This is a genomic window from Bartonella sp. AC10YNML, from assembly GCF_042196825.1.
Classification (GTDB): Bacteria; Pseudomonadota; Alphaproteobacteria; order Rhizobiales; family Rhizobiaceae; genus Bartonella.
Genome location: NZ_JBHIRA010000001.1, coordinates 230,685 through 288,355, shown reverse-complemented (window position 1 = coordinate 288,355; position 57,671 = coordinate 230,685). Strand labels below are relative to the sequence as shown.

General features: G+C 37.7%; 42 protein-coding genes, 1 tRNA gene and 1 pseudogene (2 of these 44 cut by a window edge). 16 read left to right on the top strand and 28 right to left on the bottom strand.

Annotated elements, in window-relative coordinates; genetic code table 11:
* On the top strand, nt 1–1,721 hold the 3' portion of the coding sequence (gene cobT / locus ACFINA_RS01090) for a cobaltochelatase subunit CobT (protein WP_375614938.1). The gene continues 175 nt to the left of window position 1, outside the view; the window shows 1,721 of its 1,896 coding nt (coding positions 176–1,896); its start codon lies beyond the left edge, outside the window; its stop codon occupies nt 1,719–1,721.
* Nucleotides 1,722–1,828: 107 nt separating this feature from the next.
* Here cobT and ACFINA_RS01085 read toward each other — a convergent pair whose 3' ends face one another.
* The 4 genes from ACFINA_RS01085 to rpmB form a co-directional block, all read right to left on the bottom strand.
* Entirely contained in the window at nt 1,829–1,939 is a 111-nt protein-coding gene (locus tag ACFINA_RS01085; protein ID WP_375608480.1) for a HaeIII family restriction endonuclease, read from the bottom strand.
* Nucleotides 1,940–2,237: 298 nt separating this feature from the next.
* Nucleotides 2,238–2,372 (bottom strand): hypothetical protein, encoded by a 135-nt coding sequence (locus ACFINA_RS01080; RefSeq protein ID WP_375614366.1) that lies wholly within the window; start codon nt 2,370–2,372, stop codon nt 2,238–2,240.
* Between the two features lie 761 nt (nt 2,373–3,133).
* Nucleotides 3,134–3,817 (bottom strand): VUT family protein, encoded by a 684-nt coding sequence (locus ACFINA_RS01075; RefSeq protein ID WP_375609943.1) that lies wholly within the window; start codon nt 3,815–3,817, stop codon nt 3,134–3,136.
* 77 nt (nt 3,818–3,894) lie between these two features.
* Complete coding sequence (gene rpmB / locus ACFINA_RS01070) at nt 3,895–4,212, bottom strand: 50S ribosomal protein L28 (protein ID WP_375606026.1); 318 nt, start codon at nt 4,210–4,212, stop codon at nt 3,895–3,897.
* A 276-nt stretch (nt 4,213–4,488) separates the two neighbouring features.
* On the opposite strand from rpmB, the gene ACFINA_RS01065 reads away from it, so the two are divergent.
* The 3 genes from ACFINA_RS01065 to ACFINA_RS01055 all read left to right on the top strand — a co-directional run bounded on the left by ACFINA_RS01065 (nt 4,489) and on the right by ACFINA_RS01055 (nt 8,015).
* Nucleotides 4,489–5,277, top strand: coding sequence for an SURF1 family protein (locus ACFINA_RS01065; RefSeq protein WP_375614365.1), 789 nt, complete (start codon nt 4,489–4,491; stop codon nt 5,275–5,277).
* A 619-nt stretch (nt 5,278–5,896) separates the two neighbouring features.
* Entirely contained in the window at nt 5,897–7,516 is a 1,620-nt protein-coding gene (gene purH, locus ACFINA_RS01060; protein WP_375606028.1) for a bifunctional phosphoribosylaminoimidazolecarboxamide formyltransferase/IMP cyclohydrolase, read from the top strand.
* A 346-nt stretch (nt 7,517–7,862) separates the two neighbouring features.
* On the top strand, nt 7,863–8,015 hold the full coding sequence (locus ACFINA_RS01055) for a DUF1127 domain-containing protein (protein ID WP_273790070.1): 153 nt from the start codon (nt 7,863–7,865) through the stop codon (nt 8,013–8,015).
* Nucleotides 8,016–8,941: 926 nt separating this feature from the next.
* Here ACFINA_RS01055 and ACFINA_RS01050 read toward each other — a convergent pair.
* From ACFINA_RS01050 to htpX, 3 genes are all read right to left on the bottom strand, one after another.
* Nucleotides 8,942–10,687 (bottom strand): heparinase II/III family protein, encoded by a 1,746-nt coding sequence (locus ACFINA_RS01050; protein ID WP_375606029.1) that lies wholly within the window; start codon nt 10,685–10,687, stop codon nt 8,942–8,944.
* 64 nt (nt 10,688–10,751) lie between these two features.
* Nucleotides 10,752–12,116, bottom strand: coding sequence for an RsmB/NOP family class I SAM-dependent RNA methyltransferase (locus ACFINA_RS01045; RefSeq protein ID WP_375614937.1), 1,365 nt, complete (start codon nt 12,114–12,116; stop codon nt 10,752–10,754).
* Nucleotides 12,117–12,163: 47 nt separating this feature from the next.
* Nucleotides 12,164–13,210 (bottom strand): zinc metalloprotease HtpX, encoded by a 1,047-nt coding sequence (gene htpX / locus ACFINA_RS01040; RefSeq protein WP_375614936.1) that lies wholly within the window; start codon nt 13,208–13,210, stop codon nt 12,164–12,166.
* A gap of 84 nt (nt 13,211–13,294) precedes the next feature.
* Between htpX and ACFINA_RS01035 the strand changes: the two genes are divergently transcribed.
* Nucleotides 13,295–13,510, top strand: coding sequence for a DUF1674 domain-containing protein (locus ACFINA_RS01035; protein WP_375614935.1), 216 nt, complete (start codon nt 13,295–13,297; stop codon nt 13,508–13,510).
* Between the two features lie 135 nt (nt 13,511–13,645).
* Here the strand turns inward: ACFINA_RS01035 and rpsP are convergent, their stop codons facing one another.
* From rpsP to ACFINA_RS01015, 4 genes and pseudogenes are all read right to left on the bottom strand, one after another.
* Nucleotides 13,646–14,020 carry a 30S ribosomal protein S16 gene (gene rpsP, locus ACFINA_RS01030; protein WP_375606033.1) on the bottom strand — a complete coding sequence of 125 codons (375 nt, stop codon included), beginning with the start codon at nt 14,018–14,020 and terminating at the stop codon, nt 13,646–13,648.
* Between the two features lie 16 nt (nt 14,021–14,036).
* Nucleotides 14,037–14,365, bottom strand: a pseudogene (locus ACFINA_RS01025) (chorismate mutase).
* Nucleotides 14,366–14,389: 24 nt separating this feature from the next.
* Complete coding sequence (gene ffh / locus ACFINA_RS01020; protein ID WP_375606221.1) at nt 14,390–15,958, bottom strand: signal recognition particle protein; 1,569 nt, start codon at nt 15,956–15,958, stop codon at nt 14,390–14,392.
* Between the two features lie 230 nt (nt 15,959–16,188).
* On the bottom strand, nt 16,189–16,845 hold the full coding sequence (locus ACFINA_RS01015) for a carbonic anhydrase (protein WP_375606034.1): 657 nt from the start codon (nt 16,843–16,845) through the stop codon (nt 16,189–16,191).
* Nucleotides 16,846–17,119: 274 nt separating this feature from the next.
* On the opposite strand from ACFINA_RS01015, the gene ACFINA_RS01010 reads away from it, so the two are divergent.
* Nucleotides 17,120–21,829 carry an NAD-glutamate dehydrogenase gene (locus ACFINA_RS01010; RefSeq protein ID WP_375614934.1) on the top strand — a complete coding sequence of 1,570 codons (4,710 nt, stop codon included), beginning with the start codon at nt 17,120–17,122 and terminating at the stop codon, nt 21,827–21,829.
* Between the two features lie 1,306 nt (nt 21,830–23,135).
* Here ACFINA_RS01010 and ACFINA_RS01005 read toward each other — a convergent pair.
* From ACFINA_RS01005 to ACFINA_RS00990, 4 genes are all read right to left on the bottom strand, one after another.
* Complete coding sequence (locus ACFINA_RS01005; protein WP_375606036.1) at nt 23,136–24,122, bottom strand: DUF2125 domain-containing protein; 987 nt, start codon at nt 24,120–24,122, stop codon at nt 23,136–23,138.
* 792 nt (nt 24,123–24,914) lie between these two features.
* A complete protein-coding gene (locus tag ACFINA_RS01000; RefSeq protein ID WP_375606037.1) occupies nt 24,915–25,661 on the bottom strand; it encodes a glutamine amidotransferase in 747 nt (248 codons plus the stop codon).
* Between the two features lie 149 nt (nt 25,662–25,810).
* A complete protein-coding gene (locus tag ACFINA_RS00995) occupies nt 25,811–27,370 on the bottom strand; it encodes a heme biosynthesis protein HemY (RefSeq protein WP_375606038.1) in 1,560 nt (519 codons plus the stop codon).
* Between the two features lie 11 nt (nt 27,371–27,381).
* Nucleotides 27,382–28,566, bottom strand: coding sequence for a hypothetical protein (locus tag ACFINA_RS00990; RefSeq protein WP_375606039.1), 1,185 nt, complete (start codon nt 28,564–28,566; stop codon nt 27,382–27,384).
* Nucleotides 28,567–28,928: 362 nt separating this feature from the next.
* Here ACFINA_RS00990 and tsaD point away from each other — a divergent pair, with 362 nt between their 5' ends.
* From tsaD to ACFINA_RS00975, 3 genes are all read left to right on the top strand, one after another.
* Nucleotides 28,929–30,023, top strand: a complete 1,095-nt coding sequence (gene tsaD / locus ACFINA_RS00985) for a tRNA (adenosine(37)-N6)-threonylcarbamoyltransferase complex transferase subunit TsaD (protein WP_375614933.1) — start codon at nt 28,929–28,931, stop codon at nt 30,021–30,023.
* Nucleotides 30,024–30,618: 595 nt separating this feature from the next.
* Entirely contained in the window at nt 30,619–31,053 is a 435-nt protein-coding gene (locus tag ACFINA_RS00980; protein WP_375606041.1) for an EVE domain-containing protein, read from the top strand.
* 1,189 nt (nt 31,054–32,242) lie between these two features.
* Nucleotides 32,243–32,923: a response regulator transcription factor gene (locus ACFINA_RS00975; protein WP_375606042.1), complete on the top strand. Its 681-nt coding sequence runs from the start codon at nt 32,243–32,245 to the stop codon at nt 32,921–32,923.
* A gap of 900 nt (nt 32,924–33,823) precedes the next feature.
* Here the strand turns inward: ACFINA_RS00975 and ACFINA_RS00970 are convergent.
* The 5 genes from ACFINA_RS00970 to argH form a co-directional block, all read right to left on the bottom strand.
* Nucleotides 33,824–34,594 (bottom strand): class I SAM-dependent methyltransferase, encoded by a 771-nt coding sequence (locus ACFINA_RS00970; RefSeq protein ID WP_375606043.1) that lies wholly within the window; start codon nt 34,592–34,594, stop codon nt 33,824–33,826.
* Between the two features lie 223 nt (nt 34,595–34,817).
* Nucleotides 34,818–37,247: a TIGR02302 family protein gene (locus ACFINA_RS00965; RefSeq protein WP_375614932.1), complete on the bottom strand. Its 2,430-nt coding sequence runs from the start codon at nt 37,245–37,247 to the stop codon at nt 34,818–34,820.
* Nucleotides 37,248–37,373: 126 nt separating this feature from the next.
* Nucleotides 37,374–38,654: a diaminopimelate decarboxylase gene (gene lysA / locus ACFINA_RS00960; protein WP_375606045.1), complete on the bottom strand. Its 1,281-nt coding sequence runs from the start codon at nt 38,652–38,654 to the stop codon at nt 37,374–37,376.
* 9 nt (nt 38,655–38,663) lie between these two features.
* Complete coding sequence (locus tag ACFINA_RS00955; protein ID WP_375606046.1) at nt 38,664–38,843, bottom strand: LPS translocon maturation chaperone LptM; 180 nt, start codon at nt 38,841–38,843, stop codon at nt 38,664–38,666.
* Nucleotides 38,844–38,894: 51 nt separating this feature from the next.
* Nucleotides 38,895–40,295 carry an argininosuccinate lyase gene (gene argH, locus ACFINA_RS00950; protein ID WP_375614931.1) on the bottom strand — a complete coding sequence of 467 codons (1,401 nt, stop codon included), beginning with the start codon at nt 40,293–40,295 and terminating at the stop codon, nt 38,895–38,897.
* Nucleotides 40,296–40,327: 32 nt separating this feature from the next.
* On the opposite strand from argH, the gene ACFINA_RS00945 reads away from it, so the two are divergent.
* A complete protein-coding gene (locus ACFINA_RS00945; RefSeq protein WP_375614930.1) occupies nt 40,328–41,023 on the top strand; it encodes a TlpA disulfide reductase family protein in 696 nt (231 codons plus the stop codon).
* Nucleotides 41,024–41,025: 2 nt separating this feature from the next.
* On the opposite strand, the gene ACFINA_RS00940 is transcribed toward ACFINA_RS00945, so the two are convergent.
* From ACFINA_RS00940 to ACFINA_RS00910, 7 genes are all read right to left on the bottom strand, one after another.
* Nucleotides 41,026–41,541, bottom strand: a complete 516-nt coding sequence (locus tag ACFINA_RS00940) for a YaiI/YqxD family protein (RefSeq protein ID WP_375614929.1) — start codon at nt 41,539–41,541, stop codon at nt 41,026–41,028.
* Nucleotides 41,538–42,389: a YihY/virulence factor BrkB family protein gene (locus tag ACFINA_RS00935; protein WP_375614928.1), complete on the bottom strand. Its 852-nt coding sequence runs from the start codon at nt 42,387–42,389 to the stop codon at nt 41,538–41,540. The genes ACFINA_RS00940 and ACFINA_RS00935 overlap by 4 nt, the downstream gene beginning before the upstream one ends.
* Before the next feature lie 409 nt (nt 42,390–42,798).
* Nucleotides 42,799–43,728: a prephenate/arogenate dehydrogenase family protein gene (locus ACFINA_RS00930; protein WP_375606051.1), complete on the bottom strand. Its 930-nt coding sequence runs from the start codon at nt 43,726–43,728 to the stop codon at nt 42,799–42,801.
* Nucleotides 43,729–45,660: 1,932 nt separating this feature from the next.
* Complete coding sequence (gene holA, locus ACFINA_RS00925; protein WP_375606052.1) at nt 45,661–46,701, bottom strand: DNA polymerase III subunit delta; 1,041 nt, start codon at nt 46,699–46,701, stop codon at nt 45,661–45,663.
* A gap of 4 nt (nt 46,702–46,705) precedes the next feature.
* Nucleotides 46,706–47,500, bottom strand: a complete 795-nt coding sequence (locus ACFINA_RS00920) for an ABC transporter ATP-binding protein (protein WP_375606053.1) — start codon at nt 47,498–47,500, stop codon at nt 46,706–46,708.
* Nucleotides 47,493–48,389 (bottom strand): ABC transporter permease, encoded by an 897-nt coding sequence (locus ACFINA_RS00915; protein WP_375614356.1) that lies wholly within the window; start codon nt 48,387–48,389, stop codon nt 47,493–47,495. Before ACFINA_RS00915 ends, ACFINA_RS00920 begins: the two co-directional genes overlap by 8 nt.
* A gap of 63 nt (nt 48,390–48,452) precedes the next feature.
* Complete coding sequence (locus tag ACFINA_RS00910) at nt 48,453–49,430, bottom strand: ABC transporter substrate-binding protein (protein ID WP_375609962.1); 978 nt, start codon at nt 49,428–49,430, stop codon at nt 48,453–48,455.
* Between the two features lie 186 nt (nt 49,431–49,616).
* Here ACFINA_RS00910 and ACFINA_RS00905 point away from each other — a divergent pair.
* The 3 genes from ACFINA_RS00905 (at nt 49,617) to ACFINA_RS00895 (ending at nt 50,775) form a co-directional block, all read left to right on the top strand.
* Nucleotides 49,617–49,691: transfer RNA gene (locus ACFINA_RS00905), tRNA-Gly, on the top strand.
* Between the two features lie 275 nt (nt 49,692–49,966).
* Nucleotides 49,967–50,275 carry a hypothetical protein gene (locus ACFINA_RS00900; RefSeq protein WP_375606056.1) on the top strand — a complete coding sequence of 103 codons (309 nt, stop codon included), beginning with the start codon at nt 49,967–49,969 and terminating at the stop codon, nt 50,273–50,275.
* A 23-nt stretch (nt 50,276–50,298) separates the two neighbouring features.
* Nucleotides 50,299–50,775, top strand: a complete 477-nt coding sequence (locus ACFINA_RS00895; protein WP_375614927.1) for a GNAT family N-acetyltransferase — start codon at nt 50,299–50,301, stop codon at nt 50,773–50,775.
* Nucleotides 50,776–52,710: 1,935 nt separating this feature from the next.
* On the opposite strand, the gene thiD is transcribed toward ACFINA_RS00895, so the two are convergent.
* Nucleotides 52,711–53,565 (bottom strand): bifunctional hydroxymethylpyrimidine kinase/phosphomethylpyrimidine kinase, encoded by an 855-nt coding sequence (thiD, locus tag ACFINA_RS00890; RefSeq protein WP_375614353.1) that lies wholly within the window; start codon nt 53,563–53,565, stop codon nt 52,711–52,713.
* A 129-nt stretch (nt 53,566–53,694) separates the two neighbouring features.
* On the opposite strand from thiD, the gene ACFINA_RS00885 reads away from it, so the two are divergent.
* The 3 genes from ACFINA_RS00885 to ACFINA_RS00875 all read left to right on the top strand — a co-directional run.
* A complete protein-coding gene (locus tag ACFINA_RS00885; RefSeq protein WP_375606059.1) occupies nt 53,695–54,501 on the top strand; it encodes a lysophospholipid acyltransferase family protein in 807 nt (268 codons plus the stop codon).
* Between the two features lie 691 nt (nt 54,502–55,192).
* Nucleotides 55,193–56,290 (top strand): D-alanyl-D-alanine carboxypeptidase family protein, encoded by a 1,098-nt coding sequence (locus ACFINA_RS00880; RefSeq protein ID WP_375609965.1) that lies wholly within the window; start codon nt 55,193–55,195, stop codon nt 56,288–56,290.
* Nucleotides 56,291–56,696: 406 nt separating this feature from the next.
* Nucleotides 56,697–57,671 carry the 5' portion of a CobW family GTP-binding protein gene (locus ACFINA_RS00875; protein WP_375614926.1) on the top strand. It continues 87 nt past the right edge of the window, so 975 of the gene's 1,062 nt are visible here — the first part of the coding sequence; its start codon is at nt 56,697–56,699; the stop codon falls past the right edge of the window.

The window sequence follows — 57,671 nt, the reverse complement described above, 5'->3', positions numbered from 1 at the left end:
GTTTACCAGAATTACCTCAATACGCAACGAATAAAGACATCACCATTACCCGCGGATTAGGTGATTCCATGGCTCTTCGCAAAGCATGGCATGACAACCGCATTCACATGCAATTTGCTCCACTAGAATCAGAAGCACGTGCTGTCTTTGATGCTCTCGAACAAACACGTGTGGAAGCAATTGGCACGTTAACCATGGAGGGGCTTGCAAAGAACCTTGATGTCATGCTCGCCGATAAATACAAGAGAGCCCATTATCATAAGATTAGCAACCAAAGTGAGGCTCCCATCCAAGAAGCGATTGCACTTTTATTGCGTGAAAAAGTAACAAAGCGCCCTGCCCCAAAAGAAGCGGGCCCTGTTTTAGAATTGTGGCGTCAAGAACTCGAACAAAAAGCCGCAGCAGAGCTTAATGAACTTACACATCATATTTACAACCAACAGGCTTTTGCACAAATCGTTCGCCAAATGCTTGTTACACTCAAAATGACCGTACAACAAGCTGAAGCTTCTGCCAATGAAAACAATAAAAAATTAAAAAACGAATATGAACCTCAAGACCAAGCAGAAGAAGAGAGTAAAAACAAAAAACACGCTCAAAGTGAAGAACAAACCAGCACTGAACAAGAAAGTGATGTGCAAGACGACGGAAAAACACAAGCGACACAACCAAACAACAATGATCAAGCTGACGGCGAGCAAAAAAATGGACCTTGGCAAGAAAAGCCGCACAAACCCAAACACCTTTTTTCCGATTCGGAACAAATGCAAAAACTTGGCAATTATAAAATCTTCACCCGTCAATTTGATGAAATTTTGGAAGCAACAGATTTTTGTTCTGAAAACGAGTTAGATAACTTACGCCGTTCTCTTGATAAGCAAATCAATCATCTCCAAAACATCGTTGGACGTTTAGCAAACCGTCTCCAGCGCCGCTTGATGGCGCAACAAAATCGCAATTGGAAATTTGACCTTGAAGAAGGATATCTTGATACAGCACGACTTCCACGCCTTATTATCGACCCAACACAACCCCTTTCTTTTAAAATAGAAAGTAATACCCAATTTCGAGACACGGTTGTTTCACTCCTCATTGATAATTCTGGTTCAATGCGCGGACGCCCCATTAGCGTTGCTGCAAGTTGTGCCGATATTTTGGCACAAACTCTTGAACGTTGTGGTGTCAAAGTTGAAATTTTAGGTTTTACCACTAAAACTTGGAAAGGAGGAAAATCACGCGAACAATGGCTTGCCCAAAACAACCCCCATAATCCTGGACGTCTTAATGATTTATGCCATATCATCTATAAAAGTGCTGATACCCCATGGCGTCGCGCACGACGCAATTTAGGTTTGATGATGCAAGAAGGATTATTAAAAGAAAATATTGATGGAGAAGCTTTGATTTGGGCACATCAACGCCTTTTATTACGGCGTGAACAACGTCGCATTCTTATGGTCATTTCTGATGGTGCTCCTGTTGACGATTCAACACTATCGGTCAACTCCAGTAATTATCTAGAAAAACATTTACGTGCAGTGATTCAAGAAATCCAAACCCATTCCCCCATCGAACTCATTGCCATTGGAATTGGTCATGACGTCACACGTTATTATCAACGTGCTGTAACAATTATGAATGCTGAAGAACTTGCCGACGCTATAACAAAACAATTAGAAGTACTTTTTAGTGATAAAAGTCCTCATAGTTATAAGAAATAAGCCTTCCTTGAATCAACAACGATTACATTTTAAAAAATTATTTCTATCATTAAACCATCGGAATTTTATGGCTAAAAACCTGAGAAGATAATCCCACAAATTGAATATCAAACTTTAAGGAAGGCTTCTACTTTACTGGATGCATTATGAATTCTAAAAGAAATGCTCCAACCATCTTCAAAAATTATAATGAGTTTGTTTTTACTTTCCGGTTTTATTGCAACGGATAAGTTTTACTTGGAATTCTCCATTTACGTCCATATCCCAAAGTGCCTTTCAAATTAAAAGACTGAATAATCACCCGTTTTTGTCTCGATCTTGTGTTATTTCGTTATATTTAAATATTGAAATACACGTATATAGAAAAATATCTCCACTAGACATAGCTTTAAAATGCTGCTCTCACAGAAAATATAATGCCTATACTTTCACCTTCAGTAACACAAAATGATAAAATTCGTATTTATTATACGCAAAAGAAGCATCATCCAAAGAGGATGTTTTAAATACTAAGAATTATTTTATAAAAGAATCAGCATAAATGGATTCATAACGATTTTTCGGCAAAATTGCTAAAAGCAAATGACAAGCAAAACTGACACTCCATAACCATTCCAAAACAGTCACTCTCCACGAGTGAATGATCAACATAAGCTCCCATCTCATTAATAAAAGCAAAAACCTTTACTCACATAAAATATAAGAAAAACACGAAAAAAAGAATATTGCTTCATTCACGAAAAAGAACACACCATTATATATCTTATCCGCACTCCTACATTCTTCCTTGCTTCCAAGCCGATTTCACGACAGTACCCATATATAGCATAATGTAGAATCCGGAATCATCCTTTACGCTTTACAAGCGAAAAGCCAACAGCAGAAACCTATTTTCAAGCTTCCAATATTTTAAGGTCAATCAGTATACTTCCAGCGTCTAATATTGCACTTTTATTGCATTAAAGCTCTTCATAAGAAGTATTTCCTTTTCAAATGGCGTTGTCTCCACGCCAATTTCTCTTGTAACATAGACAAATAAATAATTTTTATTCACTCAATAATAAGAGTATTTAAAACGCGTAAAAGTTTATGATATTGGACTTTTTCACTCAAATGAAAAACATAATTATCATTTTAATCTATTAATGAAAATAAGTTATAATTTTTTTCACCTTAAACCGCTCGTAAAAAGTATATTTAGCCCCTTCTCAAACAATTTTATTCACATTGCCTTCTTGTGAGATACAAACAAATGACTCTATTTCTTCCTCACAAGAGAGTTTTGAAAGAAGAAAAGTATTTTGTGTTAGAGTTCTTACTTAAGTTGGTAAATGATAAAGTATCATTATAAATAACTTGCCATACTAAATATAGCGTACAATTTTCTTGGCTTCAGGAAAACAAAAAGACTATTATTTGTTACAAACAAAAGAGGAAGCATCCTTTGAATGCCCTCGATAAAGAGGAAGCTTTATAATGTTAAGAATTGTCCCATAAGGAATCAACATCAACAGGCTCATAACAATTTTTACCGAAAAATCACCAAAAGCAAGTGAGAGCCAAACTGGCATGCCTATCCCTCCCAAAACAGTACTCTCCACTAGAGAACTATCAGCATAGCCTGTTATCCTATCAAGAACGGCAAAAAAGCTAGAAAAAGCAAGAGAAAAAAACAGCACTGTATCCAAAGCCGAACCAACCAATGCTGCTGCTAAAGGTGCTTTCCACCATGTTTTACGTCGCAACGGAGTAAAAACAATAATATCAAGGAGTTGCCCAAATAAAAATGCCAGACTAGAGGCAATTGCAAGCCGTGGGGTCGCCAATACCCAAGAAACAAAGACACCCGCAAAAAAACCAGCATAAACCACACGCCGCGCAGCAGATGGACCATAAAAACGATTGGTCAAATCATTAATCAGAAAAGCAAATGGATAGGTAAAAGCCCCATAAGTCAACAGCTCATTCAAATCAAACCAATAGACAGGATATTGAACTAAAATATTAGAAGCCGTGACAGCAAGGCACATTGCAAAAATAGAAAAAACAACATACCTTTTTCTTTGCTGTTCTAATAAAAGACCGCTTGAAGACATTTTTTTTAACCTGGGGTATGGAACCAATAAAACAGAGCGATCAAAAAGAAAAAAGCCAAAAACAATAACGCTGAAAATTACGCTGCTTGCTCAGCTTTTTTTTCACCTTCTTGCTCAGATTTCTTCTTAATGATTTGGCGTTTTAACAAACGCGCACGTTGTGACAACTCTTTATCGTCTGCTTTCATTAAAAAAACATCAAGACCACCGCGGTGCTCAACAGAACGCAACGCACTTGCAGAAATGCGCAAGCGATAACTTTGCTGTAACACTTCTGAAATCAATGTCACATTGCAAAGATTTGGTAAAAAACGACGCCGAGTCTTATTATTTGCATGGCTAACATTATTACCATACAGAACCGTCTTCCCTGTCAATTCACATGCACGAGACATAAACTTCACCCTTAAAACTCTAAGAAACTTTCAAATCCCTATACCCAAAGGATAGAATGAACGTAAAGCACGCACAACACTACCTCGAACGGGCACCATTGGGAAGTTTCTTTCTAATAGGGGGTCGACAACAAAAGGTCAAGTCTTTTATAAAACCTTTTTCATCTCTTATGGGAGCATTTTTCATCTTTTTCTGCAATAAGGCGTACAAAATGTTTTTTTAAAGTCACACCATGTTAGAATGAAAGCTTATTGTCCTGAAAGGAAATATAAATCATGAGTAAACAAGAGTCCCCCATGACAAAGCTTCAAGAAAATCCTAACCGTTTTTCTTCTTTTTTGTTTGGAACTTTATGTATTTGTTTTTTTCTTCTCTTCAGTGCATTAGGTATATGGCAAGTACAACGGTTAAACTGGAAAACAAATCTTATCACCAGTACCAATCAGCGCATTCATTTGCCCCCCATAAAAGCCCCCCCCAAAAATCAATGGGCAGATGTTACTTTTGAAAAATATGAATATCAACCTGTTGTTATCACGGGAAAATTTTTAACAGATAAAAATATTTTGGTCACGGCTACCGCTCAAAATACTACGGGATATTGGGTTTTGACTCCTTTACAAACCACTAATGACAATGCATTGACCTTTATCAACCGTGGTTTTATCCCCATGGATGAACGTAACAATTTTCAAAACTCAGAGCAATTGGATACAAATGCCTCATCTCAGCAACATTCTACCACGGACACAGAACAAACAACGATCATAGGTTTATTACGCATGAGTGAAAAAAATGGATTTTTTCCACGCAAAAATAATCCTGACAAAAATTTATGGTATACGCGCGATCTCCCCGCTATGGCACAAAAACTTGGTTTGTCCACTGTTGCCCCTTATTTCATTGATGCCGGAAAAAAAACAACCCCACAAGCAAACCTTCCCATTGCTGGTCTTACGATTATCCATTTTCGAAATAATCATCTCGTTTATGCAATCACGTGGTTTATTTTAGCTGCTGGTGTGTTAGGAGGTTTTCTTTTTCTGCTACGGCAAAAAAACTAAAAAAATACCTCTTCCATCTCAAGTAACAAAAATTTTTAGAATCTTGAAAACTGATAAAGAGAATAAAAGCTACCAACTTGCGCCTTTGTTAAATTAAAGATCATAGGCATACAATGAACTTTATACCATCCACAAAAGATTTACGCCACACTCTTAAAAAGAATTGTCATAACGCTTTTGAAAAACATAAAGTCAAATTTAAAAATAATAGGAAAGATAGTCACCCATTTTTGCCTTTATAATTTTATATTCTTGCTTCATTAGATTATTTCCCATTTCAGAGATTACTCCAATTGATATATGCAATACTTTCGCCTTCATCTAGTATAAAGGCTAATATAGCAGAGAACATACGGATGCATTTTTGTTTCAAAACTGCTATGAAGGTGAGATGTTGAGTTATAAGCAACAAAAAAACATTTAATGTCTCAATGAGACTTTTATACCTATCATCACACCTCAAATGAGAGGTTTTTACAGAATAATAGAAAAAGGTGAGTCATCCTATATTCTAAAAAGACAGTTTATCCTTTCAATGTATTTTGCTAAAGGCTTATGCTATAAACGTATAAGCTTGTTTTACTAGAATTTTAACTCTTTCATTTTTAAGGCTGCTGTTATGGGTGTTGTTGCCAAAAATTTTCCCATACCTGATCTTCATCAGGTTCGTCGTGTTCTCTTTTCTGTGTCTGATAAAACGGGTGTGGTTGCTTTTGCACAAGCTCTTAACGCTACTTACAATGTTGAATTGATTTCAACAGGAGGAACAGCCAAAACCCTCATAGCGGCTGGTTTACCCGTAAAAGATGTTGCTGAAGTTACCGGATTTCCTGAAATAATGGATGGGCGTGTTAAAACACTCCACCCTTTGATTCATGGTGCTTTGTTAGGGGTAAGAGAAGACCCTAGCCATAAAGATGCTATGGAAAAGAACAACATTCATGGAATTGATCTTTTAGTTGTGAATCTTTATCCTTTTGAAGAGACAGCCCAATCCGGCGCCGACAATCAAACAATTCTTGAAAATATTGATATCGGCGGACCGGCAATGATTCGCGCAGCGGCAAAAAATTATGCTTATACCGGTGTTGTAACAGCGATAAACGACTATGATTCGATTCTAGCTGAATTAAAGCAGCATAATGGATGTTTAAGCTTATCTATGCGTCATCAGCTAGCAATGCGCGCTTATGCACACACCGCTGCTTATGATACGGCAATAGCATCGTGGTTTGCACGGGATTTAGAAATTGAAACTCCATCGTGGCAGAGTTTTTCTGGTCATCTTGAAAGTGTTATGCGCTATGGAGAAAATCCACATCAACAGGCAGCATTTTATCGCAATAATGAAAAACGTTTTGGTATTGCAACAGCAAAACTTTTACAAGGCAAAGCGCTCTCTTATAACAACCTGAATGATACAGATGCAGCCTTTGAACTTGTGGCAGAGTTTGATCCGCAAAAAACCGCTGCTGTCGCTCTTATTAAACATGCCAATCCTTGTGGTGTTGCGGAAGGAGAAAATTTGAAAGAAGCTTATTTGAAAGCTCTTATGTGTGATAATGTATCGGCATTTGGTGGAATTGTTGCTTTAAATCAGCCCCTTGATGAAGAATGTGCTGAAGAGATTGTTAAAATTTTTACAGAAGTGATTATTGCTCCTGATGCCACAATGGCGGCACGTGAAATTATTGCCAAGAAAAAAAATCTTCGTTTGCTTATTACAGGTGGAGTTCCTGATCCACGTTGTGGAGGACTTCTTGCTAAAACATTAGCGGGAGGCATTTTAGTGCAATCACGTGATAACGTGGTAGTCGATGATCTTAAATTGCAAGTAGTGACAAAGCGGACCCCAACTCAAGATGAAATGCGTGATCTTCAATTTGCTTTTCGTGTAGCAAAGCACGTTAAATCGAATGCTATTGTGTACGCGAAAAATAGTGCAACAGTTGGAATTGGAGCTGGACAAATGAGCCGCATCGATTCAGCCAAAATTGCTGCAAGTAAAGCAGCAGAAAGTGCGCAAAGAGCAGGCTTAACAGAAACTCTCACAAAAGGATCTGTTGTTGCATCAGATGCATTTTTTCCTTTTGCAGATGGTTTATTAGCAGCAGCTGAAGCAGGGGCAACAGCAGTTATTCAACCAGGAGGCTCCATGCGTGATGAAGAAGTTATCGCCGCTGCTGATGCACAGGGGTTAGCGATGGTTTTTACAGGAACACGTCACTTCCGCCATTAATAATTTTGCTGCTTTTCTTTTCGTATGAAACAAAGGTTTCAAGGACTTTTTCATAATTATCGTATGACTATTGATAACTGTTGAAATGGAAGCAGTTATTCAATCCAAAGAATCTACACGTGAAGAAGTTTATCACCGCAGAAAATGCACATAATTTAGCCATTGGTTAGGGATAAGATGTTCTTGTTGATATTTTTAATGGTTACCCTTTCGCATGAGGAAAATGTTAAAGGGATATTATCTTGTATGTAGATGCATACCTGCTATGATATTATAACACAACTCTTTTTAGTAATATACTCTATTCTTAAACTAAAGAGTGTAATGAAAAGTTTGAGTAGAGGATATGAATATTCTACGTTTTTATAGTAATTGGCGCCGTTATCGTCGAACCGTTAATGCGTTAAGTCGTCTTTCAACATATGAACTCAGCGATCTTGGAATTTGTCGAGGTGATATTGATTCAATTGCACGACGTTATTCGCGTAAATCTTTATGAAAGTTGTTTGAGATATTTGAGAGAATGCTTTGCTATGAAAAAGCATGCATTTTGTGGTTTGTTATTATGACTTCATTTTTAGTATAGTAACAAAGAGCAGAAGAGTTGTTTTTCTTGGCCATTGCTGTGTATCATTTCTCGAATTTTCGGTGCTTCTGTGATATACAACTTTTGATTTATAATAATAATTTAGCGTTATTCATATTAAATGAGAACCCCGAACACCGTAAGATTCTTCCATTTCAAATTTATGTATGTTGAATCAACCAAAACCATTCGCCTGCACGTTACAAGCGGGGGGAGCTGTATGGATAAAAGCTCTTAAGAGAAGGCTAAAAATGCCTCTTATGAACCATCTCTAGTGCCAAGAGCTTGTTACAAACATTGGACACTGATCAATAGTGTGATAGTGCTGAGCTGCTCCTTCATAAGCGTAAAGATGGGGGTGCTTAATGGATTTACCGTTATACCTATCACGGGCATCGTCGCAAAATAGGCTTGGAAGCGTTAAGGGATTTTTCTTTAAAATAAGTCCGTGAACATACAATACAATAGCGCTCTGTTTTTCGTGAAGAGCGTAATCCTATTAATGCAACTCTCTCAGAGAGAAATATTGATCCCAACAGCACACTTAAGAACTTATTGAAGATAAGCAACGGCTTAATTTTCTCTCCATATCTTTAAAGGATCAAAATCCTTAACTAGTACTCATCTGTCAACAATGGTCTTTCAAAAATCTTTTTTTCTGAAGCCAATCCCTTTTAGCATCACCTCATGAAACTCTATGAGCAAACCTTGCCTAAAAACATCCAACCCATACTCCAAAAAAATGCTTCGTGTATAAAATTGATATGATCTTCAAATTTTGAGAATATTACTACAATAAACAATAATGTTTTGCGACACACAAGATAAAACGCAATATACTATGGGTTGGAACAATGTTCTAATTTTTTATCAAACGCTTTACGGATAAAACGCCAACGAACTTTTTCCTGAAATGCAGGACGAAAATATAAAACAATCTGTTGTGTCCGTTGTGGACCTGTTAATTCTGCAAAATCAATCGAATCTTCAAGACAAATATCTGCGTCAGGCGATATAAAATACCATACTTGTTCGCTCTTCACGTTCTCGTTCTTTACGGCTAAACACACACGTTTGCCATCGTAGTTAACTTCAACTTGTGGATGAAGATGAAACCGAACAGCAACATGATTTTGTTCATTTTGCACACTCTTGTGTCTCTTTCCCCCTTTATTTGGCATAAAAAAGCGATCAAAACCTTCGATCGTATCTCCATTTGTCGCCAAAATAAGACCACGCTCATGAATAAGATTAAAGGGTCTCACATAACCATTATGACTCGCAATAAAACCCGTCTTCTCTGAATCCTCTATACGGCATACTTGAACATCTGTTGGTCCATCAAACAAAAATGGCGCGCCATTTTTATTTTTATAATAAAAAGCACCCACTGAACAATCATTAAGCGTAGCTGTTGAATGTGCTGCAGTAACACGCCCTAAATGTCGATAATCTTCCCTCCCATCAGGATTAATACCGGTATTGATAATAAAACGGTGCCCTTGTGAAGACATTTCAAAAGACAAACATCCCGAACAAGCCTGCTGTGCTACAGAGCGGGGTGGAAACTTTCCTGTATCTGCAAGCACTGTTGTTTGATTGGCTTTTAAGCGCTGAAATCCTGAATAACGGGCATAACTAAAAGGATTCCCTCCTGTTTCATCAAGCTCCAAAAGTGATGATAAACGTTCCGACACAAGGGGACCAACCCCATTAAAATGGGCCAACGTTTGATCCTCATGGATAAAGAATCGTAAAGCTGGCAACATACGCTCAACAGAATCAATCAAAATACGAGGTGCCGTTTCATTGCTACGCATAAAAAGATGCCGTAACGACAATAAATCCGATAACAAATTCAGCAAAATAACAGGACTACGGGAAATATGCCCACCATCAACTAGGATTTGACGGGAAAGCTCCTCTATAAGCGTCGTTTGTACCTTTTTTTTCACTGCCACAGAAACAGGCAAAGCAAGAGAGGCGAATGTCAAAGCCACTGCTGCTTGTAAACGTTGATCATTGTGCTCCATACTACAAATTGTCACGCGCAAATAACGAAATTGCAAACCAAGTGCACGTAAAAAGCGTTTTTCAAACCGCTCACTTGCGCCTTCTAACAACATTTTCGAATGACAAATCCATGAAATCAAGCGCCGCGCCACAACAGGACCACTCCAAGCAAGCCCTTTTACCTTCTTGCCAGTATGATCAAACCAATCTTCTAAAAGAGAGCGTGCATGTGCAGAAGCTAAATTACTTTCTGCTACCTCCATATGGCGCAACCAATGAAAATCATGTAGAGCCGCTTCCCATTCTAGCGTTGGTGGAACCAATGAAAACGGCGAAACAGCACCAGAATGAACAATGTGACCAGCAAAAGCAAAACGACCATGATAAAATTCATGCGCCATCATTGGATCAGCTACATGCAAATCCATGGGATGCGCTAAAATTTTATGAGGACGAAACCCTGAAAACCGCCAACGAAACAATGGTCCAACCCATAAACGCCGCATAACATTCTGTATCGTATCGATACAGTCTGCCACTTTTACCTGAGTAGCTTTTACCGCAACCGCCAAAATTTCATCTCCATTTATGCTGAATCAAATACAATTTCGACCATTTTTGTAAATGAAGCGTTAATTAAGCAATTTTTCGTAAGCGCGCAGCAAAAAAACCATCCATTCCTAAAAATACGGTTTTCTCAGTATCAAAATTTTTATGACAAAAATCCGCAGGCGTTGTCCGTAATATCCCCCCACAAAGCAAATGTTCCAATGCTCCCATTTCCTCTGGATAAATAGGGTCTAAAACAATGTCATTGCGTATCGATAAAATTTTCTCAATAAGATCTTCACCTTCTTCTCTTGCCAATGAACAATTGGAAAAAACAATACGTCCCCCTTCCTTTACCAAAGAAATTGCTGCGACAAGCAAATCATATTGCAACGCCGCTAACTTGACGATATCATCTCTCGATTTCGTCCATAAAATATCTGGATGACGACGGATTGTTCCTGTAGAAGAACAAGGGGCATCAAGAAGAACTGCATCAAAAAGCTGTGTGGGATGGAAGTTTTTCACATCGCCCTGCCAAATGTGAGCTGAAAAATGAAGCCGTTCCATATTTTCTTTTAAACGCTTGACGCGGTTAGCAGAAAGCTCAATTGCAGTCACCTCTGCCTCCTGCAAAGCCAATTGTGCTGTTTTTCCCCCAGGGCTCGCACAAAGATCAGCAACGCGTTTACCCCGAATACTCCCAAATAAACAAGCAGGCAAGGCTGCAGCAAAATCTTGAACCCACCAAGACCCTTCACGATAGCCAGGTAAATCAGAAACAGAACACTCCAAACGATTCAATCGAACAGAGCCATTAGGCAACACAACACCGCCAAGTCTTTCAGCCCATCCAACGCTATCAGATTTCACTGTCAAATCGAGAGGGGGTTCCATACTTTGAATTGCTATAATCTGATGTGCTTTTTCTGTTCCATAAGCTGACACTAAAAGCTGTCCAAACCACGCTGGAACACCTTCAATGGTAGGAACTTGTTGGCATAAAAGCTCTGCCTCACGCGCAACATTGCGCAAAAGAGCATTCACAACCCCTGAAAAACGATGCATACGAGGATCAAGTTTTGCCACACGTACAGCTAAATCAATAGCCGCATGATCAGGAATATCAAGATAAAGAATTTGTGCAACACTGATATGCAAAAGATGCTGAAGTGAAAGTGCTTGTGAAGGCAAAGGACGCACCAAAAATCGTGAGAAAGCCGCTATAATCTGCCCTCGATGACGTAATGAAGCTATCAAAATAGCCCGACACAACAAACGATCTCGTTGTGAAAGTTTTAAATAGTGTGGATGTCCGTGTTCATTATCCGTCAAACCAGAAAGAGGCGTACACTTATCAACCACCGCCCCTAAAAGGCGCACACACACCTGCCGAACAGCTAATCCTGGAACATTTTTTTCAGACACATGCCCCGCTTTTTTGTGTTTCAAAACACCACCTTTATATTACTGCTTCCTTAAAAACTCCCTCAATAACTCTATGAACGAGATTTTTTTGAATTTTCATAACGAAGCCAAGAAGGACGTTTTGTAACACGCTGAAAAGAAATGTTTTCTTGCTCATCTAATGCATGAGCCTGACCACTATGAAAATCTCCATAGTTCATCCCGCTGCTTTTTTCATGTATAGCGTCTTCTTTATTCCAGCCCACACTTTTGGCAAGAGCCCCTTTCATCTCTTCTGCTTGCCGATAAAGAGCAGCAATACGATTTGCAGTTGCTGGATGTGTCGAAAAAAGACTATCGGCTCCCTCACCGCTCAAAGGATTAATAATAAACAGATGCGCGGTTGCTGGATTATGCTCTGCTTCTTCATTATATACCCCACGTCCCCCATCAGCAATCTTACGCAATGCAGAAGCCAACCATAAAGGATTACCACATATTTCAGCCCCTCTCCGATCCGCAGCATATTCCCGTGTACGGCTAATCGCCATTTGCACCAGCATCGCTGAAAAAGGAGCCACGAGCAAGGCAATAAATCCTCCAATTGCCCCAGCGCCATGAGAATCTTCTGAAGAGTTGCGCGGTCCTCCCATAAAGAAAGCAAAATTACCAAGCATTGAAATGGCTCCTGCAATCGTTGCGGTTAGAGTCATTGTTAATGTATCACGATGCTCAATATGTGCGAGCTCATGCGCCATAACGCCGGCAATTTCCTCCGAACTCAACCGCTTTAACAATCCAGTACTTGCAGCAACAGCTGCATTTTGCGGATTACGTCCCGTTGCAAAAGCGTTTGGCTGTGGATTCTCAATAACATAAACTTTTGGTTGAGGAAGAGAAGCACTTTGCGCTAAATCACTTACAATTTTATAATAAACCGGCGCAGAATGCTGATCAACTTCACGCGCCCCGTACATGCGTAAAACGATTTTATCTGAATTCCAATAAGAAAAAAAGTTTAAACCACTTGCCATCAAAAGAGCAATGACCATGCCACCACCCCCTCCAACAAGATAACCAACTCCCATAAAGAGAGCAGTTAAAAAAGCCAAAAGCATAGCTGTACGCATTATATTCATTACTCAAAAAACTCCATGATAAAAGTTTATCAATACTATATGATGGTGTTTTCTTTCTGTTTCTTCAATAGAATAGGTATAAAAATGAATAAAAAAGACGAGAAAACGAGCAAAAAAAATGCAACTGTCATTAAACAACAATCTCTCTCACCCGCAGCACAACGCGCCCTTAAAGAAGCTGAAGAACGACGAAAAAGCGAAGCAAAAAAAGAACAACCTGTCGAAAATGGTGGACGCGGCGGCAAAGACCCTTCGCGCTATGGAGACTGGGAAATTAAAGGCCGCGCCATTGACTTTTAAAACCATTGATTAAAAAAACCAGTGCGGATTTAAACAAGCAGCTTTTTAAAGAAAATCCGTTTTTGATAGACAAAAACGGATAATATTTATTTTTCTAAAGCTTTTAAAAACACGTTGATTAAACAATCATGCTTCTTATGCTGTAGCAGATTCTGCTTCAGCCGCTGCCTCTGCTTCTTCTGCCGCTTGCTTTGCTGCTGCTATACGTTCTTGTGCTTTTTTACCCGGTTCACCTTTATGTGGATTATTACGAGTTGGACGCTTTTTCAAGCCAGCTGCATCTAAAAACCGTAAAACGCGATCTGTTGGTTGAGCCCCTTGCCCAAGCCAATATTGGATACGTTCTTCATTAAGTTTCACCCTCGGTCCATCTTTAGGCAACATTGGATCCCATGCACCAACACGTTCAAGAAACCGCCCATCGCGCGGACTACGAACATCTGCAACGACGATATGATAGTAAGGACGTTTTTTTGAACCTCCACGGGACAAACGAATTTTCAATGCCATATTTTATCTCCTATTGTCAGCTCTGGCTTTCGTTTAAATTGACTTTTTTGTTTTTTGCTCTTCAGCAATAACTTCATGATGACTCACAACTTCTTTGATAATAAATTTTAAAAATCTTTCAGCAAAATCAGGATCAAGATGACTATCTATAGCCAATTGCCGCAAACGCGCTACCTGATATTGCTCACGCAGAGGATCTACTTTAGGCAAATCATAACGGGCTTTTAAGCGCCCAACAGCTTTCGTACAACGAAACCGCTCTGCTAAGATATGAATCAAGGTTGCATCAAAATTATCAATGGATGCTCGTAAATGTGCTAATTCGTTTAATACTGTTTCCTGCATCATATTCCTTTCCCTCTTTACATCTTATTTTTTCTTAGGATGCTGAGGAAATTTTCCCCCATCGGCAATGCTATTGGAAAGACCAGGAAATATAGGCCCACGCTTGGGAAGTCCAGGCAAAATCTTCCCTCCATTATCATTTTCAATCTGCTTTTGAAACGTTGAGAATTGCTTCAAATCCATTCCCGATAAATCAGGTATAACTGGAGAATCTCCACTCAAGTTTCCCTTGCCTCCAAATCCCATTTTGGAACCAAGGCCTCCCAACATTTTTCCCATCAAACCACTTTTTCCTTTACTACCCATGGCTTTCATCATATCAGCCATTTGGCGATACATCTTCAAAAGTTTATTAATATCAGCCGCTGTCGTACCAGACCCCTTAGCAATTCGTTGTTTGCGGCTATGTTTTAAAAGCTCTGGATTCGCCCGCTCTTTCGGTGTCATAGATGAAATAATGGCCAATTGACGATCAAACAAACGATCATCAAACCCCGCAGCCGCAATCTGCTCTTTGACCTTCCCCATTCCCGGCAACATGCCCATAATACCGCCCATTCCACCCAGTTTTTTCATTTTCTGCAACTGTTCTGCAAGATCATTCAGATCAAATTTTCCGGCTTGCATTTTTTTTGCAAAAGCAGCAGCTTTCTCGTGATCCATTGTTTCTGCCGCTTTTTCAACCAAAGAAACAATATCCCCCATTCCGAGAATACGATCAGCAATACGACTGGGATGAAATTCTTCTAAAGCATCTATTTTTTCACCAGTTCCAATTGCTTTAATTGGTTTACCTGTAACAGCACGCATAGAAAGAGCAGCGCCACCACGCCCATCACTATCCATCCGTGTTAAAATAATCCCCGTAATCCCTACACGCTCATCAAAAGAACGAGCAAGATGAACAGCATCTTGCCCCGTCAAACTATCAGCCACCAACATAATCTCATGAGGAAGGGAACATGCTTTAATTTCAGCCAATTCGAGCATCAAAGCTTCATCAATATGATTACGTCCTGCTGTGTCAAGAATAAGCACGTCATAACCACCCAATTTAGCAGCTTGCACAGCACGTAATGCAATATCAACGGGCAGCTGACCCGCAATAATAGGCAAGCTTGCAAGTTTTGCCTGTTCTCCCAATTGGCGCAATTGCTCCTGTGCAGCGGGACGGCGTGTATCTAATGACGCCATGAGAACTTTTTTATTATGCTTATCAGTAAAACGTTTTGCAAGCTTTGCTGTTGTGGTTGTTTTTCCCGAACCTTGCAAACCAGTCATCATGATAACAACAGGAGCTGGTGCATTTAAATCACTCAGAACACTTTCATTTCCAAGAATATGAACCAATTCATCATGAACAATTTTAACCACCATTTGGCCTGGTTTAATTGATTTAACGATTTGGGCCCCAACAGCTTTTTCCCGAACTCTATCGGTAAAAGAGCGCACAACATCAAGAGCAACATCAGCTTCCAATAAAGCGCGACGAATTTCACGCAGCGCCTCTACAACATCCTGATCCGATAAAGCGCCACGTCCCGTCAAATGAGACAGGATAGAACCAAGTCGCTCTTGCAAGGATTCAAACATCATTTACCTCATTGTTGCATAACAAACAAACCAAAATAGCATCCGAGAACGCATCGCGCCGTCGGATGTTGACCTCTGAGATCTCTTTATACCCTTAAACCGGGGTCTCAGTCGGTGGCTCCAAGTTAATTTTGTCACTGAAAGCTTGCTCCTTCAAACAATAAAACCCCAGCTTTGTCAAGTTTTATCATAAAATGTCTTTTTATACGAAGAAATAAAAACAACAAATACTATACTTCAAAACTTTCAACTTCAACACGCATAAAACAACCTGTTTCCTGTTCCATGCTCCATAATTTTCCGCTAGAGATATCAAACCAAACCCCATGCAATGTCAAAAAACCTTGATCTTTGCGAAGCTTTATCCATGGAAACGTCTCTAAATTTCTCAACGAATGACGAATAGAAAGCTGCTCTAATGCCGTCTGTTTTTCTGGCCACGACAGCGACTTATTATTCAAAACAATTTCTGCGGCTGGTGCTAAAAGACTGATCCATTGACCGATAAAATCATTTGATAATAAAGATTTATATGTCTCATTAAGAGCAGTACGAATACCTCCACAATGGGCATGACCAAAAACGACAATATGTCTCACCTCAAGCAATTGCACAGCATATTCAAGAGCTGCTGATGTTGCGTGATATTGGTCATCAGGAGAAAAAGGAGGAACCACATTCGCCACGTTGCGCAGGGTGAAAATTTCCCCTGGCTTAGCATCAAAAATCATTTCTGGTACTGCACGCGAATCACAACAAGCAATGACCAAAACTTCAGGTTTCTGCCCCTCAATCACCAATTGCTGATAATCTGCTATTTTATATAAAAAATGATTGTTTATAAAGTTTTGGTAACCACTTAAAAGTCTTTCTGGTAAATGCGCCATTCTTTTTTTACTTTTGCTTCTTTTTTTACTTTCATTTTGTATATTTTAAAAAACAAACTATTAACATACAAAAATACTAAAAATGCCTTTTCCTTGAAGAAAAATATTTCTTTAAAGTACAAAATATTACTAAAAAATAGCAAAAACAAACTCATTCTTTCCAAATAAAGAGCTATTTTCTTTAGGAAGAAGGTGTTACAGTATGTAAAAATATAATGGTCTGCTTTCAACAAAGAGAAGAAAAGGCCCCTAAGAGCAAAAAGGGAGAGTGAATGTGTTGCAACAAAAAAAAACAGAAATAAAAAACACCCAAGATAAAATAGAACAAATCCTTTTTGCTCAAACCGATGAAGAAGATATTGCTTATTACGAAAGTGAAGAACTTCAAAGGGCCACTGCTATCGCGGTAAAAGCTTTTAATCTCCATCAGACGGGAAAAAATACCATCTTCTTTGAACAAAACTTGACCCGTAATAACAAGCCTATAACCGTTATCACGCTTGTCAATGATAACAAACCCTTCCTTCTCGATTCTATTTTAAATGTCTTCAATCAACACAAAAACCATATTTATTTGATTGCACACCCCATTCTTGATAGTGCTTCTGGAAAACGCATCAGTCTGATGCAAATTCACATCGAGTCACTCAATAAACAGCAGACGCAGAAACTTGAAAATGAACTCACCTTAGTTCTTGAACAGGTTAATGCTGCTGTACAAGACTGGAAACCTATGCTTGAAGAAGTTGAAAAACATATTCATGCCTACCAAATAAGTCTTCCCCCGCACTACAAACAAGAAGGCGAAAAAGCCATTGAATTTCTTCACTGGCTAATGGACGATAATTTCATTTTCCTTGGTATGCGCACTTACAACTTCATCAAAGACCAAAAACCCCTAAAATCCTTTACAGCGAGTAATATTGAACTTGGTATACTCACGGATGCTTCTATTCATATTGTTGACGATAAAAGCATGAAAGAGCCTCCTCAAGAAGTTTTATCCTTCATGGAAAGCGATAATCTATTTATCGTGACAAAAGCGAACAGCCGCTCCAAAATTCACCGTTCTGTTTGGCTGGATTATATTGGTCTTAAAATCTTTGATAAAGAAAACCAACTCTGTGGAGAATTACGCATTGTAGGGCTTTTTACCTCCTCAGCTTATACACGTTCTATTTTGCAAATTCCTTTCTTAAAAGAAAAAGCCCAAACTATTATTCAACGTCTTGGACACAATCACGCCGATTATTCAGGAAAAGCACTCATCAGTGCTTTAGAAACCTATCCAAGAGATGAAATGTTTCGCTCTGATGTTGATACATTGACAGAAAACACTAAACTTATTCTACAATTAGATGAGCGCCCACGTTTACGGGTTCTTGCCCATACTGATTCTTTTGGGCGCTTTGTTTCTATCCTTGTCTACGTACCGCGTGATCAATATAACAGCAGCCTGCGTGAAAAAGTTGGCGAACATTTTGTTGAGCTCTATAAAGGTGACTTTTTTGAATCTTATCCGCTATTTTTGGAAAGCACTCTTATACGTGTCTATTATATCATCCATCGTAAAGGAAACGAAACTGTTCCCCTTATTGAGCGCTCCACACTTGAACAACATGTACGTTCGATTGCACGAAGTTGGGAAGACAGGGTTCAAGCCATCGCTCTTAACAAGAAAATAACAGAGCAACAAACACGTCTAGCCAGTGAATTCCCCAACAGCTATCGTGATTTATTTTCAGCTGAAGACGCTATTAACGATGCCGGACATATTCTAAGTCTTCATGATGAAAAGCCCCTTTTCGTGATCTTTTATCATGCACAAAACAAAGAAAAACAGTGCATTTCTCTTCGGCTTTTTCACCGCCATGAAGCACTTGCCCTTTCCAAACGTGTACCACTCCTTGAAAATATGGGGTTTCGCGTTATTGCTGAACAAACTCTTGAATTACCAGATGGCAATGGGCGCTCTGTGTATCTTCATGATATGCAGCTAGAAAGTACTTTCCAACGCTGTATCGATTTTGAAAAAGACGGTCAAAAACACGCCGAAACCTTTGAAGCCATTTGGGCACAAAATGCTGATAATGACGGCTTTAATGCTCTCACCCAAACAGCTGAGCTTGATTGGCATGAAATTGTTATTTTGCGCCATTATGGGCGCTATCTCCAACAAGCTGGAATTCCTTATTCGCAAGATCGCGTTGCCCAAACTTTAAATGCTTATCCTGACATCACCCAAGATCTTTATGCTTTATTTCATTTAAAATTTCATCAAAGCCATACAGAAAAAGAACGGGAAAAAAACCAACAAGTCATTCAAAAGCGCATTGAAGAAAAATTACGGAAAGTCTCTGGTTTAGATGATGATCTCATTTTACGCCGTTATTGTAACCTTATAGAGGCGAGTTTACGAACAAATGCCTTTACGCCTCTTCCTGATGGAAGTCCACGGCGTATTTTAGCCACCAAATTAAATCCGCGCCAGATTGAAGGTTTGCCTGAACCGCGCCCTTACCGAGAAATTTTTGTTTATGGACCGGAAGTTGAAGGAGTCCATTTGCGTTTTGGACCTATTGCCCGTGGCGGAATTCGTTGGTCTGATCGTGCATTAGATTATCGTACCGAAGTGCTGAGCTTAGTCAAAGCCCAACAAGTTAAAAATGCAGTTATCGTTCCTGCAGGTGCAAAAGGTGGATTCTATCCCCATCGGCTTCCCCAAACAAATGACCGTGCTGTTATCATAGAAGCAGCACGTCAAGCTTATACAGACTTTATCACTGCTTTGCTCTCCATCACAGACAATCTGGTTAATGGCAAAATAAGTGCGCCCCACAATATCATCTGTCATGATGACCCTGACCCCTATTTTGTTGTAGCAGCAGACAAAGGAACAGCAACTTTTTCTGATACAGCCAACGCCATCAGCCAAGCAAACCACTTTTGGCTTGATGATGCTTTTGCCTCTGGAGGCTCAGCAGGTTACGACCACAAAGACATTGGTATTACAGCTAAAGGCGCATGGGAAGCCGTCAAAAGACATTTTAGAGAATCATTTAATCATGATATTCAAACAACGCCCTTCACCTGTGTCGGTGTTGGCGATATGTCTGGTGATGTCTTTGGTAATGGAATGCTGCTTTCCAAACAAACAAAATTGATTGCCGCTTTTGATCACCGCGATATCTTTATTGATCCAGATCCAAACATAGACGAAAGCTACGCAGAGCGTACGCGCCTTTTTAAACTTCCTCGCTCAAGTTGGCAAGATTACGATAAAAGCAAATTATCAAAGGGCGGTGGTATCTTCTCACGAAAAGAAAAAACCATTACTCTCTCACCTGAAGCAGCACAAGCCATTGGTTTTGAAAAACAAACAGGAACACCCTTTGAAATTATCTCTGCTCTTCTCAAAGCCCCGGTTGATCTTTTATGGTTCGGCGGTATTGGTACTTATATCCGTGCTGCAACAGAAAACGATGCTCAAGTAGGTGATCGCGCAAATGATGCAATACGCATTACCGGAGAACAAGTGCGTGCAAAAATTATTGGTGAAGGAGCTAATCTTGGTGTTACACAACGTGGACGGATTGAATATGTCTCAAATGGTGGTCGATGCAATACGGATGCCATTGACAATTCTGCTGGTGTGAATTGTTCTGATATTGAGGTCAATCTCAAAATTGTTCTTGCATCAGCACTACGTGCCAAAACGTTAACCCGCGAAGATCGCAATAAGCTCTTGAAAAAAATGACGCCTCAAGTCGAGCAACTCGTCTTGCGTAACAATTATCTACAACCCCTTGCTCTTTCTTTGGCGGAAAACCAAAGCACTACTGATTTGCCCTATCAAATACGCTTTATGCACGATTTGGAACAAAAAAAACTTCTAGATCGCAGAGTTGAAATACTCCCTGATGAGCAAATTTTACGACAAAGAACAACCCAAGGCAAAGGTCTTCTCCGTCCAGAACTCGCCGTTATTTTTGCCTATGCTAAATTGACCTTAAAAGAAGAAATTGCTAATAGCCCCATTGTTGATGATCACTATTTCAATACAGCCTTGCTGAACTATTTTCCAACCCAAATTCAAGAAAATTTTAAGAAGGAAGTGATTAACCATCAATTGCGTCGTAATATTATCGCAACACTGATTGCCAATGACATTGTAAATCGTGGAGGCCCCACTTTTGTTAATCGGCTACACGATGAAACACAACAAAAGGTTGAAAATATTATTCGCGTTTTTATTGCCATCCGTGATGGTTTTGAAATTCCTCAATTATCTGATCAAATTGATAAGCTTGATAATAAAATACCTGGTCTTGTCCAAAACAAATTCTATGCAGCAATGACCCCAATGCTCTTTGAAACGACCAATTGGGGTTTGCACAACATGGATCTCTTACGTCCACTAGAAGAAATTGTAAAAACAATAAAGCAAGCCCGTAGTATTATTGAAAAAGAGCTTATGCATTCTCCCAACAACGATATTAATCAAAAGATTGAAGAAAAAGCACTACACTACAGTGAAGAAGGAGCACCAAAAGCATTAGCAAAACAATTGGCTCTCTTGGAAGCAGCACCAATAATCTGTGATATTTCTTTGATTGCAAAACAAAGCAACAGTGATCTTATTAAAACTGCAGAGATTTATTTCTCGCTTGCACAAATCATTCGTATAAACCGCATTAATGAAGCTCGTCGAACAATTCCCATCTTAGATTATTATGATAGTATGGCTCTAAGCCAAGCCAAAGAAAATGTTTCCGAAAGCTTACGGCAAATCGTTATGAAAATCCTCAAAAATTATGGCAAGAAAAAAGATCCTTTTGACACTTGGAAAAAAACAGAAGAAAATAATATTCATAATATTACAAACCGCATTAGTGCCCTTATTGAAAATGATCTCAATATTTCTCGTTTTACTTTTGCAGCAGGATTGATTTCTCAACTTCAAAATGTTGGCTTTCAAACCTAAAGCAAATACAAAACGACCCACTCAATCTCCCGTTCTATCCCACCACCACAACAAACCAGCGAAAATATAGAGCGGGAGTTTGCATTTTAAACATAACACCCAAAATAAAATCTCGCTATTTATCACAATAGAATTGTTTGCAACAATTTCAAAAAAACAACAGGATTGATTTTTCACCCTAAAAACATAAACTTTCAGACTTAAAAGCAGTACAAAACAGCTAAGCTTTTGCTCCGTTCTATCCATCCATGACTAACCAACAAGGGAAGAACGGAAGCCCTATCCTGCATTTTTAGACAGAGCACTCAAAATAAAAAATAAATTCAAATTTTACTGTCAAATATCCTTCATCATAAAAATATAATATATTGATTTACAATCATAATTTTATCATTTTTATGATGACTGATAATTCGATATTCTAAATTTGTCTCATTTAAAATCTGTTTATATTCAATTAATTAACCACATTTCCCCTTGCATATTGCAAATGGGAAAGCCGAATAGATAAAAACAGTAAAGAAAGAACTAAAAATGCCCCTCATAAACTGCCTCAAGTGCCAAAATCTGCAGTAACATTGAGAGTTAGCAAATATAATATGATGGTGTTGCCCCTTAGCTTGTTACTCCATAACCGAAAAGATGGTGGTGCTTAATGGCTTTATCCTTATACCATTCATAAGCGACATCGGAAATAAGAAGTACTGAGAAATATTTTTTTAACAAATGCGTAAATATGCAATACAAATATATTCTGTTTTACGTGGAAGACATATGGCTTCATTAAAAAATATCAGAAATAAAAGGATAAGCTTAATCCATTATTTAAAAGATATAACTGTAACTGCTTTTGAAATGCGTAAAATCGAATAAAAAATGACAGTAAAGATGGATGTTGATTTTCCCCTTTACAACTTCATATTCTCCTCCAGTTAGGCTGTTGACTTGTTTTAATAGATTACCCCCAAACAGATATATACAATATGCTTGCTCCATACATAAAAAATCTACGAACACACAACCCACCACCTGTATAAAAAGGCAATTCAGCATACTTTAAAATACCACTTTTTCCATACAAACACTGTTGTTATATGTAGTTTGACATAAGATTTTGTACTAAGTGAAAAGAGGTTGGACGAGTTAGGAGTAGGTGATAATTTTTTATTTTTATAGCTATTTTTTTTACCATTAAATACGCATTTTGTTAAAATATATTTTGACACCCTAAAATTGCAAAAAAGTGTGAAAATCAGAAAAAGTCGAAATTTGATAGTAAAGATGAAAAAAGGCTTTGGTACAACACCTAAAGTGGAGCAAGACGACCAAGTTTTAAAAATCCCAGTTTTACCCACCCATTGTTAATGAGCAATGAAAGAACGGGAGCGCCGTCCGCATTTTTAGGCAAAGCACCTAAAATAAAAAATAACGCTTGAAGATTATTGGCTTGCGCGGGAAATAAGCGCTGCAGAGTGTCAAGAAGCTTCATGGACTGAATAAGGACAAGTTCAAATTTTGCTGTCAAATATCCTTCATCATCAAAAGAAAAAGGTCCACTAATACGCACTGCACCACCTGTATGAAAAGTCAATTCACCTTGCTTTAAAAGTCCACTTTTTCCATACAGTCGCTGTTGCCAATTTTTTTCTTCATCTTCAGACAGAAAAGAAATGTCATTTAAAATCCATTTCAAATTACCATCAATTTTAGGAATATCAACAAAAGAAGATTTTAAAAAGGGAGAAGCATCAAAACCGTCAAAAGTTATATGTCCCGATAAATCATTCTTTTCATGTTTTAGATCAAAACGCAAAAATTCTGCCGTTATTTTTTGAGGCATATCTTGTGGCTCTAATGGCTGAATAATCACGTCATGCGTATTTTGCAAAGATGCCGGATCTTCAATATTTTCTTGTGTCGTTTTTTTATCTATCGTTTGTGCTCTTAATGCTTCTTGAAGCTTTTGATCTTCAGAGAAAGAGGAAAAAGATGCAATCTCAAGCCCTTCAGCTATAAACTTCAATGTTTTACCCGTTTTCCAATAAGGCTCTGTTTCAATCACCAAATTGCGCCAATGCGATACTATAGGAGTTTTTCCGGAAAAAACAATTAATGCAGGAGAACGAACATTAAACTCGACCAAATAAGGTGAATAAATTGGTGCACCAGCCGTCAAACGCCCCGTCGATAAAGAAACCCCATGTAAAGGCCAAGAAAATTGAAACTTGTCACAAACAACACCGACACGTAAAGGATAACCATCCCTGCGTACATTCTCGCATACCGCCGCCATATTATGGGAAGATACTTTTACAAATATATCAGAAACATGGTCTTCTATTTTACGTGAAAAAAAAACCAGAGTGCGCTATAAATAAATATCAGAGCCAAACAAAAAAGCCCAAAAATTAAATAGCTTAAAGAAAAACTTTTTCGTCTTAATGGTAATTGAGAGGATTTGGACAACATTAAAACTTTCTTTATCTCTTAACTTTCTCCCACCCTAAAAAGGACAAAGATTTCTAACCCCGGTCAGTTTATACACAATCCAACTTCTTAATCGACCGGACTTTATCTACTGATCACTTCAAGAAACCCCCATACATCATTCTAAAGTACTGTATCTCATAAACTCAACAAGGCTTTCTTAAGAAGAACGATTATACCCTTTAACAAAAAATACCTCATGTGTAAAGTTTTACATAGATTTTCTACCTCTGCCTTAAACCATACTCTTTTACAGCACAACAAAAATGATAATGAATAGTGTTTCTTAACGATAAAGCCATTGAGCCCCCCATCTTTACGCTTATGGAGACCCCAAAGCCAGCACCATCATTATATTTGGCTAGCCCCCAAATGTTGCGACAGCTCTTGGCACTTAAGACAGTTCATAAGAAGCATTTTTAGTCTTTTCTTATACAGTTTTTGCCCACACGCCAGCCCTACTTGTGACATGCAAACAAGAGGTTTTTATTGAGTCAATATACACAGGTTTGGAATGAAAAAACCTTACTATATTCGGGGTTCTCATTCAATATACAAAACCGTGAATTACCTATATAAATCAATGCGTTATCAATAATTACACAAGTACGGGCGGTGTACAAAAAATCTGGTGTAATGCGCTTTCAAACCATTGACTCAAAGCTCGATCATAGATTAAACGACCTTTCAAATGTGCACAAGCAGGTTGAGCACCTTTTTCAGTCAATTTATGTGCCGAACGCACGACCAAACGCCGCATCATAGCGCGTGTAAATTCAGCATGAAACTGCAAGCCCCATGCATTGTTTCCATAACGAAAAGCTTGTGTAGGATATGTATTCCCTGTTGCCAAAAGCATTGCCTCTTTCGGTAAATCATAAATACCTTCATCATGGAAATGGTAGACCATCTCTGGCCAATTCATCAATTCCTTCCCTTGTGGGGTTGCTTCTAGTGGATACCAGCCGACTTCAACAGTCCCATCACTTCTTGTACCAACGCGCCCCCCTAGATTTCGCGCTAACATTTGTGCTCCAAGACAAATACCCAAAAAAGGCTTATTTTCCTTTAGTGATAACGAAATCCAATCAATTTCCTCACCAATATAGGCTTCGCTGTCATTCACACTCATCGGTCCCCCTAAAATAACAACGCCGGCATAATGCTCTAATGTATCAGGGAGTTTTTGTCCAAAAATAGGACGATAAATATCAAGAACAAAACCATTTTGTTGTAAAAATTTTCCCAAACGACCAGTATAGGTAGAGCGCCGATGAATAACGACAGCAATCCTTGGTTTGTTATTTTTTTGTTTTTTATCAAGACATCTCTGATTTAAAAACATTTTTTAACCAATCACATCTGCTACCAAGCAAAATTTCATTTTTTAAGCATAAGAGAATAATTTTATTGGACAAGATTAAAGATAATTTTTTTTCTTCTATATTAATTTTTTCTTCTGAAAAAACGCTCATACTACCATATTGATGCAATTTAAAATAAACGAAATTTTTTCCTCGATAAAGATGTTTCTTCTTCTGTTTTAACCCCTGGATCATCAACATTTAAGTGAGTTTGACTGAACATTTTTACATCTTTTTCTTTTATATCTTGTTTCTCCACCTGCGCATTATGCAAAAGAGAATCATCTATAGGTGTTAATTTTTCAAGCTTCTTATCTCCAACATCATCACTTTTTCCCATAACATACTCTTTGTCTTGCCTTTTCGACACAATATTGTCCGCCTCTAATGTGAGAGAAGGCATACAAGGAGGCGCCTTCCATTCAAAACAGCCCAAACGTCCACTGATTGGAGAAACCGCTGACCAAGAAGAAAAAATGGCCCCATCACACATCCACACTGGATCACGTTCAGCACGAAGTGCTAAAGAAAGCCATTGACGCACAGCACCTTGACTGTTTCCCTGTGCCTCTTCAATATCTGCCAACAATAAATAAACACTTTCCCGTGGATGACATTGTAATGCTTTTTGTGCCTTCTCTCTTGCTAATGCTGTTTCACCAGCATCCAAAGCTGCTTTAGCAATAAGGAAAGCCGACTCAAATGCATCTTTATTATAAGAAGCAAGTGTCTTAGCCCTTTTCAATCGCCCAATGGCTCCTTCTTCTCTTTCAAGATACAGCGCTCCCAAGTCAGGATGAGGCTCCTTTTGCCAAGCCGCTATAATCATTTTATCCGCTTTACGCGTTTCGTTTAATTTATAAAGAATATCAGCAGCAATAACTATTATTGGAACAAAATCAGGCGCCAATTTATGGGCTTTCAAAATAGCTTCACGTGCTTGTACAGGATGTGTATCAAACAAAGAAAGTGCCTGCCCACTTAGTAGTAAAACCTGTATATGCTGCCGCTCTGGAGTCGCGCGAATAGAACGCGGGAGAGCTTTTTGCGTTCTTTCAAAAATAGTAAGTGCCTTATCCCATTTACCCTCAGTACTTAACCGATCGAGCACCGCCTGATGCGCCCATAAAAGTGCTGGCGATAAAGTCAGTGCCTCTTCGGCATATTGTTGCGCTGCCTCATAAGCTTTACTCTTCATCGCTTCACGAAACAAACCATAAAGTCCAACCAGTTTTGTCGGATCTTCCTTTCTCATCTCTTCATAAAGACCGATGGCGCGAACAGAATCATTTTGTAAAGACAAGGTTTGCGCTTGTAAGAGTTTTACCAATGGCTCTTGTTTTCCTGCAAGATATTTAGCAACCCGTGTTTCCATTTTTTGCGCAACCATACTATCACCAGCAAAAGTTGCAAGAATCCCCTTTGAAAGAGCTTCGTAACCACGCTTTTGATGGCGTTTATAAAAATAATTGGAAAGAGCATTCGGTATGGAAAAAAAGAAAGACAATAACCACCATAAAAGAACCAGCGTTACAAAAAACAAAATAAGCACACTTAACACTGTAAGAAATGAAGCAGAAAATCTGAAATGCAAAAATGTGAGAACAAAAATACCATTGTGATTAGCAACCCACGTGAAAGCTAAACCGAGGATACAAACAACAAAAATATAAATAAAAACACGTATCATCTTGGGCCTATTTACATCTTTGTTGCTTTAAAAGATCCTTGTTGCACAGACAATAACAATTGCTGCAACAACTGTTGAATAGCAATATGTCTTTCAAGCTGCTTAACAAAATCCATTGAAACATCTTTTGCACTTTGGGGCAATGATTGCCATTCACTCAAAGCCTTTTCGTAATCACCAGCTTGAATGGCAACTTCCATGCGTGCCGCAATAGCCCCCAGCGTTGTCCCTTCAACATTTCCAATCGGTCGCGAAACAATGAGCCCTTTTATCCACGCTAAAATTCGGTCAAAAAAACCAGCATCTGACGCAACAAGATTTTGCGTACCAACAATTGCATCAGCAACATGAGCAAAATCAACTGAAAGTTGTGCTGAACTTGGAAGACCCACAGTAGCTGTTTTTTGCAACACATCAAGTCCATTAATCGAAGGCGATAATTGCCGCAACAGCTTTAATTCATTATTATAAGATCCACCACGCTCTACAGCATTTTTTAATGAACTAATTGCAGTAAAGAGCGCGGTATCTATTTCTTTTTTCTCACTATTTTTAACAGCAGTTTCTTCCTGTAGTGCTTCTAACTGTTGTTTTAACGCAGCAAGATCATTTGCATTGCTCTGCCCAACAGACAAAGCCGTCTCTATCTCTTTCGACTCTCTAACAAAAGTTTGTACAGTTTCTTCAAGAGTTTTTACTTTTTCCTCTAAAATCGCAAAAGCTTTTTTGCTTTCTTCTTTCGATAGTTCATCATTTTTCGTTGTTTTAAACTGTTGTGATGAAAAAGAAGAAAACTCTGTTTTTAACGCATCGATTTCTTGAAAGACCCGGCTCAATTGTTCCTTTGTGTCTTCACCTTGACTTTTTGCGGCTTCAGCAATCTGCAAGGCTTTTTCCTCCCCAGCAGAATTTGCCACAAAAGGAGAAGGAAAAAAACCAGCCCATTGAAGCCCCATAAAAATTCCCAAAGCAATGAATCCCCCCAAAATCCCAGAAAGGGATAAGAAAAGCCAAATTGTACTAGAGATACTTTTATCCTGACCTTGCATATTCTGTTTTTCTCGTGCAGGAGATTCTACAGAATTGTGGATTTTTTCCTCTGAATCATGGGGAATAGCTTCATGTTCAATAACTGGTTTCTTACGGCGCGTACCAGTATAATGTGATTTAACTTTTGGTTTTGAAGAATCGACCATCTTTATCACTTTTTGTGCACACTTTTTTCAAAAATAAAATAATAAAATGAAAAAAGTTTTAAAAATGAAGCTTTTCTCAAATATCTTCGAAAGAGTATAAATTTACAGAAATTTTCCAAATCTCATTTTTCTCAATAATATTTACAATTATAGACTTTAATAGACAAGTTTTAAAAAAATATTTGCATTTTATACTCGAAAATACAGCTTTATTTTTTAATCAACGATATCATAAAATTCAAAGAAAATGCCAAAACACATATTTTTCATAGAAAAATCAATTCTAAGAGAAATACTTTGCATCTTTTTCTGTTCATGATACGCACGTAAGAAAGAAGCTTCAATATAAGGTTTTGTTTAAAATGCGTCTGCTGGGAATAGAAACAAGTTGTGATGAAACGGCAGCGGCTGTCATTGAATATAACAATGAATCAAACAGCCGAATTCTTTCCAATGTTGTTTGGAGTCAAATTGATCACCATGCACCTTACGGCGGTGTTGTTCCTGAAATTGCTGCTCGTGCCCATGTTGAAGTTCTTGATCATTTAATTCTGCAAGCACTAACAGAAGCAAACACAAAATTAAAAGATATTGATGGCATTGCAGCCACCAGTGGTCCTGGTTTGATAGGAGGATTGTTGGTAGGCGTTATGAGCGCAAAAGCACTCTCTCTTGCCACTGGCAAACCATTTATTGCGGTAAATCACTTAGAGGGACATGCTTTAACAGCTGTGTTAACGCACAACGTCAGCTTTCCTTATTTATTACTTTTAGTTTCAGGAGGTCATACACAAACAATCATTGTTCATGGAGTAGGCAACTACCAGCGTTTAGGAACCACTATTGATGATGCGTTAGGAGAAGCCTTTGATAAAACAGCAAAACTTTTAGGTCTTCCTTATCCTGGTGGACCAGCACTTGAAAAAGCAGCTTTATTTGGTGATAAAAATCGCATCCCTCTTCCACGACCTTTAAAAGGTGAAAAACGATTAGACTTTTCTTTTTCAGGACTCAAAACTGCTGTTCGACAAGCCGCAACAGCCATAGCTCCCCTTACAGAAAATGATATTGCTGACATTGCCGCAAGTTTTCAAGCCACTGTGACTGATACGGTACGTGATCGTGTTCACCTAGCTTTACAACACTTTACCCACCAATATCCTCTCTCTAATAATCAAGAAAAGCGTTCTCCTGCTTTAGTTGTTGCGGGCGGCGTTGCCGCAAACCAAGCCATTCGCTCTACGTTGCAAGACCTTGCTCATCAACATGGTTTTGAATTTATAGCCCCTCCTCTTTCCTTGTGTACGGATAATGCTGCAATGATTGCTTTTGCCGGTGCACAAAAACTCGCACGAGGAGAAACAAGCTCTCTTGACATTGCACCCCGCTCACGCTGGCCATTAGATGAAAAAGCCCCGCCCTTGATCGGGATGGGACGCCGTGGAACAAAAGCATAATAAAATTGACGTCCCACACACATCTTAAAGAACGAAGATTTCTACTCAATCCGGTCTATAGATAGTCCGAATTCTCTATCGAGCAGATTCCACCTGCTTCCCACTCACACAATTCACTTAACCCAAAGCTCGACACGTAAATCTAAATATTCACCACACATTCTTAAAAACCTCATGTTTCAAAAAACTGCCTTATATCATTACACTTCAAATGACGGTATTTTACAGCATAATAAGATCTACTCTCTCCCACAAAGCATAGATATGAATGCCATTCGTTGACCTCATCATCTTTGACCATTTATTCGTTTCATTGTCATTGTAATCTTAAAGCTTTTTAGAACCAATTTTCTTAATTTTTTCCAACAAACTCTTATAGTGACCGCATTTCAGACCATAGTTGAAAAGAGAAACAAAGAGCAAAATACTTTTATACAACATGAAATATCAATGGAGCGCGTCTCTCTACTACACATTATTTTGAAACAAGAAAAATAGATAATAGCCGTTATTTACCCCATTTTAAAAATCATCGTTGATGGTATTACAAAGATACTTATAAAAATGCATAACAGTCTATGAAAAAGGAGAACTCATGGCTTATTGGCTTTTTAAATCTGAACCCCATAAATGGTCATGGGAGATGCAAAAGAAAAAAGGAGTTAATGGCGAACAATGGGATGGTGTACGCAATTATCAAGCACGTAACAATATGCGCACTATGAAATATGGTGATAAAGGTTTTTTTTATCACTCAAATAAAGGTTTAGAAATTGTAGGAATTGTAGAAATATGTGCTGAAGCACACCCTGATTCTACAAGTTCTGATCCACGCTGGGAATGTGTGGATATCCGAGCACTTTGTGACATGCCAACACCTGTTTCATTAAAACAAATCAAAGCCAATCCTAAACTAGCAAATATGGTGTTGGTCAAGGCCAGCCGCTTATCAGTACAACCCGTGACAGAAGAGGAATGGACAGAAGTCTGTTTGATGGGCAACCTTAAGAAGGAAATGCTTTTATCTTAAAGAAATAAATTTTATTCATTAATAATCCATTGATTTATAATGATAAATTACTGTTTTGCATGTTGAATAAGAGTCCCGAATATCGTAAGATTCTCCCATTTCAAATTTGTCCCATGTTGAATCAATTAAAACCACTTTCTTGCACATAAAAAGCGGGATGAGTGTGTGAATAAAAATTGTTAAAGAAAAGAGTGAAAATGGCTCTTATGAACCGTCTTAAGTGCTAAGGGCTGTCTCGAAATACCCACGAGCTGGCAAAGTGTGTGATCCGGCTTACTTGTTCATAAGCGTAAAGATGGGAGTGTTCGATGAATTTACCGTTAGACTCATATGAAAAAGCACTTCATATCGCACAAGGCATCCCTCTCTATTGATGTGTTTTCACGCTAAATACATAAATAGGATACTCTTCCTTATCATTTTTCATTCTGCACTCTTCTCAATATAAAATGCCCCAAAACTTCCCCCCTTCATTAGGTATTTTTTAGGCATTTCTAAAGGCAAGACTTACTCAACGATTATAATAAGCAACACCCACGAGCATCACACAGACCTCTTCGCACACAAACTCTACGAAAAAACAAAACTGAACGTGGATAAAAAAACAATAAAAATGACCGTGAAATTCTCCTAAACGGTACATATCTGCTAGGTGTTGCACAGTTCTCTTCACGCTTAAAAAACGCATCATATTGAGTGTTCATTGTTCGCATGTTGGATGAGAGCCTCTCATGCCGCTGGATTCTCTCATTCCCAACCTGTTTATATTGAATCAATCAAAAGCTATTTGCTTGCATATTCTAAGCGGAGAAAGTCCCATATAGATAAAAAACGTGAAAGAAAGCACTAAAAATTCCTCTTATGAATCGTCTCAAGTGCCAAGAACTGTCCGCAACACCCACGAGCTGGCAAAGTGAATGATAGTGCTAGCTTGTTTCTCCATAAGCGTAAAAATGATGACACTCAATGGCTAAAACACATTCTAAAGCATAAAAAATGCTTCCAACCAATACGTAAAATACTCTGCAGACGGAAACACCTTCTTTTCGGCAAACAACCATAGAAATTATAAAAGTTTATTTTTTCAAAGACTTTTTTTTAATTTTCCTCTTTTAATTTTTCTTGCATGAAATCTCATTTTTCATGAAACTATATCAATCAGTGCATCAACATGCCTATAAGGAAAAACATGAACCAATACACTCTTTTAATCGTTGAAGGCGATGATCTACGCCCCATTTTAGTAGAACAATTGCAAATGCATCAAGAATTTAAAATTTCCCAAGCAAAAACAGCAGAAGCGGGAATGAGAATAATCCAAAAAGAAAATATTGATCTCACTATTTTGGGATTTCAACTTCCTGATCTTGATGGCTACAAAGCCGTTAAACAATTACGCACCCAAGGATTTCGTGCTCCCATTATCATGATAACAAATTATGATACAGACTGTGATAATATTTTAGATCTTGAAACAGGCGCCAATGATTATGTAACAAAACCCTTTCGCTTTGCAGTGTTATTGGCGAGAATTCGAGCACAGTTGCGCCAATATGAACAAAATGAAGACGCAACCTTTCATATTGGTCCCTATACTTTTAAACTAAGACAAAAACTTCTTCTTGATCAATGCAACAATAAAATCTGTCTCACAGAAAAAGAAGCAGCGATCCTTAAATGTCTCTATTATGCCAATGATAAAATTGTCAGCCGTGAAACATTGTTAGAACAAGTTTGGGGATATAATGAAAATATTATCACCCATACTTTAGAAACCCATATCTATCGTTTGCGACAAAAAATCGAAAACGATCCCTCCAATGCACAAATTCTCATAACAGATCAAAATGGTTACCGTTTAAATCTTTAATTCGAGATTTACTGTTTCAAAAATAATTTTAATATCCTAAATGAAAACAGAAACGAGATGAAAAAACCTTCGCATATAATTCGAATGCTATTACTTAGAACTTACTCTTATGACAAAATATATAACATTACGAATAAAAAACGAAATATTCCAACATGAGAACCAGAAACAAAAATGCTTTCAACCCTCACGATATACTTTGTAACTTCTGTTTCACATGCTTTTGTTCTTTCTAAAGTTTTTAATATGTTTCGCATATAAATAATCGTGATATCTTTTAGCAACATTCTTGATCATAACTATCATCTTTAGATGAGTGCTATTTATAATTATTTTTTTCAGAAAAACCGCTCCACGCATTGCTTTATCTCACATTCACTAACCTAACTTGAGAGATGTTTTTTATCTTTATAGTTTTCCTCCATTCTTTATGACTTTATCTCCTCTTAAGAGATTATATAATTCATGATATAACGCTAAATGTTTATCCTAACGATAAAGCCACTGAGCACCACCATCTTTACGCTTATAAAAGAACAAGCCAGCACCATCACACACTTATGTTAGATCTCGATGTTGCAGAGGAGCCCTTGATACTTGAGATGGTTCATAAGAAGCATTTTAATCCTTCCTTGTACAGTTTTTAACCACCATAAACCATATTATGCAAGATCCTTTGGACTCTGCTATTTTTATGCTTACGAAGATACCAGCATTTTTTCTTTTAAAATGTTTCCGCTATTCATGAAATATGGTTCGATATATAGATACTTGAGATTTTTATTCACATACCAATTCCACATATTAATGTACAAAAGAATATTTTTTAATTGTAAATGCAAAAAATTGAAATAAGAGAATCCTTTTATACTTGCGGTTCTTATGACAATGACAAAATGATTAATTATCTTTATAATTTAAAATATTTCTTGTCTGTGGTGATAAAGCAGGAATAAAAATACGTCGCGACTGACGACGCTGTACGAGCAGACCCTGATAAACACGTTTTTGTGCCTGACACATTAAGAGTCCACCAAAATAAGGCAAAAGATAGCGAGCAAATGGCTCGTAAAAAAATGAGAACAACCGCGAAAAATACCCCGTAGAGGGCATATAGTGTACAATTTCTTGTATTGGTCCAGAAATAAAATTTGTTTTTTCGAACAAACGAATAAGCTGTTGTTGACTATAAGGTTCGCCATAACCAAAGGGCGTAGTCGTATTGCGCGCCCAAAAGCCAGAGCGATTAGGAACAATAACGATCAAATGACCATTGGGTGCTAAAACACGCCATATTTCATTCAACGTTTCAAATGAATTTTCTGTATATTCTAATGCATGGACCAATAAAATACAATCAACTGACGCATCAGGAAGCGGCAAATCTTCTTCAAAAACAAGCGCTGTAGCAACTTTCTCAGCACAAGGCCAAGGCGAAACACCCTGAGCAGCAGGCATAAAAGCAAAACATTGTTGGGCACGTTCACGCAATACAGAAAGATAAGGAATCGCATAACCCAACCCCATAATCCGTTTATCCGTAAGATCAGGCCACCATAAATTTAATTGGTCACACAGCGTCTTTTGCACACGCAGCCCAAGTGCAGAAGCATAAAAATCTTTCAGCGTAACGATATCCAACTCAACATACCATGTAGAAACAAATTTCAAACATTACAGATTTTCATATATCCAACTTATATGGACTTCTGCTCTTTCTCCGCAATAGCGAACACTTCAATATTGCATATTTTAAACTTAAATGATTAAAAAAGCAGTACAATAGAATGATTATCGCGTTACAAGTGCTTTAATTATTTTCTTTGAAGCTGAACTCCATAGAGGTTCTTCATACACTGTTTTTGACATCAATTAAGAAAAAAGCCAACACTGATTAATTAAAATGAAGCAATCTTTCAAGATAGTTTTTTTCTTCTTCTGAAAGATGCTCTTTACCAAGACGTTTGCGAATTTCATCCAAAATCTGCCGCGTACGCATTTGATCACTTTCTTGTGGGAGTGCCTCGCCTTCTTGTTCTTCATCTGTTTTTGAAGAAAGTGGACGTCCTAACGGATCTTTAGGACCAGAATCAGCATTTTGATCATCTCCCGTTTCTTTAAGTGTTTCGCGCATTTTTTTCAAAACATTTTGTGCACCTTGCCTCAAAGATTCCAAAGCATCAGACTGATTTTGTATAGATACCTGATGATTTCCATTATCAAGAGCATTTTCCGCAGAATTCATTTTTTCTTCTGCCCTTTTCAAGGCGCCCCCTGTTTCAAATCCTTGTTCTGATAATTCTTTTTCTAATGTTGATAATTCAGATTGCAATTCAGCTTGACGTTTTTTTAAAGATTTTTTTTGTGTTTCCGGTACATTTTCTCCGCGTTTTTGTTCCATCTCTAACTGATGTGTTTTATTGAGAATTTCTTGCTGACGACGCATTAAATCTCCAAGCTGGTCCATCTTTTCTTTCATTTGTGCAGATTGGCTTTTTTCTCCCTCATTTTTATTACCTTTTTGCACATGCAAATGATCAAGCGTCTGTTCAACTTCCGCCAAGAGTTGTTCAGCTGCTAAAGAAGAGCCTGTTTTAGCCATTTCCTCAATTAAATTTAGCTTTTCTTGTAATGTAGCTTCAGAAAGATTAGGACTTTTTGAGCTTTTAGAATTTTTAGAAACTTGACTATCCGGTGCTTTTTCAGCCAAAGCACGAATATACGCATCCATAGCTTGACGTAAATCTGCCATAAGCCGTTCAATTTCTGCCGCTGAAGCACCGTAACGCAATGCATCACGTAAAGCAGCTTGTGCTTGTTTTAACTTTTTTTGCACGGATTCAAGTTGATTGCCTTCAATACCCAAAGCAATTTGCCATAAATAATCCACCACATTGCGCAAATCCTCGTCTGTTTGTGCTAAAGAAAGTCTTGTCCACGCACTTTGTAGAACAATAAAATGCGATGCATTTTGCAACCCCTTTTCTGGACGCACAAGCAAAGCAGAAAGCATATCAAGTACCCGCTCTCGCGCTAAAGGATTAAGAGCTAATAAACGACGCAGTTCAACCACTGCGCGTGCAACAGGATTCGAAAAAACACGCTGTGGTAATATCATAACAAAAGTTTTGCTACGTCCTTTCTGCCCCGCACCATCTTCTGCCACCAAAGTAATTTTGACTTGCGAACCCGCCCATGGATGCGCTGATATATCCTGCACCATTCGCATTTTCCCCTTTCCACCACGCGGAAGAAGAAGTTCTATTTCCGGAGCATTATAAAGAGAAGAAGCACTTTTATTCTGAGGAAGAAAAGGCTCTATTTCAACAAAAGCCTTTGTCACACCATAATCATCATCCACCACATATCGTAACTCCAATGATCCCGTTAAAATCCTCCCTGGTTTTTCCAACCAATGAATTGTTGGAAGCGTGTCCTTAATTATCTGCAAATGCCATTGCTGTTTTTTACGACGTGATGATACAAATAAATTTATTGAATGCTTTAAATGTGTTTCAAAATGAACAATTGGATCATTCAAAGCTGTTTGCTCCGTTTTCTCTGAAAACGAAATTTCCCTCCCATCTTCTACAGACTTTGCTTTTACTGTAATGCCAGCCCCATTGACAACACGCACAACAACATTACTCCCTTCAGGGATTTCTAGTTGTGTTTTCTCATCTTTTGTCAAATAAATCGGTGCCACACCGGTATAAGCAGGTGGTGTTACCCAAGCATCAATCCGCATGAGTTTTTCATCAACGACAGGACGAAAATCAAAGGCATCAGCCAAACGCCCCCCTTGTGAACCAAAAGAAAAACTAAAAGCGCACACAAAAAGAAGAGCACACAAAGCCCTCAAAGCTAAAGGATCATAATCCGCACTATTAAGAGAGATAAATCCAGTTTTTAAATGGTATAATTGCTTTGCCATTCGGCGTTGATGTTCACGCCAAATAACAACACTAAAATCTTCATCATTTTCAGAACATAAACGATCTGTCTGAATATTCAAAGGCTGGTGTTTAAGGCCATTGACACGTTCAAGACGGTGATCCACTTCCCGCATTGTGGGAAACCGAAAACCAATAAGAAAAAATAAACTTACCCCAGCACAAACAAGCATAGCCCCAAGTAAAAGCCAATGGAACCAATAGCCCAAAACGCCAAAAAGTCCCAACCAGCTAAACGAACAAAACAGACTAAGAACAAGGAAAAATGGTAATAACCGACCCCAGATCCGTTCCAATGAAAGGATCCCCCACATCAAAATGCGCACACACAAAAGCTTCATTGCAAAGCCTTTGATGTTTTTATTTTTCATAAACAAGCATTTATCCCCTTTTACCGTGGTGCATTAAGATCATAAACCCCATACAGAACAATTTCTAGAAAATAAATTGTTTCATCAAAGTTTAGTAAAAATAAGACCAAAAATATTTAATAATGCTCAATCTAATTTGGGCTCAATCCAATCAGGAATATGATCACATCCCATTAATTGCGCATAATCAAGACGTGGACGAATAACTGCATAACGCATATCTTGAACGAGAACTTCAGGGACCAGAAGTCTGCTATTATAAGTACTCGCCATCACGGCACCATAAGCCCCAGCTTGCGTAATTGCCAAAAGATCACTGGGTGCCAAAATTGGCAAGCAACGATCTAATGCTAAATAATCACCAGTCTCACAAACAGAACCCACAATATCTGCACGAATAAGGGAGGCGTCTTTTGCTGCTTGTTTCACAAGGACGACATTCTGCCAAGCATCATAAAGCGTTGGACGCATCAGATCATTCATCGCCGCATCCACAATAACAAAATTCCGCCCTTGCCCCTTTTTTAAATAGAGAACAGAGGTTACCAACACACCAGCTTGACCCACAATGCTCCGCCCCGGCTCCACCACAATATTAATCCCTAAAGGAGCAATATGCTTCTTTACCAGCGCGGCATAATCAAAAGGGGAGGGTACGGTATGTTGTTCACAACCATAGGCAATACCAAGCCCGCCACCAATATCTATATGCGTTATTGCATAACCATCACTCCACAATTGACGCACCAAATCTACGATAATAATAAACGCCTCCTCAAACGGCTTTAAATCACAAATTTGACTGCCAATATGCATATCAATACCGCAAACCTGCAATCCAGGCAAAGAGGACGCTCTTTTATAAGCCTCTCTTGCCAACAACAAGGGAATACCAAATTTATTTTCAGATTTTCCTGTTGTAATTTTCTTATGGGTCTTTGCATCAACATCTGGATTAATACGCAATGAAACACGTGCTATTTTTGAAAGTGCAACAGCGCGTTGCGATAACTGTTCAAGTTCCGGCTCTGATTCAACATTAAAACAATAAATATTCTGAGAAAGAGCAAAATCTATCTCTCTCACGGTTTTACCAACCCCAGAATAAACAATACAATGCGCCGGAATACCAACAGCAAGAGCACGCCGTAATTCACCTTCTGAGACCACATCAGCTCCCGCTCCATTGTTAGCTAAAAGCCGCAAAACTGCTTGATTAGAATTCGCTTTAACCGCATAAGCAATCAGACTGGGCATCCCTTGAAATGCTCTTTGATAGTCCTTAAAATGTGTAACCAATGCATTGGCTGAATAACAGTAAAAAGGAGTTCCCACCTCCTGTGCAAGCATAGCAAGTGAACAACCCTCAGCATAAAGTATACCTTGATGATAGGAGAAAAAATCCACACTTGCCTCCTACTTTATCAAACGATCAAGAATAAAAGGTTTATCATCTTCACTTTTAGCAACAGATGTTCCCTGCGTAGGTTTTTCCACACTTGTAGGAGGCATCTCCAATGATCCTTTACGCCCACACCCAACGACACCAAAGCCCCCAAAAAGGACAACCATCAACCCCTTTATTATAACTTTCATTAGTCCTCTTTCCTCATCTTGCTTTCTTTTTTACTTTTAAAATACAATTATTCAAGCGCTCACGAAACGCTTTTTCCAATATGCAATTTGCCGAAGAACCTCTGAAGGTGCTGTTCCCCCAAAGCTTTTACGACTTTCAACAGATTTTTCAACGGTCAAAACATCAAAAAGTGTCGCATTGATATCAGGACAAATTGCTTGAAGTTCATCTAATGATAAATCATGAAGGCGACACTGTTTTCTTTCTGCCAATGCCACAGCACGCCCTGTTATGTAATGTGCTTCACGAAAAGGAATCCCTAATTCACGGACAAGCCAATCAGCAAAATCCGTAGCTGTTGCATACCCTAAATCCGCTGCTTGTTTCATGGCTTTTTTATTCACTTTCAAATCAGCAATCATCCCTGTCATTGCTGCGAGTGATAATTTCAAACTCAAAGCCCCATCAAATACATATTCTTTATCTTCTTGCATATCCTTTGAATAAGCAAGCGGTAATCCTTTCATCACCGTTAACAATCCCATAAGCGCACCATTCAATCGACCTGCTTTCGCTCGTACTAACTCTGCCGCATCCGGATTTCTCTTTTGTGGCATAATAGACGAACCCGTTGAAAAGGCATCTGACAAATGAATAAAACAAAACTGTTCACTTGACCAAAGAATTATTTCTTCCGCCAAACGCGAAAGATGCACCGCACAAAGAGCACCAGCGCTTAAAAACTCCAACGCAAAATCACGATCAGAAACACTATCAATTGAATTGCGTGTAGGTTCCCGAAAGCCTAGTGCTTGTGCTGTCATAAAGCGATCAATCGGAAAACTTGTTCCTGCCAAAGCAGCAGCCCCTAAAGGCGATTCATTCATTCGCTCAAGAGCATCACGCATTCGCGATAAATCTCGACCGAACATTTCAACATAAGCCATCATATAATGGCCCAATGTTACAGGTTGGGCTAATTGTAAATGCGTAAAGCCCGGCATAAAGGTATCAACATGTTGTTCTGCGCGAATAAGTAATTGCTCTATCAATCCTTTTAAAGCTTGTGCTATCTTTTGCGTTGCTTCACGTACCCACAAGCGAAAATCAACAGCAACTTGATCATTGCGTGAACGCGCCGTATGCAAACGCCCTGCTACAGAACCTATCAATTCACTCAACCGCGCTTCAATATTCATATGAATATCTTCAAGCTTTCGTGAAAAAACAAATTTACCGTCTTCAATTTCTTGGCGAATAAGTTTCAAACCATGAACAATTTTTTCATAATCTGATTGTGAAATGATTTTCGTTTGCGCTAACATAGCCGCATGAGAAAGAGAACCTTCAATATCTTGTCGATAAAGTTTTTGATCAAAATCAATAGAGGCATTAATTTCTTCCATAATTGCAGCAGGACCTGCCGTAAACCGACCACCCCATATTTGGTTCTTTAACTTCTCATCTGTCATATTCTGAAAACACCCATCCAAAGGACAAAATTATGATTTTTCAAATTTTCATCAGCGAAAAAAACAATAAAAAAAGGCAACTCTCCCTTGCATTCTTTATCATTGCATTGAGTTTATACGCAACCATAAACTACGATACCAAAAGAGAGTTTTTTCTTTTCAATTTCATTTCAGCAGCACAAGCACAAGAAATAAACACTGATAAAGCACGAGCAGAAAAAATGATGGCGATACGAAAAGCAGCAAAAGGCTTTTTTAGCCACATACGATTTGCTGATACACCCTCGGATATGAATAAACTCTCTTTCAAGGATATTCTAGGAAAAGAGCGTACACTCAGCGAATTTACCGGAAAACCAGTGCTGGTCAATCTATGGGCTATTTGGTGTGCACCTTGCCGCACAGAAATGCCCGAACTTGCGCAATTAAAACGTGAATTAGGTGGAGAAAACTTTGATGTCATAGCGATTAATATCGATAAAACTGCTTCTCCTGAAAAAATTCAGCAATTTTTACGAGATATTCATTCAGATAATTTGCTTTACTATCGCGATGAAACAATGGATATTTTCAATAATGTTAGAAAACAGGGGCTTGCTTTAGGACTCCCCATTACATTGCTCATTGATAAAGAGGGATATCTCATTGCTTCCTTCAATGGTGCAGCTCCATGGGCCAATGACGATGCCAAAACACTTATAAAAGCAGTGATTAAAGAAGCCCTATAACTTTAATAACCGCGTCTTTTTAAACGTTGTATAACAAGATCCAGTGCTGACAAAAAAGCAGAACGGTCTTTACGAGAAAAAGGACGGGGACCACCTATTATACTGCTCTGTCCACGCAAATCTTCCATCAAATTGCGCATCGCCAAAGCCTGACCAATTGAATTTACATCAAAAATACGCCCCGTTGGCGAAAGACAAAACCCCCCAGCTTGCACAACCCTTGCTGCTAAAGGAATATCACTGGTAATAACGATACTCGCCTCATGCACATGTTCTACGATCCAATCATCAGCACCATTGAATTCACCAGCAACGACTACTCTCTCAATGAGCGCTTCATCTGGAAGGAACAAAGAACGATTTGCCACAACAAATGTCTTAAGCTGATAACGATTCATCACACGATAAACTTCATCTTTTACGGGACAAGCATCCGCATCAACCAACAAAGTAATGGCAAGTTTTATTCCTCTATCTATCTTTTGATTTTCGTACGATCTACTGTTTTTTTCATTCATCGAAGAGAGCGCCAATAGTTACGATAAAACATTATTGCGGCGTTTATTTCACCTCCCAAAATAAAAATTGCGCTTAAGATGTAAAGAAAAATAATGGCAACCATAATAGATGCTAACCCCGCATAGGTTGAAATATAATCAAACATCGTCAAATATTGTGCAAAAGCAAGAGAAGCCATAAACCATACAAACATTGTCACCACGATTCCTGGTAAAATATCTATAAATTTCCGCTGTCCTGCTGGAAGCCATTTATGAACAATCAAAAGACTGATAAACAAAATAACGACTGCAACTATATAACGCCATAAACGAATAACACCAATGTATTCAGTCATAAAAAAAGAATGATTTTGCATAATTTTGGTCAGCAAAGGCGCCAGAATCAATAAAAAGCTAATCACAACAAGACCAAAAGCTCCAAGGATTACAAAAAACAGACTTTGAAAACGACAAAACAACAAACTCCGTCGATCAGTAACACGGTAAGCTTTATTTAAAGCCGTACGCAAAGCCTCTATCCCATTAGAAGCAAAATAAGCCGCTCCAATGACAGAAAGCGTCAACACACCTCCTCGATGAATGGTTAAAACATTGACAATTTCCTGAGATAAAGGCTCTGCAATAACATCAGGCAATAACTGCACCAGTGCTTTAATTTTTTGCGGTGTATAGGTAAAAGCACCTAGAAAACGAGCAAAAGATGTTCCAAAAATAAAAAAAGGGAAAAATGCTAAAAGCCCCGATAGCGCAACATGGCTTGCAAAAGCACTCCCATTATCACGCCAATAATGACTTACTGCGTCACCAAAAATACGATAGCTATACCAAAAGATATTTTTTAACAAAATTCAATACTTTCTGGTAAAACTCTTCCTCAGTCTATTTCAAGTTTTATAAAAATCATCAAAACTCTGCAAATAAACATTTTGCAATGTTGCAATATAAAGGTCAATAATCAATACGGTCAAGCCCGACTTTATACCAAAACAAAAACAATAACCCACTCTATGAAGTTCTACAACGACTTCATTTTTTTGTTACTTCTACAGATCAGTAACCTCTTCTGTACATCACATGCCCTATAGAGAACTAAGCAAGATGATCGTGCACACATAAAACCTTTTGAAGTCATGGTTATCTGTATCGAAGCAATCGCCACTCTTTTTTATTGCAATCTATGACTGAATAAAGAAAAAACTTCTTATCGATTTCTAGAAAAAACCAACGAAATTCAACAACCCCCCTTGCTTTTATTCACCCTTTTTTAGAAACACTCTGACGTCCAAAATCAGGAGCATCAATTTCCTGTCCGGCATCAATAATATTGCGACGTACAGCACGCGTACGCGTAAAAAAATTAAACAGTGTTTCACCATCCCCTAAACGAATTGCCTGTTCTAAAAAAGCAAGCCCTTCACTAAAACGACCCAACATTTCTAAAATAGCATCTTTATTATGCAAACAAATATCCCGCCACATAACGGGATCAGAAGAGGCCAAACGCGTAAAATCACGAAAACCAGAAGCAGAATAAGCAATCACTTCTGAATTTGTTACTTTTTCTAAATCACTCGCTGTCCCAACAGTATTATACGCAATTAAATGTGGTAAATGCGAAACAATAGCCAAAACAAGATCATGATGCTTAGGCTCCATCTTTTTGACACGCGCACCACAAGCTTCCCAAAACGCTGTTAATTGTGCGACAGCAGCAACATCGCTATCTGCAAAAGGCGTTAAAATACACCAGCGATTGATAAACAAATCAGCAAAACCAGCGTCTGGACCTGAATATTCCGTTCCAGCAATAGGATGCCCTGGAATAAAATGAACCGTTTTGGGCAATAAAGGTGCCATTTCTGTAATAACCAATTCTTTTGTAGAACCAACATCACTTACAATCGCCCCAAGTTTTAAATGATCACGAATGGTTTTTGCCACTTCTGCACTAGCCCCAACAGGAACAGAAAGAATAACCAAGTCTGCTCCTTCAACAGCTTTTGCATTATCTGTCGTATAAAAGTCCCCAAGCTCCAATTCACGCGCTCTTTTCAGGGTTTCTGTACGACGTGTTGCAATAGAAATCTGAGCTGCAAGATTTTTCTTTTTAATCACTCTTGCTAAAGAAGACCCAATCAGACCGATCCCAATGAGTGCTATTTTTTCAAACTGAATATGGAGCATCTTTCACCTTCAAAGATTCTTTGCAAATGGCAATAAAGACAATCGTAAAATCACAATTTTCTTGTTTGTTTGTTCACGAGTTATGCGTAAAATATTAAAAAATGACAACTAGGAAATAAAGAATAACGCAATTTACCAATTATCATCTGCACAAGCTGACAACAGATCACTTTACCTAGAAAACACATAAAAAATAAATGACGAGAAATCTAACATCACGCTCTAAAGCTCCCTCTTAATTACTGATCAAAGCGCATCACCGAAACAAAATAAAATGCACTCTCAATTAGGATAACAACGACTCTACATAAAATCCCATCAGTTTACTTTATCTTACTAATTTACTCACAAAAAAACACATCAAAAGCGTAAGCAGACACTAACTCTTCTCCAATTATCCCGATACGTTCATTAATTTGTACATTAGACCTATATAAAAACGTATTACGCCTCCACCTACAACATCAACATAAGTTTCGCGAATATTGAAAACACCGTAAAACAACGCATACCAACAGATACCATTAAAAACATTTTCCTCTCCCGATTCCGGATACCATAAATCAAATAAATATGAGAAAAACACGCCCTCTCAATAAAGAAAAAGTTTGATAACAAAAACACCGAATATCCCTTTAATGGAATCACACCCCTCACGTAAAATAGAACGCCCTCAACAGAATAAATTTGGATTACAAATTCATGGGTTTGTTTTAAAAGGCATCTCGCTCCCTAGCCTATCTCACGACAGTGTTCATAAATGTTATAACTATAATCTATTAAGCACGACCCTCTTCACACTTAATAAAACACTATCATTATATTTTCCTACCCCCAATGTTGCAAAAAACCTTGGAATTTGAGAGCATTCATAAGAGGCATTTTTAGTGCTTTTTTGTACAGTTTTTATCCACACGCCCCCCACTTATGACGTGCAAAAGACATTGTTCTGATTGATTCAATATGAAAAATAATAAATTATTAATAATAAACAATGGCTAGTTCTGTTTATGAGACACATTCATTGCTAAGATTATCATCTCTGTATCAAACATAAAAGTTTCCCCATAGGTGCTGTCGTTTTCATCATAATCTATTTTGACTTTCTCCTCATCCCAAGAAAATTCTTAATTCATACCAATCTGCAAACAATTCATTTTCTTGTCTAAAAGATTCCTCTAGCTCACTATTTTATGTGATTCAATTAATCTATAATACATTGATTTATAAATATAATTATTGTTTTCAGTTTAAATCATAACTTCGAATACTGTAAAATTCTTCCATCACAAACCCTCTTATCAATTAAAATCTCTTGTCTACACGTCACAAGAAGACATGTGAGCAAAATGATGAAAAACGCTCTCTAATGCTAAAAACTGTAGCAACATTAGAGGCTAGCAAAGTATATAATGAGTGTCGACTTGCACTTTTATTAAGCGTAAAGATAAAGTTGCTCTATGGGTTTTATATTCTTCACAAGGAACTTTACTTCTACACCATTCATAAACACCGACGCGAAATAGATATGACGCGCATTGAAAAATATTTCTAAGAAAGCGTATGAATCTACCATACAAATGTCTTCTTTTGTTTGAGATACTCTGTTTTACATGGGGGTGTTACTCCATTAAGACTCTATGAACCAACCTAATATTCACCAAATACCCACACAAAAAACACCGAATGCGTAAAATTTCACCTGAGCCTTATATTACTAACCTAAAGAACAGTGTTTTGCGGCACAATAAGATAATAAAACTGTATCAAGATTGTCTTTTGAAGGAAAGTTTTTATCAAACTTTAAAGCTCTTAAAACGCCTCCTCAAAAATAGCGTTCCTTTAACCTCTACCTGATAACGCAAAAGCTGTAATTGCTGAAAATGCTTCTGTATTGTATTTAAAATAAAAAATCATAATATTTTTAAAACACTAAGCAGCCATCTGGCGTCGTGCAATAATTGTAAGCCCTAACAAAACTTGACGAATGATAGCTTCAGCCAAAAGCGTATTTTTACGGCTGTCTAAAACAGCACTCTGAATTCTTTCCATCGCATAAGAAATTTGCTCTAACTTCCAATATTTTAAAGCTTGTTCAACGATCTTTTTCCGTTGAAAAAAAATAGGAGGACGTGCTTGAGAAACCACCGTAAAAGGCGATTTTCCTTCAATCTCTACCTGATAACGCAAGAGCTGTAATTGCTGAAAATGCCTCTGTGCTGTACTTAAAATAAAAAAAAGCGTCCCATGCAATGCTGCATGTCGGTTAAAATGCGCTTCAAAGCCAGATATATCGCCCAATAAAAGAGCATCAATGACTTCATCTTGAGAAAGAACACTTACATCACTTACAACAGCTTTCACATCTTCAAGAGTAATATGAACATTTTCAGCGTAAAGACAAAGCTTCTCTAATTCACCGCGAGACACAAGACGATCCGCCCCTAAACTTTCATGCAACCATCTACGTGCATCCAAAGAAAGAGTCTTCTTAAACTGTCCTAAAACCTCATCAATTAAACCGTCAAGAGAACGCATATCATCAGCAAAACAAGGCAAAGCCATTGCTTTTGACGCTGTTTCAACAACATTGCGCAACCCTGTTCCTTTTTTTAAATCTCCTGCCTCAATGAGAATAAAACAAGCTTCTGGTGGCTTCTCAATTAAAAGCTTTAAAGCAGCAAGAAAACCTTTTTGGTTAGCCGCATTAGAGATCCATATCAAACGATCTCCCCCAAAAAGCGATAACGTACGCGCTTCATTTTCCAAACGTGCAGGATCTTTATCAATTTCACCAGCATCCAAACGAACTGTTGAAAATGGATCTTCTATTGCCACCCGTGTAAGCTTAGCAAAATGTTGTGCACGCTCACAAATCAGTCCACGATCCGTCCCATAAATGAGAACAATAGGAAAAGCACGTGAAAAACGCGTTAGAAATTGATCAACTTCATGTGCTTTTTTCTGAGCCACATTATTAACCTATTAACAGTTCATCATCATCAAGAACTTCCCCGCGAACTTTCTGAAACATACCAATTAAATCATTGACATCCAAGCCCTTACGCTCTTCATAACTCACATCCAAAATCACTTTTCCACCATGCAACATCAATGTGCGATCACCAAAATCAAGAGCCTGACGCATAGAATGAGTCACCATGATAGTCGTTAATTTTTTCTCTTCAACGATTTTTTCAGTCAATCGCATCACAAAATCAGCCATTCCAGGATCAAGTGCTGAGGTATGTTCATCAAGCAATAAAACATCCGCATGTGCTAATGTTGCCATCACAAGACAAACTGCTTGGCGTTGCCCACCTGATAAACTATCCATAGGATTATGAATATATGCTTCAAGACCAATGCCTAATTGAGCAATTTTTTCTCGAAAAAGTTGCCGTTTTTCATGGTTTAAAGCTGAACGCAAACCACGACGACTTCCTCGAAGAGCAGCAAGAGCCAAATTTTCTTCAATTGTTAAAGAACCACAACTTCCCTCTAAGGAATCTTGAAAAACACAAGCAATCTTTCCCGCACGTTCACTGACTGATTGCCTAGAAACATTTTGTCCATTAATAACGACTCTTCCTGTCGAGGGAAGCGTTGCACCTGCCAAAACACTAAGCAAAGTGGATTTACCAGCACCATTTGAACCAATAACCGTAACAAAACTACCCTGCTCAATTTTGAGGTTAATATCAATTAAAGCCTGTTTTTCCAAAGGCGTTTGCGGTTTAAATGTGACCCCAACATGAAACAACTCAATCACGTTTACGCCTCCTCCAATAACGTGGCACAATAAGAGTTAAAACAACCAACAGCGAAGTAATCAACTGAAGATCTGTCGATGTATCAATACCAATGCCATTTGCTTCAAATGCAAATTGCACCGCTACACGATAAAGCACAGACCCCACAATACAGCTGATTATAATCCACAAAATATTGCGCGTGCGAAAGAGAGTCTCACCGATAATCACGGCAGCCAACCCAAAAACAATAGTTCCAATTCCACCGGTAATATCAGTTGCGATGGCAGTTTGAATATAAAGAGAACCACCAAGAGCAACACACGCATTAGAAAGCCCCATACCAAAATAAATCAATGCTGATGTATGAACACCTTGCGCCGTCGCCATGCGTGGATTAGCGCCCATTGCACGCATAGCAAGACCAATTTCACTTTCCAAAAAGCGCCAAATCAAAAACGCCATAACTAGCAACACAATACCAACGAAAAGAGGACGCACAAAAATATCGGACAAACCAAACAGATTATAAAAGGGCGTTAACGCCGTATCAGCAAGGGCTAAATTAACATTAGACCCTCCCATAATTCCCATAATACGAAGATTAACCGTATAAAGTGCCGACATTGTTAAAATGGAAGCCAAAAGATTTAAAATGCCAAAACGCAAATTTAACATAGCTGTTAATAAACCAGCCGCCATACCTGCACAAAAAGCGCATGCCATAGCTGCCCATGCGTTAAAACCTAAAAGAATCAAGACGCCACAGACACAGGAACCAAGAAGAAACGAACCATCAACCGTTAAATCAGGAAAATCTAAAACCCGAAATGAAAGATAAACCCCTATAGCAACAAACGCATAAATAAGGCCTAATTCCACAGCGCCAGAAAACGCAAATATATTCATGTAAAGACAATCCCCATGAAAACTTAACGTATTTTTATTGTATCAACACTCTATCAATAAAAGTTATTGAATCACTTTTGTTGCACGATCAATAACTGCCTGCGGAATAACAATCCCTGCTTTTTTAGCTGCTTTCAAATCAATTCGAATGTCATTATTAGCCGCCTGCACAACATCAATATCACCAGGCTTTTCACCCTTTAGAATACGTACAACCAATTTCCCAGCATCAACCCCTACATCATAGAAATTCACACCTTGCGTCATAAAAGGCCCGCGCCCGATAGTATTAGCATCAACAGTAAATACAGGCATATTGGCTTCCTCTGAGACCTTTATTGCACCTTCTAAAACAGATAAAATCGTATTATCAGCAGGAACAAAAATAATATCGACCTTACCGATTAAAGCGCGTGTTGCTGCCTGAACATCTGAAGGTTTTGGTGCCGATGAAGGAATGATTTCAATTCCTGCTTTTTTTGCTACATCCTTTAATACCTTAAGTGTCGAAACAGAATTTGCCTCAGAAGCATTATAAAGGTAACCAATTTTTTTCAAATCTGGTTTTACTTCTTGTAAAAGTCTAACACTTTCTGCAACATCTATACGATCCGAACTCCCTGTCATATTACCGCCAGGTTTGGTAAGCGAAGAAACGATTTTAGCTCCGATAGGATCAGAAATTGCTGCAAAGACGATAGGAATTGTTTTTGTTGCCGCAAGCATCGTTTGTGCTGAAGGCGTGGTAATTGCGACAATAACATCGGGTTTATCACCAACAAATTTACGTGCAATTTGCGTTGCTGTTGAAATATTACCCTGCGCTGATAAAAAGGTAAGGTGAAAATTTTCACCTTGCTTATAACCATTTGCTGCAAGCACATCTTCCACACCTTTACGAACAGCATCCGCAGCAGGATGGACCATAATTTGCGTTATTGCAACTTTAACGTGTTTAACTTGGTCATCGGCCTTTGCAACACTGTTCATCATAAAAACAGTTGCAATGATAATCCCTAATATATTTATTCTCTTCAACATTATACTCCACCCCTCTCCATGCAAAAATTAAAAAAGGAATAATTTATTACTGAAGAATTTTCTAAAATCAATCTTTATTTCATTTTATTTAAACATGGACAAAATAAATCAAACTAAAATGATATTTTTTTGTTGCAATTCGTAGAAGCCTACGCCATACAGACAAGACATATATCGAATCGGTAAGCGGGTGTAGCTCAGGGGTAGAGCACAACCTTGCCAAGGTTGGGGTCGTGGGTTCGAATCCCATCGCCCGCTCCATTGAATTTTGTATTTATTCGTTCTTGTGTGGAGTTATAGCTTGTCATCGGTTGTTGTAGCTGTATGTAGCTTGCCAGCAGGTTTTGTATATTTTTCCATTCGGTTTTGTATCAATTTATTTTTTTCAAAGTTTTTCTAAGCTTCGTAATTTCTTATGAAACATCTATTGGATTGGGGGCTTAGATTTAAGATAATAATTTTGAACTTAGACGGATTTTTTACAGCCACCATATAAAAGATTAATTAAAAATGATGAGCAATGATAAGAAAAACAAATGTTAAACAAATCAAAAATTGACTTATCATTAGAGAATAATTTTTGTTCAAAAGTATGTTTTTTACCAAAATTGTGCCCTAAAATAAAGATTGTTGATTTTCCAAATGGCGTGTCTTCTATTAATTCAACATTTGCTTCAGATACATTCAATATTATCTCTGCTAAAAATTTACAAAAAACTATACCTGTAGAGCAGGCAAAGTCTATTATCGATTCCTTTAATGCGCAGAAACTACCTTTAGCTTGGTGGGTTGACCTCATTCGTCTCATTATAAAGTTGATGAAGTTCTCTTATCTATTGGCTTAGAGCATGTTGAAACAGAGGTAGGAATGGCAGCTTTAGCGCAAGATATAGACTCACATGTTACTTCTATGCCGGATAACTTCAAAATCAAAGAAGTTGAATCCCTTCAAGATTTTAGAGATTACGGAAATGTTATGGCATCAGTATTCGAGCCTTTTGATGAAGAAGCGGTTATATTTTATGAAGCAATAGGCCATTATTATAAAAAAGACTCTGATGTAGAGATGTTCGTTGGTTATATAAATAATAATCCTGTAGCAATATGTTTTTGTATTAAAGCAGATGGGATTGGTGGAGTGTATGATATTGTCTCCAAGCCGGATTTTAAGAAAAGAGGTGTTGGGACATTCATGACAAAAATTGCTATTGAGCATTTAAAAAGAAGGAGATGTCATGTAATTGGTATGCAAGCCTCTCACGAGGGAATTAGCATTTATAAAAAATTTGGTTTTACAAACTTTGGTAAATTTAAAATTTATTCCAATAAACACGTAGTGGTTTAGCTATGAACTCTTTTTTTGCTCATCAATTAAAAAATTTATTATTTTCAACAAAACTCAAATATGATCAAGCAATCGATATAACCAAGGAAGCTTGACCAATCCCCTTTAATACTGATAGTGAAAAGCTAAAATCAGTTATTACAAACATAATTGTTTCAAATGACGCACTCAAATTTTCTTATTTTTTTAATTTGTCTTAAAAAGATATCTATCACAAATCTAAGTTGAACAAATGTAATTTTTTATATGATCGATAATCTACTGTATGTTACTGATAATTATGAAGAACTCGAAAGAAAACATTTAAAACGACAGTTGCATCATAGTTTGTTAGATGGTTAGTCTGTTAGTTAATTAATAGAAAAAATTTTTGCTTTATACAATAACCAAAGGAGCTTAAAAAAACTTTTAAAGGTCCTTTATATGTATTGTTTCTTTTTCTATATTACAGTTGATGATGAAAAATCTCTCACGCTAATTGTAATTATTTTCAAACGAAATAAACTGTTTTCACCTATTATTTAGAGTAAATTAAATTTTTGGGATTTCTGGCACATCATTTGAAAGATAAAGGAAATTTTCCCTTGTACTTGTGCAAACAGCGTAGACATTATTTGATAATCCTCTTTCTTGAACAAATTCTTATCCAGAATAATCTTCAATACAAAAATAAATTAATAACTTGGTTTATAAAGATAATTTACCATTATTCATATTGAGCAAGCGTCTCAAATATCATAGGATTATCTCATTTCAAATCTCTATACATTAAAATCACTCACAATCATCTGCTCACACATAACAGGAAAAATTGAGGCATCAATAAAATTCACTTGAAGAAAGGAATAAAAACTCTTCTTCTGAACGCTCTGAAATACCAAAGACTATCGCAAAATTGGGAGCCCAAATAGTATAGGAGGTACCCCTTTCACCTTGAAAATGTAAAAATGGGAAGCATAATAGCTTTATACACTTCATAGAGGCTTTAGACCATTCACGAACGTTATTATAAAATGGATGTGACACACTTTGAGAGAAATCTCTTTAAAATAGACATGTGAATTAACAATATAAATGCATCCTATTTTACATGAGAAGCATAACTTCAAATCAAGATAAGGTAACATAAAGTATTGAAATCGTCATAGTGCACAACAAAATTAGACCATTTTAAATGTTTAATGGTAACATCTGCTAAACAACAGAATAAAAATTCAATTTTGAAAAGATTAAACCACACGCTACAGGTCTATTGAAACTCCGATTGTGCAATCGACTACCTTCTTGCTAAAATTTAATCACTATAAATATAAAAACCTTAAAGTCCGCTCTAAATTCGTAAAAATTTCTAGATCTTGCTGTATAAATGTTGAAACTCCTCATGGCTACTCATCTGAAACGCCAATAATTCCATAAAGCAGCTCCATAAAAAAGGATAATGACGTTGTAATATCCGAAAAAAATTTACCATATCACCTGAAAGATCATTGATAATTCCATCAGGAAGTATCAATTTCTATTTAGAAAACCCTATCCGTGCCGACAAAAACTATGTAAATGTTAGATATATAATAATTTTGATGACGATTTTGACTCATCCTGTTTTGCCACCAATATAAGAAACAGCAAATATAGTGGATCCGCCAGCTTTAATATCGCCTTGTAAAAGGTCTTTCCCTCTACACTTTTTGCTATCAAATCCTGATTTTCAATTCCTTGCTCTCTTTTTTATACTCAAAATTGCCTCTGAAACAGGATAGATTAATCGTAAAAAATATATAAAAGAAGCAAATTATAACATTTTTTCTTATCCTTCTTAATACAAAATAACTGTTAAGCTACAATGCGCTAACACTTATCAATCATAAGCCCAAAACATCATATAATGACGACACAAATTCATAGAATGAAGATTTTTCACAATCAACCGTTGTATTAATCTTTCCATAATGCATAAAAATGATGAAGCGGCCCTCGCCCTTTCCCTACTTTTAAAGCATCTGAGGCAGTTAAAGCGCCATGCAAATAATCTTTTGCTTGTTTAACAGCGCAATCCAAAGGTTGAGTAGGTAACAGAGCTGCAATGGCAGCAGAAATGGTACACCCTGTCCCATGATCATGAGTGGTTGAAAGACGAGAGGCTTCAAGTATAAAAAGGTTTTCACAATCACAATAAAGATCTGGACTAGAACAATCGTAATTTTCTGTACTATTTTTGGTAATCGTATTCAAATGTCCCCCTTTTAACAAAACTGCATGACACCCTAGCGCCAAGAGTCGTGGAGCATATTGATACATAGTCTCTAAAGACCATTGCACTTCACCTCCCAATAACAGTGCAGCTTCAGGCAAATTTGGCGTGATCAAAGTTGACATCGGCACAAGAACATCACGCATAATTTCAATTGCATCAGACTTTAAAAGAACATCACCACTTTTTGCAACCATAACCGGATCAAAAACAATGAAACGCGCTTTATGATAAGCAAGACGTTCTGCAATAACCTGTGCAATCTGAGCATTTGCAACCATACCAATTTTAACGGCATCAACATGGATATCCTCAAAAACAGAATCAATTTGATCTGCAACAAAAGAAGCATCTAATGCCTGAAAAGAACGCACACCCTGAGTATTTTGTGCAACAACAGCTGTAACCACACTCATACCATAAGTTTTCATAGCTGAAAAAACCTTCAAATCCGCCTGCATTCCAGCGCCACCAGAAGGATCTGTTCCCGCAATAGATAAAATCCGTGGAATAAAAAGTTTATCTTTTTGTAATTCCATTAACCTCTTCCCTTCTGTTTTTAAATATCGGAAAATGAGTTACCGAAAAAATAGATGCTTGAAAAAACATAAAGAAGATGTTTTCTCATGTGAATTATATTATATATGAAGTCTTCTTATAGCTATAAAATGGAAAATGTAGTGCTTATCCTTCGTTCTATTCTTTTTACGTTCGCTTTTTATACAACAACTTTCATACAAATGATTCTTTACGCTCCCGTTTATTTTTTAATGCCCCGCAAAAAGGCATGGATTGTCCCTAAAACATGGGCACGCGTTACACTCTTTTTGCAAAAATACATCGCAGGCACAAGTTATGAGATTGAAGGTTTAGAAAATCTTCCCAAAGGACCCTATATCATTGCTCCAAAGCATCAATCGGCTTGGGAAACTTTCAGTCTTGTTCCCTATTTTGATGATCCCACTCTCATTTTAAAACGTGAATTGATGTGGATTCCATTGTTTGGCTGGTATATGGCAAAAACACAAATTATCCCCATTAACCGTACAACCCCCATCAAAGCCTTAAAAATGGTTATACAAAAAGCAAAAGAGAAAGTAAAACAAGGGCGCCAAATCTTGATTTTTCCCGAAGGAACACGCCGACAACCCGGTCAAAAACCAGATTATAAGTCAGGAATTGTCGCGCTCTATAATGAATTAGGACTTCAAGTTGTTCCTATTGCACACAATGCGGGTTTATATTGGCCACGCAATAATTTTCGCCGCTATCCCGGAACAATTCGTGTCCGTATTCTTCCCCCGATAGAGGCAGGTTTAAGCAAACGTGATTTTCTAGATCAACTTGTCCAAAAAACTGAAAAAGCGTGTGATGAACTGCTTCTCTTAGCAGCTCAAGATCCTAGCCCTCCTCCTATGCCACCATACGCTGTTCAGAAACTTCAAAAACTAAATCATCATGAAACAATGCACTGATTGATAAGAATAGTGTATCACTTTGTATATTGAGCGGAGTATAAGAAACAAAAATATAAGAAAGATACTTCAAACTTTCTAATTCAAAATTATAAAACACATGTACATGATAAGAAATAATCAATGTGTAAATTTTTTTGAAAAAGAATTCTTCCTCTCTTTAAAATCATTTAAATAACATACATCTCATTGACTTATAAGGATGTTTTAGCGTTATTCAACTTGAATGAGAACCCTGAATACCGTAAGATTCTCTCATTTCAAATCTATTCTAGGTTGAATCAATTAGAATCATTTTCTTACACATTACAAGCGGGGATATCTGTGTGAATAAACGATACAAGAAAAGATTAAAATGCTTTTTACGAACAGTCTCAAGTGCCAAGGGCTATCCTAACAGGAGAGCAAGAAAAATGCATGATTATGCAGATTCATTCTTTTCTGAGAAATTCAATCCCTCCAAGAACATGAAATCTTGTACAATCTTCATTATTTAAAAAGTATTTCTTGAGATACTTAAGTCATCAAACCAAATTCAAGGGGAAAATAAAAATGAGTGTTGGTTTTTATCCCACAGACACAACGGATACAGCAATTAACCATCTTTCCTCCCTATCCTAGACTTAAAAGCTTTGTGTGCTACATTAAAACAATTCTAAATAACGAATAAGAGGGAACTAGATTTAAATTAATGCAACGTCTCTTCTATAATTTATTTTTTTCTGTGATTTTGAGTTTATCCAGCGCTGTCGCTCTAGCGCAGCCTTTTATTTCTGTTGATGTTACAACGAGGCGTATCTTAAAACATAATCAAGCTTTTGAGCGTTGGTATCCTGCTTCCTTGACAAAATTAATGACCGCTTATGTTATTTTTCGTGCCATGAGCCGAGGAGAAGTTTCACCAAACAAACATATCACCATCAGCGAATACGCCGCAAAAGCTCCCTCATATCGTTCAGGCTATAAAGCTGGTTCTGTACTCACACTTGATACAGCCTTAAGTATCACCATGGTTAAATCTACCAATGATTTAGCTATTGCTATGAGTGAAGCCATTGCAGGTTCACAGAAAGATTTTGTACGTAAAATGAATAGCGAAGCTAAACGTTTAGGCATGTTTGGCACCCATTTTGCAAACGCAAGTGGTTTACCAGACCCTCAAAACTACTCCACGGCACGCGATATTGCTCTTTTAGCCGTTCAAATACGTCGAGAATTTCCACAATATGCTCATTATTTTTCTATTCCAGCCATTGATTTTGGTAATAATCGAAAAATTCAGCATAATTCAAACAACCTCATTGGCCGTTTTTATGGGATAGACGGTATGAAAACAGGCTTTATCTGTGCCTCTGGTTTTAATCTTGTTGCCTCAGCCACCCGCAATAAACGTACAATTATTGCTGTCATTCTAGGTGCTAACAACATAAGCGAAAGAGAAGAAAAAGCTGCACAACTTCTTGAAATAGGATTTTTGCACCAAGGAAGCCCCCAATTAACACTAGCAACATTAAAACCTTATGGGAGCAACATAACACAAGCCAACAATATGAGACAACAAACATGCACACCTGAAGCCATAAAAATGCATGCAAATTCATATGATGATCAAGGAAATATTATTCTCACCTCACCTTTTATCACTGCTCCACCTTCTTTTTCTCATCCTTTATCAGTACACCTCATTCGTACGCCACAAGCACCTAAAATGACAGTAAAACCACTAAGAAAACCCTATATTCCGTATAAAAAGCACGCAAACCATTCTATAAAAAGCCATAAATCATAATCTACAATTAATTATAATACTTTGATTTATAATGATAATTAATTATTTTGTACCTTATGTCAGACCCGCAAGTATTGTAAGATTCTCTCATTTCAAATCTGTATTTGTTGAATCAATAAAACCAGTCTCTTGCGCGCCACAAGATGGATGAGCATGTAGATAAAATAATTAAAACAAGGAATAAAAATCCTTCCTATAAATCCTTTCAAGAACCAAGAATTATCATAACATTGACGCTAAAAAGTGTATGATATACCCACGTGCACCTATCTTTATAAGCGTAAAGATAGTGGTACAATAGATTTCATGGGGGATTAACCATTATATCCCTCACGGACACCATTATAAATTGGTTCGACATACTGAGATATATTTTTTAAAAACAAAACTATGATTGATGATTAACATGAAAATAAAGCGCATCCCTCTCACGCTTATTACGGGCTTTTTAGGCTCTGGCAAAACAACTTTGCTTAACCGTATGCTACAAGCCCCTCTTCTAACAGAATGTGCTGTTATCATCAATGAATTCGGCGAAATCAGTATTGATCACCTTCTGGTTGAAAAAACGACAGAAGGAATTATTGAGCTTGCCAGTGGTTGCTTATGTTGCAATTTACGCAGTGATCTCATCGACACATTAATTGATTTAATAAATCGCGTTCAGACAGGACAGATCAAACAACTCCATCATATTATCATTGAAACCACAGGGATGGCTGATCCCGCCCCTATTTTACAAATACTTTTAAGCCACCCATTGTTTATTCAAACATTGTCCATAAATGCTGTTATTGCAACATTTGATACATTAAGCCCACTTTCCATATGTAAGCGCTACCCTGAAATATATAAACAATTAATATTTGCTGATAAAATCATTCTCACCAAAACAGATCTTAGAGACCCACAAACGCTTTCAGATACACTCCTTAGCACACTTAAAACAATGAATCCCACAGCACAAATCATTGACGCCCATTCTGAAGATTTCTGTTCAAATCTATTAATAAATAACACATTATGGGATGAAAAAGGAGAAAATACAAAACTTAAACAAAATCTTACGACTACCCCACATGATCATACCCCCCATAAAACCATTCGTACCTTTTCACTAAACTGTGAGGATCCTGTTGATTACGCCACAATTGAAGCTTTTTTAGATCTCCTACAAGAGCGCTATGGTACAAAATTATTACGTATTAAAGCAATTATCGCATTGCGTGATGACCCTTATCGCCCACTTGTATTACATGGCGTACAAACATTTTTTCATCCTCCCATAAGATTGCCAGCATGGCCAAAAGGAATAAAACAAACACGTTTTGTCATCATTGCCGATGGTGTTGAAAAAGAAGCAATACAAAAGCTCCTCAAT

Excerpts from the sequence above, each read along its gene's own strand:
- ACFINA_RS01080 (WP_375614366.1), bottom strand. The coding sequence starts at position 2,372 with ATGTTGATCATTCACTCGTGGAGAGTGACTGTTTTGGAATGGTTATGG.
- ACFINA_RS01075 (WP_375609943.1), bottom strand. The coding sequence starts at position 3,817 with ATGTCTTCAAGCGGTCTTTTATTAGAACAGCAAAGAAAAAGGTATGTT.
- rpmB (WP_375606026.1), bottom strand. The coding sequence starts at position 4,212 with ATGTCTCGTGCATGTGAATTGACAGGGAAGACGGTTCTGTATGGTAAT.
- ACFINA_RS01065 (WP_375614365.1), top strand. The coding sequence starts at position 4,489 with ATGAGTAAACAAGAGTCCCCCATGACAAAGCTTCAAGAAAATCCTAAC.
- purH (WP_375606028.1), top strand. The coding sequence starts at position 5,897 with ATGGGTGTTGTTGCCAAAAATTTTCCCATACCTGATCTTCATCAGGTT.
- ACFINA_RS01055 (WP_273790070.1), top strand. The coding sequence starts at position 7,863 with ATGAATATTCTACGTTTTTATAGTAATTGGCGCCGTTATCGTCGAACC.
- htpX (WP_375614936.1), bottom strand. The coding sequence starts at position 13,210 with ATGAATATAATGCGTACAGCTATGCTTTTGGCTTTTTTAACTGCTCTC.
- ACFINA_RS01035 (WP_375614935.1), top strand. The coding sequence starts at position 13,295 with ATGAATAAAAAAGACGAGAAAACGAGCAAAAAAAATGCAACTGTCATT.
- rpsP (WP_375606033.1), bottom strand. The coding sequence starts at position 14,020 with ATGGCATTGAAAATTCGTTTGTCCCGTGGAGGTTCAAAAAAACGTCCT.
- ffh (WP_375606221.1), bottom strand. The coding sequence starts at position 15,958 with ATGTTTGAATCCTTGCAAGAGCGACTTGGTTCTATCCTGTCTCATTTG.
- ACFINA_RS01015 (WP_375606034.1), bottom strand. The coding sequence starts at position 16,845 with ATGGCGCATTTACCAGAAAGACTTTTAAGTGGTTACCAAAACTTTATA.
- ACFINA_RS01005 (WP_375606036.1), bottom strand. The coding sequence starts at position 24,122 with ATGGCGGCGGTATGCGAGAATGTACGCAGGGATGGTTATCCTTTACGT.
- ACFINA_RS01000 (WP_375606037.1), bottom strand. The coding sequence starts at position 25,661 with ATGTTTTTAAATCAGAGATGTCTTGATAAAAAACAAAAAAATAACAAA.
- ACFINA_RS00995 (WP_375606038.1), bottom strand. The coding sequence starts at position 27,370 with ATGATACGTGTTTTTATTTATATTTTTGTTGTTTGTATCCTCGGTTTA.
- ACFINA_RS00990 (WP_375606039.1), bottom strand. The coding sequence starts at position 28,566 with ATGGTCGATTCTTCAAAACCAAAAGTTAAATCACATTATACTGGTACG.
- tsaD (WP_375614933.1), top strand. The coding sequence starts at position 28,929 with ATGCGTCTGCTGGGAATAGAAACAAGTTGTGATGAAACGGCAGCGGCT.
- ACFINA_RS00980 (WP_375606041.1), top strand. The coding sequence starts at position 30,619 with ATGGCTTATTGGCTTTTTAAATCTGAACCCCATAAATGGTCATGGGAG.
- ACFINA_RS00975 (WP_375606042.1), top strand. The coding sequence starts at position 32,243 with ATGAACCAATACACTCTTTTAATCGTTGAAGGCGATGATCTACGCCCC.
- ACFINA_RS00965 (WP_375614932.1), bottom strand. The coding sequence starts at position 37,247 with ATGAAAAATAAAAACATCAAAGGCTTTGCAATGAAGCTTTTGTGTGTG.
- ACFINA_RS00955 (WP_375606046.1), bottom strand. The coding sequence starts at position 38,843 with ATGAAAGTTATAATAAAGGGGTTGATGGTTGTCCTTTTTGGGGGCTTT.
- argH (WP_375614931.1), bottom strand. The coding sequence starts at position 40,295 with ATGACAGATGAGAAGTTAAAGAACCAAATATGGGGTGGTCGGTTTACG.
- ACFINA_RS00945 (WP_375614930.1), top strand. The coding sequence starts at position 40,328 with ATGATTTTTCAAATTTTCATCAGCGAAAAAAACAATAAAAAAAGGCAA.
- ACFINA_RS00940 (WP_375614929.1), bottom strand. The coding sequence starts at position 41,541 with ATGAATGAAAAAAACAGTAGATCGTACGAAAATCAAAAGATAGATAGA.
- ACFINA_RS00930 (WP_375606051.1), bottom strand. The coding sequence starts at position 43,728 with ATGCTCCATATTCAGTTTGAAAAAATAGCACTCATTGGGATCGGTCTG.
- ACFINA_RS00915 (WP_375614356.1), bottom strand. The coding sequence starts at position 48,389 with ATGAATATATTTGCGTTTTCTGGCGCTGTGGAATTAGGCCTTATTTAT.
- ACFINA_RS00910 (WP_375609962.1), bottom strand. The coding sequence starts at position 49,430 with ATGTTGAAGAGAATAAATATATTAGGGATTATCATTGCAACTGTTTTT.
- ACFINA_RS00900 (WP_375606056.1), top strand. The coding sequence starts at position 49,967 with ATGTTAAACAAATCAAAAATTGACTTATCATTAGAGAATAATTTTTGT.
- ACFINA_RS00895 (WP_375614927.1), top strand. The coding sequence starts at position 50,299 with ATGGCAGCTTTAGCGCAAGATATAGACTCACATGTTACTTCTATGCCG.
- thiD (WP_375614353.1), bottom strand. The coding sequence starts at position 53,565 with ATGGAATTACAAAAAGATAAACTTTTTATTCCACGGATTTTATCTATT.
- ACFINA_RS00885 (WP_375606059.1), top strand. The coding sequence starts at position 53,695 with ATGGAAAATGTAGTGCTTATCCTTCGTTCTATTCTTTTTACGTTCGCT.
- ACFINA_RS00880 (WP_375609965.1), top strand. The coding sequence starts at position 55,193 with ATGCAACGTCTCTTCTATAATTTATTTTTTTCTGTGATTTTGAGTTTA.